Annotated in this window: 48 protein-coding genes (2 of these 48 running past the window's edge); 21 read left to right on the top strand and 27 right to left on the bottom strand. The window is 65.8% G+C overall.

Annotation, left to right across the window (positions count from 1 at the left end):
• The 8 genes from ACCQ10_RS06940 to pdeM form a co-directional block, all read left to right on the top strand.
• On the top strand, positions 1-732 hold the 3' end of the coding sequence (locus ACCQ10_RS06940; protein WP_184552341.1) for a diguanylate cyclase. Its footprint begins 978 nt before the window's first position; the window shows 732 of its 1,710 coding nt (coding positions 979-1,710); its start codon lies off the left edge, out of view; its stop codon occupies positions 730-732.
• 110 nt (positions 733-842) lie between these two features.
• Positions 843-1,409, top strand: a complete 567-nt coding sequence (locus ACCQ10_RS06935; protein WP_372362599.1) for a bactofilin family protein — start codon at positions 843-845, stop codon at positions 1,407-1,409.
• Positions 1,406-1,771, top strand: coding sequence for a hypothetical protein (locus ACCQ10_RS06930; RefSeq protein WP_104581054.1), 366 nt, complete (start codon positions 1,406-1,408; stop codon positions 1,769-1,771). Before ACCQ10_RS06935 ends, ACCQ10_RS06930 begins: the two co-directional genes overlap by 4 nt.
• Positions 1,772-1,967: 196 nt before the next feature.
• Positions 1,968-2,987, top strand: coding sequence for a ligase-associated DNA damage response exonuclease (locus tag ACCQ10_RS06925; protein WP_372362598.1), 1,020 nt, complete (start codon positions 1,968-1,970; stop codon positions 2,985-2,987).
• A complete protein-coding gene (locus tag ACCQ10_RS06920) occupies positions 2,984-3,217 on the top strand; it encodes a hypothetical protein (RefSeq protein WP_372362597.1) in 234 nt (77 codons plus the stop codon). The genes ACCQ10_RS06925 and ACCQ10_RS06920 overlap by 4 nt, the downstream gene beginning before the upstream one ends.
• Positions 3,214-4,818 carry an ATP-dependent DNA ligase gene (locus tag ACCQ10_RS06915; protein ID WP_372362596.1) on the top strand — a complete coding sequence of 535 codons (1,605 nt, stop codon included), beginning with the start codon at positions 3,214-3,216 and terminating at the stop codon, positions 4,816-4,818. Before ACCQ10_RS06920 ends, ACCQ10_RS06915 begins: the two co-directional genes overlap by 4 nt.
• Complete coding sequence (locus tag ACCQ10_RS06910) at positions 4,815-7,316, top strand: ligase-associated DNA damage response DEXH box helicase (protein WP_372362595.1); 2,502 nt, start codon at positions 4,815-4,817, stop codon at positions 7,314-7,316. Before ACCQ10_RS06915 ends, ACCQ10_RS06910 begins: the two co-directional genes overlap by 4 nt.
• Positions 7,306-7,950, top strand: a complete 645-nt coding sequence (pdeM, locus tag ACCQ10_RS06905; protein ID WP_047694337.1) for a ligase-associated DNA damage response endonuclease PdeM — start codon at positions 7,306-7,308, stop codon at positions 7,948-7,950. The genes ACCQ10_RS06910 and pdeM overlap by 11 nt, the downstream gene beginning before the upstream one ends.
• A gap of 27 nt (positions 7,951-7,977) precedes the next feature.
• Here the strand turns inward: pdeM and ACCQ10_RS06900 are convergent, their stop codons facing one another.
• The 10 genes from ACCQ10_RS06900 to rlmD form a co-directional block, all read right to left on the bottom strand.
• Positions 7,978-9,249, bottom strand: coding sequence for an FAD-dependent oxidoreductase (locus ACCQ10_RS06900; protein WP_372362594.1), 1,272 nt, complete (start codon positions 9,247-9,249; stop codon positions 7,978-7,980).
• Positions 9,250-9,343: 94 nt separating this feature from the next.
• A complete protein-coding gene (cspE, locus tag ACCQ10_RS06895) occupies positions 9,344-9,550 on the bottom strand; it encodes a transcription antiterminator/RNA stability regulator CspE (protein ID WP_003488188.1) in 207 nt (68 codons plus the stop codon).
• An 87-nt stretch (positions 9,551-9,637) separates the two neighbouring features.
• The gene (locus ACCQ10_RS06890) at positions 9,638-10,390 is read right to left on the bottom strand and encodes an S-methyl-5'-thioinosine phosphorylase (protein WP_184439947.1); all 753 of its coding nucleotides are present in this window, start codon (positions 10,388-10,390) and stop codon (positions 9,638-9,640) included.
• Between the two features lie 224 nt (positions 10,391-10,614).
• Positions 10,615-11,169, bottom strand: coding sequence for a hypoxanthine-guanine phosphoribosyltransferase (locus tag ACCQ10_RS06885; protein WP_039406636.1), 555 nt, complete (start codon positions 11,167-11,169; stop codon positions 10,615-10,617).
• Positions 11,169-12,170, bottom strand: a complete 1,002-nt coding sequence (gene nagZ / locus ACCQ10_RS06880; protein WP_372362593.1) for a beta-N-acetylhexosaminidase — start codon at positions 12,168-12,170, stop codon at positions 11,169-11,171. The genes ACCQ10_RS06885 and nagZ overlap by 1 nt, the downstream gene beginning before the upstream one ends.
• 179 nt (positions 12,171-12,349) lie before the next feature.
• The gene (locus tag ACCQ10_RS06875) at positions 12,350-13,969 is read right to left on the bottom strand and encodes a cryptochrome/photolyase family protein (RefSeq protein WP_372362592.1); all 1,620 of its coding nucleotides are present in this window, start codon (positions 13,967-13,969) and stop codon (positions 12,350-12,352) included.
• On the bottom strand, positions 13,944-14,978 hold the full coding sequence (locus tag ACCQ10_RS06870) for an NAD(P)/FAD-dependent oxidoreductase (RefSeq protein WP_372362591.1): 1,035 nt from the start codon (positions 14,976-14,978) through the stop codon (positions 13,944-13,946). The genes ACCQ10_RS06875 and ACCQ10_RS06870 overlap by 26 nt, the downstream gene beginning before the upstream one ends.
• Positions 14,979-14,993: 15 nt before the next feature.
• Positions 14,994-15,677: a DsbA family oxidoreductase gene (locus ACCQ10_RS06865; protein WP_123137393.1), complete on the bottom strand. Its 684-nt coding sequence runs from the start codon at positions 15,675-15,677 to the stop codon at positions 14,994-14,996.
• Between the two features lie 168 nt (positions 15,678-15,845).
• Positions 15,846-16,337: a CYTH domain-containing protein gene (locus tag ACCQ10_RS06860; RefSeq protein WP_372362590.1), complete on the bottom strand. Its 492-nt coding sequence runs from the start codon at positions 16,335-16,337 to the stop codon at positions 15,846-15,848.
• Between the two features lie 174 nt (positions 16,338-16,511).
• Positions 16,512-17,846 (bottom strand): 23S rRNA (uracil(1939)-C(5))-methyltransferase RlmD, encoded by a 1,335-nt coding sequence (rlmD, locus tag ACCQ10_RS06855; protein WP_372362589.1) that lies wholly within the window; start codon positions 17,844-17,846, stop codon positions 16,512-16,514.
• Positions 17,847-18,004: 158 nt separating this feature from the next.
• Here rlmD and ACCQ10_RS06850 point away from each other — a divergent pair, with 158 nt between their 5' ends.
• Positions 18,005-18,727: a response regulator gene (locus ACCQ10_RS06850; RefSeq protein ID WP_039406654.1), complete on the top strand. Its 723-nt coding sequence runs from the start codon at positions 18,005-18,007 to the stop codon at positions 18,725-18,727.
• A 137-nt stretch (positions 18,728-18,864) separates the two neighbouring features.
• On the opposite strand, the gene recO is transcribed toward ACCQ10_RS06850, so the two are convergent.
• The 9 genes from recO to rpoE all read right to left on the bottom strand — a co-directional run bounded on the left by recO (position 18,865) and on the right by rpoE (position 27,851).
• The gene (gene recO, locus ACCQ10_RS06845; RefSeq protein WP_372362588.1) at positions 18,865-19,587 is read right to left on the bottom strand and encodes a DNA repair protein RecO; all 723 of its coding nucleotides are present in this window, start codon (positions 19,585-19,587) and stop codon (positions 18,865-18,867) included.
• Positions 19,588-19,804: 217 nt separating this feature from the next.
• Positions 19,805-20,701: a GTPase Era gene (gene era, locus ACCQ10_RS06840; protein WP_372362587.1), complete on the bottom strand. Its 897-nt coding sequence runs from the start codon at positions 20,699-20,701 to the stop codon at positions 19,805-19,807.
• Positions 20,698-21,378, bottom strand: coding sequence for a ribonuclease III (gene rnc / locus ACCQ10_RS06835; RefSeq protein ID WP_039406713.1), 681 nt, complete (start codon positions 21,376-21,378; stop codon positions 20,698-20,700). The genes era and rnc overlap by 4 nt, the downstream gene beginning before the upstream one ends.
• Positions 21,368-21,775, bottom strand: coding sequence for a DUF4845 domain-containing protein (locus ACCQ10_RS06830; protein WP_081419377.1), 408 nt, complete (start codon positions 21,773-21,775; stop codon positions 21,368-21,370). The genes rnc and ACCQ10_RS06830 overlap by 11 nt, the downstream gene beginning before the upstream one ends.
• Positions 21,776-22,576: a signal peptidase I gene (lepB, locus tag ACCQ10_RS06825; protein ID WP_039406666.1), complete on the bottom strand. Its 801-nt coding sequence runs from the start codon at positions 22,574-22,576 to the stop codon at positions 21,776-21,778.
• Between the two features lie 104 nt (positions 22,577-22,680).
• On the bottom strand, positions 22,681-24,471 hold the full coding sequence (gene lepA / locus ACCQ10_RS06820) for a translation elongation factor 4 (protein ID WP_372363072.1): 1,791 nt from the start codon (positions 24,469-24,471) through the stop codon (positions 22,681-22,683).
• Between the two features lie 191 nt (positions 24,472-24,662).
• On the bottom strand, positions 24,663-26,249 hold the full coding sequence (locus tag ACCQ10_RS06815) for a DegQ family serine endoprotease (protein ID WP_104581041.1): 1,587 nt from the start codon (positions 26,247-26,249) through the stop codon (positions 24,663-24,665).
• A gap of 109 nt (positions 26,250-26,358) precedes the next feature.
• A complete protein-coding gene (locus tag ACCQ10_RS06810) occupies positions 26,359-27,234 on the bottom strand; it encodes a sigma-E factor negative regulatory protein (RefSeq protein WP_372362586.1) in 876 nt (291 codons plus the stop codon).
• Entirely contained in the window at positions 27,231-27,851 is a 621-nt protein-coding gene (gene rpoE / locus ACCQ10_RS06805; RefSeq protein ID WP_039406677.1) for an RNA polymerase sigma factor RpoE, read from the bottom strand. Before rpoE ends, ACCQ10_RS06810 begins: the two co-directional genes overlap by 4 nt.
• 235 nt (positions 27,852-28,086) lie before the next feature.
• On the opposite strand from rpoE, the gene ACCQ10_RS06800 reads away from it, so the two are divergent.
• Entirely contained in the window at positions 28,087-30,168 is a 2,082-nt protein-coding gene (locus tag ACCQ10_RS06800; RefSeq protein WP_372362585.1) for a 3-hydroxyacyl-CoA dehydrogenase NAD-binding domain-containing protein, read from the top strand.
• Between the two features lie 197 nt (positions 30,169-30,365).
• On the opposite strand, the gene ACCQ10_RS06795 is transcribed toward ACCQ10_RS06800, so the two are convergent.
• The 6 genes from ACCQ10_RS06795 to ACCQ10_RS06770 all read right to left on the bottom strand — a co-directional run bounded on the left by ACCQ10_RS06795 (position 30,366) and on the right by ACCQ10_RS06770 (position 37,185).
• On the bottom strand, positions 30,366-31,358 hold the full coding sequence (locus tag ACCQ10_RS06795) for a cation diffusion facilitator family transporter (protein WP_372362584.1): 993 nt from the start codon (positions 31,356-31,358) through the stop codon (positions 30,366-30,368).
• A gap of 136 nt (positions 31,359-31,494) precedes the next feature.
• On the bottom strand, positions 31,495-32,382 hold the full coding sequence (gene mmsB / locus ACCQ10_RS06790; protein WP_372362583.1) for a 3-hydroxyisobutyrate dehydrogenase: 888 nt from the start codon (positions 32,380-32,382) through the stop codon (positions 31,495-31,497).
• Positions 32,383-32,515: 133 nt separating this feature from the next.
• A complete protein-coding gene (locus tag ACCQ10_RS06785; RefSeq protein ID WP_372362582.1) occupies positions 32,516-33,694 on the bottom strand; it encodes an enoyl-CoA hydratase/isomerase family protein in 1,179 nt (392 codons plus the stop codon).
• Positions 33,694-34,491, bottom strand: coding sequence for an enoyl-CoA hydratase (locus ACCQ10_RS06780; RefSeq protein WP_372362581.1), 798 nt, complete (start codon positions 34,489-34,491; stop codon positions 33,694-33,696). Before ACCQ10_RS06780 ends, ACCQ10_RS06785 begins: the two co-directional genes overlap by 1 nt.
• On the bottom strand, positions 34,488-35,669 hold the full coding sequence (locus tag ACCQ10_RS06775; RefSeq protein WP_184374013.1) for an acyl-CoA dehydrogenase family protein: 1,182 nt from the start codon (positions 35,667-35,669) through the stop codon (positions 34,488-34,490). The genes ACCQ10_RS06780 and ACCQ10_RS06775 overlap by 4 nt, the downstream gene beginning before the upstream one ends.
• Before the next feature lie 10 nt (positions 35,670-35,679).
• Positions 35,680-37,185 carry a CoA-acylating methylmalonate-semialdehyde dehydrogenase gene (locus ACCQ10_RS06770; RefSeq protein WP_372362580.1) on the bottom strand — a complete coding sequence of 502 codons (1,506 nt, stop codon included), beginning with the start codon at positions 37,183-37,185 and terminating at the stop codon, positions 35,680-35,682.
• A 134-nt stretch (positions 37,186-37,319) separates the two neighbouring features.
• Here ACCQ10_RS06770 and ACCQ10_RS06765 point away from each other — a divergent pair, with 134 nt between their 5' ends.
• From ACCQ10_RS06765 to ACCQ10_RS06740, 6 genes are all read left to right on the top strand, one after another.
• On the top strand, positions 37,320-38,705 hold the full coding sequence (locus tag ACCQ10_RS06765) for a helix-turn-helix domain-containing protein (protein WP_372362579.1): 1,386 nt from the start codon (positions 37,320-37,322) through the stop codon (positions 38,703-38,705).
• Positions 38,706-39,071: 366 nt separating this feature from the next.
• Positions 39,072-41,762: a TonB-dependent receptor gene (locus ACCQ10_RS06760; RefSeq protein ID WP_355608081.1), complete on the top strand. Its 2,691-nt coding sequence runs from the start codon at positions 39,072-39,074 to the stop codon at positions 41,760-41,762.
• A 151-nt stretch (positions 41,763-41,913) separates the two neighbouring features.
• A complete protein-coding gene (locus ACCQ10_RS06755; RefSeq protein WP_372362578.1) occupies positions 41,914-43,125 on the top strand; it encodes a glycoside hydrolase family 53 protein in 1,212 nt (403 codons plus the stop codon).
• Complete coding sequence (galA, locus tag ACCQ10_RS06750) at positions 43,122-45,689, top strand: beta-galactosidase GalA (protein ID WP_372362577.1); 2,568 nt, start codon at positions 43,122-43,124, stop codon at positions 45,687-45,689. Before ACCQ10_RS06755 ends, galA begins: the two co-directional genes overlap by 4 nt.
• A 1,089-nt stretch (positions 45,690-46,778) precedes the next feature.
• A complete protein-coding gene (locus ACCQ10_RS06745; RefSeq protein ID WP_372362576.1) occupies positions 46,779-47,801 on the top strand; it encodes a hypothetical protein in 1,023 nt (340 codons plus the stop codon).
• Positions 47,802-48,113: 312 nt separating this feature from the next.
• The gene (locus ACCQ10_RS06740; RefSeq protein ID WP_228890678.1) at positions 48,114-48,710 is read left to right on the top strand and encodes a hypothetical protein; all 597 of its coding nucleotides are present in this window, start codon (positions 48,114-48,116) and stop codon (positions 48,708-48,710) included.
• Positions 48,711-48,925: 215 nt separating this feature from the next.
• Here the strand turns inward: ACCQ10_RS06740 and ACCQ10_RS06735 are convergent, their stop codons facing one another.
• Positions 48,926-50,854, bottom strand: a complete 1,929-nt coding sequence (locus ACCQ10_RS06735) for an alpha-L-fucosidase (RefSeq protein ID WP_372362575.1) — start codon at positions 50,852-50,854, stop codon at positions 48,926-48,928.
• A 796-nt stretch (positions 50,855-51,650) separates the two neighbouring features.
• On the opposite strand from ACCQ10_RS06735, the gene ACCQ10_RS06730 reads away from it, so the two are divergent.
• Both ACCQ10_RS06730 and ACCQ10_RS06725 read left to right on the top strand, forming a co-directional pair.
• Positions 51,651-51,965 (top strand): DUF1153 domain-containing protein, encoded by a 315-nt coding sequence (locus ACCQ10_RS06730; RefSeq protein ID WP_017163777.1) that lies wholly within the window; start codon positions 51,651-51,653, stop codon positions 51,963-51,965.
• Positions 51,966-52,012: 47 nt separating this feature from the next.
• Entirely contained in the window at positions 52,013-52,789 is a 777-nt protein-coding gene (locus ACCQ10_RS06725; protein WP_506191972.1) for an IS3 family transposase, read from the top strand.
• Between the two features lie 159 nt (positions 52,790-52,948).
• Here the strand turns inward: ACCQ10_RS06725 and ACCQ10_RS06720 are convergent, their stop codons facing one another.
• Complete coding sequence (locus tag ACCQ10_RS06720) at positions 52,949-53,242, bottom strand: hypothetical protein (protein ID WP_228333137.1); 294 nt, start codon at positions 53,240-53,242, stop codon at positions 52,949-52,951.
• 639 nt (positions 53,243-53,881) lie between these two features.
• Here ACCQ10_RS06720 and mutS point away from each other — a divergent pair.
• The 3 genes from mutS to katG form a co-directional block, all read left to right on the top strand.
• Positions 53,882-56,437: a DNA mismatch repair protein MutS gene (mutS, locus tag ACCQ10_RS06715; RefSeq protein WP_372363071.1), complete on the top strand. Its 2,556-nt coding sequence runs from the start codon at positions 53,882-53,884 to the stop codon at positions 56,435-56,437.
• 224 nt (positions 56,438-56,661) lie between these two features.
• Positions 56,662-57,276: a DUF937 domain-containing protein gene (locus tag ACCQ10_RS06710; RefSeq protein WP_372362574.1), complete on the top strand. Its 615-nt coding sequence runs from the start codon at positions 56,662-56,664 to the stop codon at positions 57,274-57,276.
• A gap of 364 nt (positions 57,277-57,640) precedes the next feature.
• Positions 57,641-57,671, top strand: partial view of a catalase/peroxidase HPI gene (gene katG, locus ACCQ10_RS06705; protein ID WP_372362573.1) — the start only. It continues 2,216 nt past the right edge of the window; only the first 31 of its 2,247 coding nucleotides appear in the window; it begins with the start codon at positions 57,641-57,643; its stop codon lies beyond the right edge, outside the window.

Below are 57,671 nucleotides of genomic sequence, written 5' to 3'. Positions count from 1 at the left end.
GATGCGTTGTGTGCGCACATCGAGGAGCCGGGTGGCCAGACGCCGATCACCACCGCGTGCCTGCCGATGTCGGCGCAGGGCACCCAGCTGGGCTTCCTGTTTCTGTCCTCGCCGGGCCCGGGCCCGATGCCGCGCCTGGAGATCGCCGAGGCTGCGGCCGAGCAGTTGTCGCTGGCGCTGAGCAACCTGCGCCTGCGCGAATCGCTGCGCCGGCAGTCGATCCGCGATGCGCTGACCGGGCTGTACAACCGCCGCTATCTGGAAGAATCGCTCAGTCATGAGTTGGCCCGCTGCGCGCGACGCGGGCTGCCGCTGTCGGTGCTGATGCTGGACGTGGACCACTTCAAGCAGTTCAACGACAGCCAGGGGCATGCCGGCGGCGACCTGCTGCTGGCTGCGGTGGGCGAGCTGCTGCTGACCCGTCTGCGCGCCGAAGACGTGGCCTGCCGCTACGGTGGCGAAGAATTCACCGTGATCCTGCCTGAGGCCGATGGCGAGGAAGCCATGCGCGTGGCCGAGCAGATCCGCGCGCAGATCGCGGCGTTGGCGGTCACCGATGGGCAACGCGCGTTGCCGCGCGTCACCGCGTCCATTGGTGTGGCCAGTTTCCCGGTCGACGGCGAACTGGGCGCCAGCCTGATCCAGAAGGCCGACGCGGCGCTGTATGCCGCCAAGCATCGCGGACGCAACCGGGTCGAGCGTCATGGCGCCGGAGCGAGCAGGCCGGATTGACCCACAGGACCAGGGCGGCGCGCTGTCGGTCTCGGATTGCGCGCTCTGTCACACAAAAGATCGATTGACGCAGCGATAGTCGGCCCAGACCCCCGAAGCGAGGCAGTCCGATGTCGATGTGGCGCGATCAAGGTCCCAACAAGAAAGACGGTGCTCCCGCAGCCCCGGAGGCGCCTGCCGCCGATGGCCGGCTGTTCAATGCCGACCCCGGCCCCACCCCGCCGGTGCCAGCCACCGCCGCCGCGCCCAGCGTCGTGCCGGCCGCTGCGCCATCGCAGCGTCAGGGCGAAGCGAAGGAATCGCTGATCGCCGCCGACATCAGCATCGAAGGCAAGATCGAGGGTGCCGGTCACGTACGTCTGGCCGGCCGCTTCAAGGGCGACGTCAACGTCAAGGGCGATCTCACCATCGAACGCGGCGCCAAGCTCACCGGAGGCGTGCGCGCCAACAAGGTCATCATCGCCGGCGAGCTGGAAGGCAATATCGAGTCCGCCTCGCAGGTGGAACTGCAGACGTCCGGCGTGCTGGTCGGCGACGTCAAGGCCGGCAACCTCACCGTCGCCTCGGGCGCACGCATGCGTGGCCAGGCCGACTTCGGCTGGGGCGAAGACGCTGGCAGCAAGCCGTCAGCCGCCGCCAAGGCCAGCGTGGGCGGCGACAGCACCGACGCCACATGAGTGCACCGCGCCCGGGCACGCCCGGCGCCACGCGCAGCTGTCCGCATTGCAAGGCCACGATCCTGGAAAGCGCGATCATCTGCCCTGCCTGCAAACACCACCTGCGCTTCGATTCGGCGGCTGCACAGCACGCGCAGCCGGCGCCGATCGTGCCGTTGAAGGTCGACGGCACCATCCGCCACCCCGCAGACGGCGATCCGTGGGAATACACCGTGGTCGTGGTGGTGCGTAACGGCAAGGGCGAGGAGATCCGCCGCCACGTGGTCGACGTGGGCGCAATGCAGGGCGGCGAGGAGCGTGGGTTCACGCTCGCCGTGGAGGCGATGGCAGTACGCGCACCCGGGCGGCGTACGCGGCATTGACGGGCTGCTTGCGGTAGCGCGTTGGCAATGCAGGCGCGGCATCGCGTCCGGTCCGCGCCCGCATCCACCCGCCATGTGCACCGACATCGCGCCACTGCTGGCCCTGCGATTGTCAGCGTGACCATGTCTTGTTGCCCAGCCGATGCAGCCATTCCCATTCTCAGGATCTGCACACCGGCTTGGCCAGAGTTGCCGCATGCGCAACGGCAACGACGACACGAACCCACGCGGCGATCTGGTGGTACTTGGCCCCGAGGGGCTGTATTGCCCGCAGGGCGACTTCCACATCGATCCCTGGCGCCCGGTGCCGCGTGCGGTGATCACCCATGGCCACGGCGATCACGCCCGTGGCGGCATGGGCGAATACCACTGCACCCGCGAAAGCCTGCCGATCCTGCAATGGCGGCTTGGCGAACAGGTCTATCACCCGCATGCCGATGGTGAGGCGTTTACGCTGGGGCGTGCGCGCGTGTCGCTGCATCCGGCCGGCCACGTGCTGGGGTCGGCGCAGGTGCGCATCGAAGTGGACGGTGAAGTCTGGGTGGCCTCCGGCGATTACAAGCGCCAGCACGATCCCACCTGCGCGCCGTTCGAAGTGGTGCCATGCGACACCTTCATCACCGAGGCAACGTTCGGCTTGCCGGTGTATCGCTGGCCCGACACCGCCGATGTGGCGGCCGATATCGTGGCCTGGCGACGCGAATGTGCCGAGCGCGGCGAGGCTGCCATCCTGTATTGCTACGCACTGGGCAAGGCGCAGCGCGTGCTGGCCGAGCTGCGCACCTGGGACACCCAGCCCGCACTGCTGCACGGCGCGATTGCGGCCGGCGTAGCGGTGTACCGCCAGGCCGGGATCGCGATGCTGGACACGCAGCCGGTCAGCGAACATGCGCGCGGCGCGGACTATGCCGGGCAGTTGGTGCTGGCACCGCCGTCGGCAGCCGGCAGCTCCTGGATCCGCCGCTTCCGCCACGCGCAACAAGGATTCGCATCGGGCTGGATGCGCATTCGCGGCAATCGCAGGCGACGCAACTACGATCGTGGCTTCGTGGTCTCCGATCATGCCGACTGGCCGGACCTGCTGCGGACCATCGAAGACACCGGCGCCCGCCGTGTGATCGCCACCCACGGCAACACCGATGCGCTGATCCAGCACCTGCGCGAGCGCGGCGTTGCGGCCGAAGCCTTCCGCACCGATTTTGGAGCCGAGGAATGAACCCCTTGCCCGCACGCCGGTACGCGCGCGCGCGTGTGCGCATTCGCCTTAGCGGCGCACTTGCGTTTGGCCGGCATGCACTGGCATTTCGTGTGTGCCGCAGCGTGCCGGCGGCGGTCGTGGGCCCGCCGCGTCTGCAACGTCGCCCACGCACGCTGGCCGCATTCACGCGCTGCGCGCTGGAACTGCGCGCGGCCAACAGACAGGCCACGGCAGAGGCAATGCCGTGAAGCGGTTTGCGGCGCTGTACCGCACCCTGGACCGCAGCACCGGCACGCTGGACAAGCGTGCGGCACTGGTCGCCTATTTCCGCGATGCCGCGCCGCTGGATGCGGCCTGGGCACTGTATCTGCTGGCCGGCGGCAAGGTGGCCAGCACGCGCATGCGCATTGCCAGCAGCGGCGAATTACGCGAATGGATCACCGACACCGCCGGCATCGCCGACTGGCTGGTGGCCGACAGCTACGACCATGTCGGCGACCTAGCTGAAACGCTGGCCCTGTTGCTGGATGACCCGGACACCGAAGCGGCCGACCTGCCGCTGGCGGAATGGATCGAACACCGGCTGTTGCCGATCGCCAATCAGGACGTCGCCGTGCGCAAGGCGTGCATCGTGCAGTCCTGGCGCAGCCTGGCCTTCGACGAGCGGCTGGTGTTCAACAAGCTGCTCACCGGCGCGTTGCGGGTCGGCGTGTCGCAGCGGCTCGTGCAGCAGGCGCTGTCCGAGCTGTCAGGCGTGGACATCGCGCGCATCGCACAGCGCATGCTCGGCAGTTGGCGCCCGCATCCGACCTATCTGGCCGATCTGCTGACCAGTGAAGAACTGCCCGGCGATCGTCAGCAGCCCTACCCGTTCTTTCTTGCGTCGCCGCTCGAAGCGGCCGTCGATACGCTGGGACCCATCCAAGACTGGCTGCTGGAATGGAAGTGGGACGGCATCCGGCTGCAACTGATCCGGCGCGCCGGCGAAGCAGCGCTGTGGTCGCGCGGCGAAGAGCGGCTGGACGGGCGCTTTCCGGAGATCGAACGCGCGGCAATGCGGTTGCCCGACGGCACCGTCATCGATGGTGAGTTATTGGCCTGGAAACCGGAGCAGCCCTTGCCGATGCCGTTCACTGCCTTGCAGACGCGCATCCAACGGCTCAAGCCCGGCCCCAAGACGCTGACCGACGCACCGGCGCGCGTGGTCGCCTACGACCTGCTCGAACTGGACGGCGAAGACCTGCGTGAGCGCCCGCTGCAGGAGCGACGCGCACTGCTGGACGGCGTGCTTGCCACACTCGCCGACCCGCGCATCGTTGCCTCGCCGCTGGTGCAGGTGAGCGATTGGCAGGCCGCCGCGCAGGTGCGCGTGGAAGCGCGCGAACGCGGCGTGGAAGGGCTGATGCTCAAGCGCGCCAACTCCGTCTATCAGGCCGGGCGCCGACGTGGCGACTGGTGGAAGTGGAAGATCGACCCGCTGACCATCGATGCGGTGTTGTTGTACGCGCAAGCCGGCCACGGCCGGCGCAGCACGCTGTATACCGACTACACCTTCGGGCTGTGGCATGAGGGACAACTGGTGCCCATCGCCAAAGCCTATTCGGGCCTGGACGACAAGGAAATCCTGCAGCTGGACCGCTGGATTCGTGCCAACACCACCGAACGGTTCGGCCCGGTGCGCGCGGTCACCGCGCATCATGTGTTCGAGCTGGGGTTTGAAGCGGTGAACCGCAGCGCACGGCACAAATCCGGTATCGCGGTGCGCTTCCCGCGCATCCTGCGCTGGCGGCAGGACAAGCCGATGTCCGAGGCCGACCACCTGAGCAGCCTGCAGGCCCTGGCGCGGTGACGGCGGCGCAGCAGACACGCGGCACGCCATTGCAGCAGTGGCGCGACTGGTTCGCGCAGCGCGGCTGGGCGCCGTTGCCGTTTCAACGCGATGTGTGGAAGCGCTATCTCGATGGCGAGTCCGGCTTGCTGCACACGCCCACCGGCAGCGGCAAGACGCTGGCGGCGTTTGGCGGGCCATTGCTGGACGCATTGGCTGCGCGCGGGCGCAAGTTACCGCTTAAACAATGCAAACCTGCTGCACCTGCGCGGCGCCAGCAGCAACGCAATCTGCAGGTGCTGTGGATCACGCCGTTGCGGGCATTGGCCGCCGACACCGCGCGCGCATTGCGCGAACCGGTGGAAGCGCTGGGGCTGGACTGGCAGGTGGGACTGCGCACCGGCGATGCCAGCGCGCGCGACAAGCGGCTGGCACGCAGCGGCAAGCTCGACGTGCTGGTCACCACGCCCGAATCGCTGGCCTTGCTGCTGTCGTATCCGGACACCGCGCCGCAGCTGTCGGCGCTGCGCTGCGTGATCGTCGACGAGTGGCACGAGCTGCTCGGCAACAAGCGCGGCGTGCTGCTGCAACTGTGTCTGGCGCGCTTGCGCGGATGGACGCCGCACCTGCGCATCTGGGGGCTGTCGGCAACGCTGGGCAATCTGCCGCAGGCGCGCGATGTGCTGCTGCCGCACCTGCCCGATGCAGCGCTGGTATCAGGCGTCAAACCGCGCACGATGACCTTGGAAACGCTGCTACCGGAAAGTGGCGAGCGGTTCCCATGGGCGGGCCATCTTGGTCTGGCACAACTGGCGCGCGTGCTGCAAAAGATCATGCATCAGCGCACCAGCCTGGTGTTTACCAACACGCGTGCGCAGGCCGAGTTATGGCATCAGGCCTTGAGCGCGGTGTGGCCCGAAGACCTGGCCACGCTCGCGCTGCATCACGGCTCGCTGGATCCATCGCTACGCGCGGCCGCCGAGCGCGGCCTGGCCGATGGCAGCCTGCGCTGCGTGGTGGCCACCTCCAGCCTGGATCTGGGCGTGGATTTTCCGGCGGTGGATCAGGTGTTGCAGGTCGGTAGCCCCAAAGGCATTGCACGGCTGCTGCAACGCGCCGGGCGCGCACGCCATCGTCCCGGCGAATCCGGGCACGTAGTGTGCGTGCCCTCGCATGCGCTGGAACTGGTGGAATACGCCGCAGCCCGACGCGCGCTCACCCACGGCCATATCGAAGCACGGCCGCCGCCGCGCCTGTCGCTGGATGTGCTGGCGCAACACTGCGTCACCCTCGCCCTGGGCGGCGGCTTCCAGGCCGATGCGTTATTCGAGGAAGTGCGCGGCACCGATGCATTCGCTGCGCTGGAGAAAACCACCTGGAACGCAGTGCTGGATTTCATCGTGCAAGGTGGCAGCGCCCTGGCGCACTACCCGGATTTCCACAGGGTGGTGCGCGACGACGACGGCGTGTACCGCGTCATCGATCGGCGTGTTGCGCTTCGGCACCGGTTGTCCATCGGCACCATCACCAGCGATGGCAGCGTGCGCGTGCAGTTCCTGCGCGGCGGGCGACTGGGCGCGGTGGAAGAACAATTCGTCGGCCGTCTGCGCCGCGGCGACCGCTTCCAGTTTGCCGGCCGCCTGCTGGAGCTGGTGCGGCTGGAAGACATGACCGCCTACGTGCGCGTGGCCAAGGGCGGCAGCGGCGTGGTGCCCAAATGGATGGGCGGACGCATGCCGCTGTCGTCGGCATTGGGGCGCGAAGTGGAAGCGGTATTCGCCGACCCCGGCGATGCGCCGGAGATGCAGGCCTTGGCGCCGTTACTGCAGCTGCAGGCCTCGCTCTCTTCGCTGCCGGGGCCGGACCATCTGCTGGTGGAAAGCATCAAGGCCCGCGATGGCCGGCATGTCTTCGTGTACCCATTCGCCGGCCGGCAGGTCAACGAAGGGCTGGCCGCGTTGCTGGCGGCGCGCTGGGGCCGGCGTCAGCGCAACACCTTCAGCTTCGCTGCCAACGACTATGGCTTTGTGCTGTCGCCGGCGCAGGACGTGGAGATCGATGCCGATGTGCTGCAGAGCTTGTTGTCGCCGGTAGCGCTGTTCGACGATCTGCGCGACAGCCTCAACCTGGGCGAGCTGGCACGCCGGCAGTTCCGCGAGATCGCGCGCGTGGCCGGCTTGCTGTCGCCCTCGTTGCCGGGGCGTGCGCCGCGCAGCCTGCGTCAGCTGCAGGCCTCCAGCGGGTTGCTGTACGACGTGCTGCAGCGCTTCGACCCGGATCACCTGTTGCTGGCACAGGCCGAGCGCGAAGTGTTCGAAGGCCAGCTGGAACTCGCCCGCCTGGCACATGCGCTGGAAGATTGCGCCCGCCGCGAATTGCGCCTGTGCAAGCCGCGCAGCCTCACCCCGTTGTCGTTTCCGCTGTGGGCCGAACGCGTGCGTGGGCAACTGAGTACCGAGGACTGGAAGGCGCGCGTGTTGCGCGCTGCCGAACAACTGGAGCGCAAGCATGGGCGATAGCGTGCAGCTGCAGCTGGCCGGCGAAACCGTGGAATTGCTCGGCGAACGTGCCTTGTACCGCCCGACACAGCGCGCGCTGTTGATCGCCGACCTGCACCTGGGCAAGGCCGATGTGTTCCGACGTGCCGGCATCGGCTTGCCGGCCGGCGGCACCGCGCACGATCTGGAGCGGCTGGATGGGTTGCTCGCCCAGCGCCAGGTCGACGCGCTGTGGATCCTGGGCGACCTGCTGCACGGGCCGGCACCGCGCGCCGCCTGGCATCGGCGCTGGAGCGCATGGCGCGAGCAACATTGCGCGTTGCGGGTGATCGCCATCCGCGGCAATCACGACCGCGCACTGGCCGGTGCCGGGTTGCAGATCGAAGCGGCCGGCGAGCAGGTTGAAGATGGCCCGTTCGTGCTGCGCCACGACCCAGTGCCGCACCCCACCGGCCATGTGCTGTGCGGGCATCTGCATCCACTGGCCAAGCTGCCGGGGCTGTCGCGACGTTGGCCCGCCTTCTGGTTGCGCGAGCGCGTGACCATCCTGCCGGCGTTCTCGCAGTTCACCGCAGGCATCGTGCCGACGCTCACGGAAGGCGAGCGCCTGGTCGCCTGTGTGGAAGGCGACGCGATGGCACTGCCGGTGCGTTAGCCAGCGCCGCGAATGCGCCGGCCGACGCTACGACGCTGCGGCCACTTCCGCCGTGTCGTCGGCCGCATGCGCCACTGGTTGCGATAAGGCCTCGACGAATTCCGGCGCCAACGCCAACTTGCCGAACCAGCCATGCTGGGTGCCGCTGAGCACGCGCAGCATGTGCCCGCGCCCGCCCGGCACACGTCCCATCGGGCGCAGCAGCAGATCGCGGCCCTGTGCCCAGAGGTCGCGTTCTGACTGGAACAACGGCGTCAGCCAGCGGCTCCAGCGGTGATAGATCGCCACATGCGCCTGGCGTTCGCGTTGATACCGCTGCAACGCCTCGTCCAGATCGCTGCCCGTACGCAATGCATCGCGCATGGCCAGCGCGTCGAGCAGGGCCATGTTCACGCCCTGCCCGAGCTGCGGGCTCATCGCATGCGCCGCATCGCCGGCAAGCACGAAGCGTCCGCGATGCCAGCGCGACACCACCGCGTCGCGATAGCTCGCCCGCGCCAGTGCGCCATGCACCTGCACCGTGGCAAGCCGCGCGTGCGCTTCCGGCCACATCTGCGCCACCTCATCGCGCCAGGCGGCAATGCCGCGTTGTTCCCAGGCAACGAAATCGCTGCACGGCAGGCTCCAGAAAAAACTCAGTCGCGGGGTGTCGTCGCCCGGACGCGTGCCCACCGGCAGCAGGCCGATCATCTTGCGCGCGCCGATATAGCGTTGGCGCAATTCGTCCACGAACGGCCAGTCCTCGCGCGGCAACAGACACCACAGCGCGCCCCATGGATACACCCGATCCAGCCGGGTTCCCTGCGCCTGCGCGCGCAAGGTGGAGGCCGAGCCATCGGCGGCGATGATCAGATCGAAAGGGCCGTGCCATTGCCCGCGTTGATCCTGCACGCGCACGCCGTCGTGGTCGATGGCGGTGATCTGCGTATCCACATGCAGTTGCGCGTGCTGCGGCCAGGCCTCGCGCAGCAGCGTAAACAAGGCGCCGCGCTGCATGCCCACACCCATCAGGCGCGCATCCAGATCACGGTACTGCATGTCCATCACTGCGCGTCCGCAGGGCGTGTCGCCGTACAAGCGGCGCACCGGTGCGCCATGCGCAAGCGCCTGCGGCAGCAAGCCCATGTTCCAGAGCACCTGCAGGCCACTGGGCTGCAGCAAGAAGCCTGCACCCACCGGCCCGGGCGCGGCGGCGCGCTCGAATACCTCCAGTTGATGCCCATCGGCCCCCAGCAACACTGCCAGCGCCTGCCCTGCCGTTCCGTAGCCAACCACCGCAATCCGTAATGTTCGTTGCATCGTCCCTGCTCTGTTTCGTTATTGCTGCCCACGCACAACGGCGCAAAAAAAACCCCGCCGTGGCGGGGTTCTTCAACCGCACAATCGAGTCAGATTACTCGACCGGCGTGATGTTCGAAGCCTGGGCACCCTTGGGGCCCTGGGTCACGTCATAACTGACGCGCTGGCCTTCCTGCAGGCTGCGGAAGCCCTTGGAATTGATCGCGGAGAAGTGCGCGAAGACATCGGCGCTGCCGTCCTCCGGTGAGATGAAGCCAAATCCCTTGGCGTCGTTGAACCACTTGACGGTACCGTTCGGCATGGTGATGCGAGACCTTTGCAATAATTAATGGGTGGTGTACGGCGGTGCGTACGCGCCGAGTATGCAAAGCTTATTCCCCAATGACAATCACCCGCGTGCAAGTTCGCCAATCAGCTCCGGCAGGCCGGACGAGGCGGCATCCACGTTGGCCAATACGTCGGCCATGGTGATCTCCTGCGCGTCGCCGCAGCCGGCCGCCCAGTTGGCCACGATCGCCAGACACGCATATTCCAGGCCTTTTTCGCGCGCCAACCCCGCTTCGGGCATGCCGGTCATGCCGACCAGATCGCAACCGTCGCGGCGCATGCGTGCGATCTCTGCAATCGTTTCCAGCCGTGGTCCTTGCGTCGCGCCATAGCACCCACCGGCCACCAGCGTGACGCCGGTCACCTTGGCGGCGGCAATCACCTTGCTGCGAAACATGGGCGAATACGGGTGGCCGAAATCCACATGCTGCACCTCGCTGCCGGGCTCTTCGCAGAAGGTGGAAATGCGGCCCCAGGTGTAGTCGATCAGTTGGTCGGGGCACGCCAGCACGCGCGGCCCGAACTGGTCAGTGATTCCGCCCACCGTGTTGAGCGCAAGCACGCGCGAGGCACCGATTTGCTGCAGCGCAGCGATGTTTGCGCGGTAGTTGACCTTGTGCGGCGGCAACGAATGCCCCTCGCCGTGCCGGGCCAGGAACGCCACGCGATGGCCGAGCAACATGCCGACACGGATCGGCCCGGACGGTACGCCATATGGGGTGTCGAGCTCATGCGTCTGCACGTCGTCGAGCTGCGCGAGCTTGTAGACACCGGTGCCGCCGATGACGGCCAGGGCGATGGAATTGGGGGACATGGGCGACCTCTGCTACGAACGGACGTGGATGCGCGCGGCGCGCGCCAGGTTGCCCGCGCAGTGGCGGGCCAATACGAACGACGCCGACAAGGCTGTCGGTGTCGATAGTGAACATGCAGGACTGCGATCTCCGCGTCCCCAGGCACGGCGCGCGGCGCTGCGCCGCGTCCGCGCGCTACTTCGAGCCCCGAGCGCAGCCGACACGCCCGGCCACGCCGCGTGGATTACTGCTTCATCGCGTAGATGGCAGGAATGCCACGCAGCTGCTCGTTGACGTCCATGCCGAAACCGAACACGTAGCGGTCTGCCACTTCCACTCCCACGTAGTCGGCGGTGACGCCGGGCACGCAGCGGTCGTGCCGCTTCACGGTCAGCACCGCCACGCGCACGTCGGTGGCGCCCTGCTCCAGGCACCACTGGCGCACGCCCTGCAGGGTGTAGCCCTCGTCGAGGATGTCGTCGACCAGGATCACCCGGCGGCCGAACAGTGCGGTGGCCGGACGATGCTTCCACACCAGCTCGCCGCCAACGGTTTCGCCGCGGTAGCGGGTGGCATGCAGGTAATCGAACTGCAGGTCCTGGCCACGTGCGCCGAGTTCCAGCGCCAGCTGGCCGGAGAACGGCAGCGCGCCGTGCATGATGGTGAGATACACCGGCACTTCACCGGCGTAGTCGCGCGCGATGGCGTCGGCAATGGTGGACACGGCGGCATCGATGGCCGGACGGTCGACCAGCAGATCGGCTTGGGCCAGGGCCTGGGAAATGGTGAGCGTGGACATCAGGCAATTGTTCCGAAAGAGGCAGAAGGAGTGTTGAAGGAAGCGTCGGTGCCGGCCAGCAGGCCATCCCAGCCAAGCGCGCCACGACCGATCAGCCCGATCAGGGCTGCAGTATTGAGGCTGCGGCCCTGCACGGCCTGCAGCGATTCGTCGACCAGCTCCGGGTGGCAGACCAGCACCACGTCGCAGCCGGCATCCAGATGCGCATGCACCCGGCCCGCCACGCCGCCGGCACTGAACGAGGCGGCCATGCCGATGTCGTCGGAAAAAACCACGCCGCGGAAGCCCATCTGCCCGCGCAAGATCTGTTCGATCCAGCGCTGCGAATAACCAGCTGGCTCCGGGGCGACCTGCGGGTAGACCACATGCGCCATCATCACCGCGTCGGCGCCCGCCTCGATCCCGGCCACGAACGGCACCAGGTCTTCCGCCTGCAGCACTTCGAGCGGTCGCGGGTCGCTGGCGTGGTCGACGTGGGTGTCTTCCAGCACCGTGCCGTGGCCGGGGAAATGCTTGAGCGTGGCGGCCATGCCGGCGCCGTGCAGCGCCTGCACATAGGCGCGCGTGAAGGCGGCCACGATCTGCGGGTCGTCGCTGAAGGCGCGATCGCCGATGGCGCGATTGCCGCGGCCCAGGTCCACCACGGGCGCGAAGCTCAGGTCAACGCCGCTGGCGCGGACCTCGCTGGCCATCAGCTGCGCGTGCGCGCGGGCGGCGGCCAGCGCAGCCTCGGGGTCCTGCGCGTACTGCGCACCGAAGCTTTGCAACGGCGCCAGCGCGCTGAAGCCTCCGCGAAACCGCTGCACGCGTCCGCCCTCCTGGTCCACGCAGATCAACACCGGACGCGGCGCGGCGGCGCGGATGGACGCCGACAACTCGGCCACCTGCGTGCGCGAGGCGAAGTTGCGCGTGAACAGCACCACGCCGGCAACCGCATCGTGCTGCAGCCAGTCGCGTTCCTGTGCGCTGAGTTCGGTACCGGCAACGCCGATCAGAAGCATGTTGGGGGACTCCCGGGCCAGGCGCCACGAGGGCGCAGCGCGGCATTGTCGCAGATGCGCGTTGCAGCGTCAGATCGCGCATTCAGGCGGGCGTTGGATCGGCAGGCTGGCCGGGACGCGCGTTGAGCGCAGGTGCAGAGCGCCCGGCGACCGCCCCCTGGCCCGCCCCCGCAACGGCTTCAGAGCACGTCCAGGTGTGCCCGCCAATGCGCGGCCTGGGCCTGGATGCCCTCCAGCACCTCGGGTGCCATGCCATCGAGCTGCCGGTACGGCATCGCCAGACGCTCGTTGCCGTCCAGCAGCGGGCGCTGCCGCGCAAGGAAATCCCAGTACAACGCGTTGTACGGGCAGGCCTTGGGGCCGGTACGTGCCTTGCGCTGATACCCGCACCCGGCGCAGTAATCGCTCATGCGGTCGATGTAGGCCGCGCCACTGATGTAGGGCTTGCTGCCGAGCAGGCCGCCATCGGCAAACTGGCTCATGCCCACCGTATTGGGCAGCTCCACCCATTCGAACGCATCGATATACACGCCCAGATACCAGCGATGCAGCGCTTGCGGGTCCAGCCCCGCCAGCAGCGCAAAATTGCCGATCACCATCAGCCGCTGGATGTGGTGCGCGTGCGCATTAGCCAGCGAGTTGCCGACCGCATCGGCCAGGCAGCGCATGCCGACCTGTCCATCCCAGAACCAGTGCGGCAGCGGCGCATGCTGATCCAGGCGATTGGTGTGGGCGTACTCGGGCATCTGCGACCAGTACACACCGCGCACGTATTCGCGCCAGCCCAGGATCTGGCGGATGAAGCCTTCCACCGATGCCAGGGGTGCCTGCCCGTGATGCCATGCCGCCTCGGCGCGCGCAATCACCTCGGCCGGGTGCAGCATCTTGACGTTGAGCGCGAACGACAGCAGCGAGTGGAACAGCCGCGGGCTGCGGGTACTCATCGCATCTTCGTAGCGGCCGAAGTCCGGTAACGCCTGCGCGATAAAGGCATCCAGCTGCTGCAGCGCTTCGTTGCGATCCAGTGGCCAGGGCAATGCCTCGGCGCTGGGCGCTCCGAAACTGCGCACACCGGCAGCTTCGATGCTGCGCCACAGCGCGCGGTGGTCGTGCGCTGTACGCCAGTCCTGCGGCGCGGGCGGATCGCCCGGCCACGGCGCGCGGTTGTCGTGATCGAAATTCCAGCGCCCGCCCTGCGGCTCTCCGGCCGCGTCGAGCAGGATGCGGTGGCGGCGGCGCATGTAGCGGTAAAACACTTCCATACGCCACTGGCTGCCCGCACCAAAGCATGCAGCGACCTCCTTGCGCGTGGTCAAGAAATGCTCGCTGTCGACCATGCGCGTGGCAAACGCACGGCCTGCACTCCATTGCCGCAGCGCTTGATCCAGCCGCCACTCGTCCGGCGCCTGGTAGTCCAGCTGGCGGGCGCGGTAGTGCGCCATCAGCGCATCGAGATTGGCAGGGATGGACTGCCGATTACTGGGGTTGTCGATCGCGACATGGCGCACCCGATGCCCGGCTTGCCGCAGCCCGGCGGCAAACGCGCGCATCGCTGCGAAGATCGCCAGGATCTTCTGCGCGTGATGCAGCACGTAGTCGGTTTCCTCGCGCACTTCCATCAGCACGTAGACCACACCGGGGTCGCGGGTCGCGAACCAGCTGTGCTGCGGGTTGAGCTGATCGCCCAGGATCAGCCGCAGCGTATGTGCGGGCGCCTGTGCGGTGCTGTCGGCAGAGGCCGGGGTCTCGTTGCTGCGCAGACGCAGCCCCGACTCACGCGTCGGCACGGTCGGCAGCATGACCCGCACAAACCTGCTGCGCCAGCGCAGTTCCGCTTTGCCAGGCGCCTTCGACCTTGCCGCCGGCCAACCAGTCACCGCAGATGCCGATGCCACCTTGTGCGTCCCACACGCAGCCAAGCTGCAGTGGCGGCTCGGTACTTGCGACCGTCCATCCAAACGCATCGCAGGCGTGCGGCAGCGGCAGGCCAAACGCCGCCAATTCCGGCAACAGGTGCGCGATGACCTCGGCAGGCGATGCATCGCGATGGGCCCGGCTCCACTCGGCAGTGGCGTGCAGCAGCCAGGTCTCCGGGCCGCCTCGCCCCGGTTTGCTGGAATCGCGCGCGGCCCAGCGCAATGGCCCGGTATTGACGAACAACGCGTCATAGCCCGGATCGATGCGTGCATCGAAGCGCAGCACCAGCGCCCACGCAGGCTGCATCCGCGCACTGCGGGCGATCTCGCACAGCGCGGGCGCAATCTCGGCCAGCCAGAGCGCCGCGCCGGGCGCCGGAAGCGCGAGCAGCAGCGTATCGACACCGTGCGGCGCAGCGCCGTCCTGCACATCCACCGCCCAGCCCTGCCCGCTGCGTTGCAGCGTGCGCAGCTTCGCGTGCATGCGCACATCCAGGCCCGCCGCAAGTGCGCGCGCCGGGGCGGCCATGTCCGGCACGCCGACAAAACGCGTCAGCGCGCTCTGCGACAGGCGCCGCTCTGCGCCATCCCAGCTTGCGATGCGCACCGGCCAGCGCGCGGCAACACCAGCGCCAATCCAGGCGTCGACCACCGCCGCAAACGCCGGATCGCGTGCGGTGAAATACTGTGCCCCGGTATCGCATTGCCAGCGGTTGCCGGCGTGGCCACGCATGCGCCCGCCGGGTGCGTCGCCCTGCTCGTACACCGTGACCGCATGGCCGGCAGCGTGCAGGGCGTCGGCGCAGGCAAGGCCGGCCAGGCCGGCGCCGATCACTGCAATCGTGAGCGGACGGTGCGGACCGGCTGTCTGGTCAGTGGCTGGCAGAGGCATCGCGCAATCGGTCGATCAGACCGGGCAGCCATCCGGCCCGCAGGCGTCGGGGCCGCCGACCGGCACCGACTCGGCGGCCAACTGCAACAAGGCCTGCGCAAAGCTCTCGGCTGGCTGCGCGCCCTGGATCAGGCTGCGCCCGTCGATCACGAAACTGGGCACCGCGCGAATGCCCAGCGCACGGGCCTGCGCTAGCTGCGCCTGGACCTCGACGGTGCCTTCGTCGGAGTCGAGCATCGCCTGCACGCGCGCGGCGGCAAGACCGCCGGCCTCACCGGCACGCAGCAAGGTCTCGGTCGCCGCCACGTTGCGGCCTTCGGCAAAGTGCGCATGAAACAGCGCTTCCATCACCGCACCGACATCGCCTTCGTGCGTGGCCAACCACAACAGCCGATGCGCACGCAGCGTACTCACCTGCACCTGGCCGCGCCCGAAGTCGAACGGCAGGCCCTCCGCACGCGCGGTCGCCTGGGTCTGCGCCAGCATCTGCTCGACGCGCTCGACCCCGCCGAACTTGCGCGCCAGCGCATCGCGCAACGGTACCGGCTCGGCGCCAGCGTCCGGATCCAACTCGAAGGCGTGGTAATGGATGTCCAGCACCGGCGCCCTTGCGCCCAGCGCTGCGACGGCCTGTTCAAACCGGCGCTTGCCGATCCAGCACCAGGGGCAGACCACGTCGGACCAGATATCGATGCGCATGAGCGGGGATTTGGGATTGGGCATTTGGGATTCGCAGAGCATAAGCCCAATCGCTGCGGCGGAAATTAGAAACGAGTGAGGGCAATGCCCGGAAAGCATCGATCAGCGCGGCGCCGCACTCTGCCCTTGCGAATCCCGACTCCCGACTCCCGAATCCCCGCTCCTGAATCACCCGGCCCAGCGCGAAAACGGATGCGATGCCAGCGCCAGATTGTAGTACCGCGTGTCGTCGGTCACTTCCGCACCGATCCACTCAGGCCTGGCAAAGGCTTCGTCGGCGCTGGCGAGCTCGATCTCGGCCACCACCAGCCCGGCGTTGTCGCCGAGAAATTCGTCCACTTCCCACACATGGCCCTGGTACTCGACCAGATGCCGGCGCTTGTCGATCAGCCCGCCCACGCACAGGTCCAGCAGCGCGCGCGCATCGGCGAGGGGAATCGGGTACTCGAACTCCTGGCGGGTATGCCCCACCTCACGCGACTTGAGATTCAAGAACGCGCCCTCGCCCTGCACACGCACACGCACCGACGCATTCTGCGCCCCGCTACGCAACGCCGCCTGGTCATTGACGTAGCCCTGCGCCATCGGGATCACCGCATGCGCGGCAGCACGCCACCCATCGCCGGAGACAAGAAACTTGCGTTCGATTTCTAGAGGCATGGGATTCGGGATTGGAATTGGGGATTGGTTAAAGCAACGCACTGCGTGCCTGTGGGGCTCTTGCCAAGACCCCGCAGTACCAGGGGCAATGCTTCGATCTGACGCTTGGGTAAGCGATTAGCGAAAGGACACATCACGACCCGCCGTTGCGAATCCCCAATGCCCAATCCCCAATCACCGCTTCTCGAACACCGCAATGCTCTCCACATGGGCGGTATGCGGGAACATGTCCATCGCACCGGCCGACACCAGCGTGAAGCCTTGCTCGTTGACCAGATAACCGGCGTCGCGCGCCAGCGAGCCCGGGTGGCAGCTGACATAGACGATGCGTTCGAACTTCTTCAGCGGCAATTGCTGCAGCACTTCCAGCGCACCGGAGCGCGGCGGGTCCAGCAGCAGCTTGTCGAAGCCCTGGCGCATCCAGGACGCACTGCGCTGGTCCTGGGTCAGGTCTGCCGCATGGAACTGCGCATTGTGCAAGCCGTTGCGCTGGGCATTGTCCTTGGCGCGCGCGACCAGCCCGGCATCGCCTTCCACCCCGACCACCTCGCGCACGGTGCGCGCCAGCGGCAGGGTGAAGTTGCCCAACCCACAAAACAGATCGAGCACACGGTCATCGGGCCTGGCATCGAGCAGTGCTAGCGCGTGCGCGATCATCTTCTGATTGAGCGAGGCGTTGACCTGGATGAAATCCAGCGGACGGAAGGCCAGTTCCACATCCCACTGCGGCAGGCGAAACGACAGCGGCACCTCTTGCGGCCACAGCGGATGCACACTGTCCACGCCGCCGGGCTGCAGGAAGATCGCAAAGCCATGCTCCTGCGCGAACGCCCCCCAGGCCTGTTGGTCGCGCTCGCTGAGCGGCTGCATGTGGCGAATGGTTAGGGCCACCGCATCGTCGCCGGCGATAAATTCGATCTGCGGAATATCGCGCTTGCCATCCATGCCCTCGACCAGCGCAGCCAGCAGCGGGATCTTGTCGCCGATCTGCGGGATCACCGTGTAGCAGACCGACAGGTCGGCCACGAAACGTGGGTCGAGCTCGCGGAAACCGACCAGGGTCTTGTCTTTCTTCTCCACCCGGCGCACTGAGAAACGGCCCTTGCGGCGATAGCCCCAGTTGTCGCCGGTGAGCGCAGGCAGCACGGTCTGCGGGCTGACGTGGCCGATGCGTTCAAGATTGTCCATCAGCACCCGCTGCTTGGCCACGATCTGCTGCGACTCCTCGAGATGCTGCAACACGCAGCCGGCACAGACACCGAAATGCGGGCAGCGCGGGGTCACGCGCTGCGGGGAGGCTTCCAGCACCTCCACTGTCCTGGCCTCGTCGAAATGGCGGCTACGCGCGGTGGGTTCGGCACGCACCAGCTCACCGGGCAGGGCGCCGCTGATGAAGGTGACCTTGCCGCCCTCGCCGTCACGACGCGCAACGCCGCGCCCGTCATGGCTCAGGTCGGTGATGGCAGTCTGGAAGGGAGTACGGTCGAAACGGTTTCGGGTTCTGGCCACGTGGCGACGAGCTGCGGGCAAAAAGGGTGCGTATTGTCGCAGATGCGATCGACGGAGGCCGCGCCGCCTGGCGCGGCAATTGTGGCGCCCCGCAAACACAGGCAAACTGCATGTGCGCGCGGCAGCACAGGACGCGGCATCGCTGACAAGGAGGCAGCATGAATATGGCGACACGTCAGGAACCCCATCCACGACTCTTGTTGGTGGAAGACGACCCGATCAGCCGTGGCTTCCTGCAGGCCGCGCTGGAGGGCCTTCCGGCCCAGGTGGATTGCGCCGATTCATTGTCCTCGGCGCTGGATCGCGCGCGCGGCCATCGCCACGACCTATGGCTGATCGACGTCAATCTTCCCGATGGCACCGGAAGCGGGCTGCTGCGGGCGCTGCGCCTGCTGCATCCGGACGTCCCCGCGCTGGCGCACACCGCCGACGGCAACATGGCGATGCAGCGCGGCCTGCAGTCCGATGGATTTCTGGAAATGCTGGTCAAGCCGTTGAGCACCGAACGCCTGTTGCAGGCGGTGCGCCGCGGCCTGGCGCGCGGCCGCTACAGCGTGGCGCCGGTCGGCGTGGTGGACATCGCGGCCAGCGACTGGGACGAGGCCGCGGCACTGAGCGCCCTCAACGGTCAGCAGCATCATCTCAACGCCTTGCGCGAATTGTTCCTGGCGGAGCTGCCGGGCACGCGGGATGCGGTGACCTCGGCGTTGAACGTCAGCGATGAGCAGGCGCTGCGCAATCACCTGCATCGGCTGCAGGCCAGTTGCGGCTTCGTCGGGGCCGCCCGGCTTGCCGGAGCGGTGCGGCTGCTGCGCGGCGACCCGCAATCGCGGGCCGCACAGACCCAGTTCCACGCGGCGGTGGCGGCGTTACTGCACTGAGCTGCGCCCTGCGTTTGTGGCGAGCACCCCAGGGCGCGGGCCTGGAGTGCGACGTTGGCCTGGTCGACATCGGAGACGCAACGCGATGGCAGAGGCTTGCCGGGCCAGATCGTGCATCGATGCCCACCCTGCCCCGATCAGCGGCGTCGCGCCAGATCCTCGAGCATTTCCCAGGATTTGAGCCCACGTCCGTTCAGATGATGCAGCAGCACGCTGCGCATGCTGCGCCGCAGTCCGGGCATATCCTCAGTCGCCGGCAACGTGTCTTGGCCCAGCGCCAGCAGGGCCGCACCGGTCACGGTCTCGCGCCGATCCTGTGCCAGGCGCTCGCTCAGCACCCGCATGGCGCCTTCCTGGGGATCGAGTCGATAGCGCGCTGCCGGGTCGATCGGTTGCCCCTCGCTGTCGTGCTGCAGATCGAAGCCGAACCCCAGCCCGTCCAGCACATCACGCTCGAACCGGCGCAGTCCCCAGGCCAGCGGCAGCCCGGCCGCCAGATGCGCGCGTGCCTGCGCATAGCACGCGTAGAGCTCGGGGACCGCATCGTTGCGCGGCGCAAGCCGCAGCAGCAGCTCGCTGATATAGAAGCCGGCCAACATGGCCTCGCCGACCAAACGGGGCGCGGTGTCCAGCGCCTCGGCCTGGCGCAGCTGCGCAAGTTCGCCGCGCTGCACGGCGGTGAACTGGATCAGTTGCAGCGGCTGCAGCGCCGCGCGCAGCGCCTGCTTGCGCGGCCCCTGCACGCCCCGCGCCAGCAATCCAACCCGCCCGTGCTGCTCGGTCAGCACTTCCACCAGCAGGCTGGTCTCGCGCCAGGCACGCACATGCAGCACGAAGCCGTGCTCGTGCTCGATCAGCATGGGGGGGAGGGTCGGGACTGGGGACCCGGGACCGGGGACCCGGGAAAAGCCAGCACAAGCAATCGCTTGCAACGCCGCTGAAAATGCACGCCGCCGCCAGATCCGCGCGCCAGGCTGGCAGGACCGGAGACGCCCCATATCGCGGTTTTCCACCTACCCCGGATGACCGGTCCGGCGCTCTTCCCGGGTCCCGGGTCCCGGGTCCCCGGTCCCGGCTTCATTCGTAGCCGAACGCCTTCAGCGCCGCCTCGTCATCCGACCAGCCTTCGCGCACGCGCACCCAGGTTTCCAGGAACACCTTGGCACCGAACAGGCGCTCCATCTGCAAACGCGCCTTGCCGCCGATCTCCTTCAGGCGGGTACCGCCCTTGCCGATCACGATCGCCTTCTGGCCTTCGCGCTCGACCCAGATCACCGCACCGATGCGCAGCAGAGCACCGTCTTCGGCAAAGCGCTCGATTTCCACGGTGGTGGCGTACGGCAATTCTTCGCCGAGCTGGCGCATCAGCTGCTCGCGCACCAGTTCGCCGGCCAGAAAGCGCTGGCTGCGGTCGGTGATTTCGTCTTCGCCGAACATCGCCCCGGCTTCGGGCACCAGCTTGAGCAGGTCGCTCACCAGCGCGTCCAGGCCCTTGCGCTTGAGCGCCGAGACCGGGTGCACGGCGGCAAACGTGCGGCCCTCGCTGACCTGCGCCAGGAACGGGAACAGCGCGGTCTTGTCCTTGAGCCGGTCGACCTTGTTGACCACCAGCACCACCGGCACGCCGGCGTCGCTGAGCACGCGGAACGCCAGGGTGTCTTCCTCGTCCCACCGCCCGGCCTCGATCACCAGCACCGCGGCATCCACACCTTCGAGCGAGCCGCGTGCGGCACGGTTCATCACCCGGTTCATCGCGCGCTTCTGCTCGCGGTGCAATCCGGGCGTGTCGACCAGCACCAGTTGCCCCTCCGGGAAGGTGGCAATCCCGAGCAGGCGGTGCCGCGTGGTCTGCGGGCGGTTGGAGACGATGCTGACCTTGGCGCCCACCAGGGCATTGGTCAGGGTGGATTTGCCGACATTGGGCCGGCCGATCACGGCAACGCTGCCGCTACGGTGGGAAGAGGGTTCGCTCACGTGTTTGAATCCAGTTGTGCGATGACGGTAGCCGCCGCCTGTTGTTCGGCAAGACGGCGCGACGTGCCCTGGCCTTCGGCACGGGCAATCGGCTGCTCCAGGATGCAGGCGACATGGAACTGCTTGGCGTGCTCGTCGCCGGTTTCGCTGATCAGCGCGTAATTGGGCAGCGGCAGCTGGCGCGCCTGCAGCCATTCCTGCAACCGGGTCTTGGGGTCTTTTTCTGCCTTGCCCACCGGCAATGCCGCCAGCGACGCTTCGAACCACGGCAGCACCACCGCGCGGCAACGCTCGAACCCACAGTCCAGATAGATTGCCGCCACGACCGCTTCGACCGCGTCGGCCAGGATCGAATCGCGGCGATGGCCGCCGGACTTCAATTCGCCTGGTCCAAGCGTCAGCCGCTCGCCCAGATTCAGGGTGCGCCCGATCACGGCCAGGGCGCCTTCGCGCACCAGTTCGGCGCGCGCGCGCGTCAATGCGCCTTCGTCGGCCTTGGGCCAGCGCTGATACAGCGCCTCGGCGATCAGCAGGTTGACGATGCCGTCGCCAAGAAATTCCAGGCGCTCGTTATGCGGCGTCCCGGCACTGCGATGGCGCAGCGCCTGGGTGAGCAGACCCGGATCGGCGAAGGTGTGCCCGATCGGATCGCCGCGCTGGAAGGTTCTATTCGCCACCACGTCCGGTCATGTCCTGCGAGGTATCGAACTTGCCGACAATGTCCAAATTGCCGATCAGCTCGCGACGCACTTCGTAATTGACCTTCATGCGCCAGCCGCCATCCACACGCTCGAACTTGACGTCTTCCTTTTTGACGTTCTCCGAGTAGTTGATGTACAGGCGACGAAAGAACAGATCCTGCAGCTTGGACGGGTCCATGTTGGCACTGCCCGGCTCCTTGGCCAGACCCTTCATCGCCGTGCGTACCGAGTAATACTCCTGGTACATCGGAAACAGCTTCATCCCGATGTACAGGCCGAACCCGACCACCGCCAGCACCACCACGAACGACGTCAACGTCATACCGCTTTGCTTGCGCTTCATTGTGCTTCCCCCGGCACGCCGTGCGTGCATTTACTGGATTCCAGTCCCGATCCGCGATGGATCGAAACTCCCCTTGCAGAACCATCCTTCGCAATTGAGCCAGATCAAAAACGCCTTGCCGCGCAGATTGGCTTCCGGCAGGAAATGCGTCTGGGTCCAGAACCGGCTGTCTTCGCTGTTGTCGCGATTGTCCCCCATCACGAAATAGCTGTCTGCCGGCACCGTCCAGTCGCCCTGGCCGGCCGGCATGTTGCGGTCCACCCACTCCAGCACGGTATGCGTGCGGCCCGGCAGGTCCTCCACCAGCAGCGTGGTGCCGGTCATCTCGGCGCCCTTGCCCTTGCCGATGTACTCGCCCTTGACCGTATAGCGCATCGGCTTGTCGTTGATGTACAGCGTATCGCCGTGGAAGCCGATCTTGTCGCCCGGCAGGCCGACCACGCGCTTGATCCAGTTCTGGTCCGGCGCATGCGGCGGCTTGAACACCACCACGTCGCCACGCTTGGGCTCGCCGGTCGGGATGAACTTGGTATTGGTGATCGGCAGACGGAAGCCGTAGGCAAACTTGTTGACCAGGATGAAATCGCCGATCAGCAGGTTGGGCATCATCGAGCTGGACGGAATCTTGTACGGCTCGGCCACGAAGCTGCGCAGGATCAACACCACCGCCAGCACCGGGAAGAAGGCGCGCGAGTAATCGATGATCGCCGGCTCGCTGTCCAGCAACCCGGCGCGTGCCGCGCGGCGCTTGGCCAGGAACAGCTTGTCCAGCAGCCAGATGAAGCCGGAGCCCAGCGTCAGCACAACCAGGATGATTTCAAACCATTTCATTGGTGTTCCTTTCGGAAAGGGAATCGAGAATCGAGAATGGGGAATCGGAACAGCAGGAGCACTCGCGCTCTTACGATTCCCGACTCCCGATTCACCATTCCCAGCTACTTATCCATCTGCAAGACAGCCAGGAAGGCCTCCTGCGGAATCTCCACGCGGCCGACCTGCTTCATGCGCTTCTTGCCTTCTTTCTGCTTTTCCAGCAGCTTTTTCTTGCGCGAAACGTCGCCACCATAGCACTTGGCCAACACGTTCTTGCGCATCGCCTTGACGGTGGAGCGCGAGATGATCTGCGAGCCGACGGCGGCCTGGATCGCCACGTCGAACATCTGCCGCGGAATCAGATCCTTCATCTTTTCGCACAGCTCGCGGCCGCGCCGGTCGGCATGGCTGCGGTGCACGATCAGTGACAACGCATCGACCTTGTCGCCGTTGATCAGCACGTCCACGCGCACGAAGGGGCCGGCATCAAAACGCACGAAGTGGTAATCCAGCGACGCGTAGCCACGGCTGACCGACTTGAGCTTGTCGAAGAAATCCAGCACCACCTCGGCCATCGGCAGCTCGTAGCTGATCTGCACCTGGCTGCCCAGGTAATTGATGCCGATCTGGGTGCCGCGTTTTTCTTCGCACAGCTTGATGATGTTGCCGATGTACTCCTCGGGAGTGAGCACGTTGGCGCGGATGATCGGCTCGCGGATTTCCTCCACCAGGTTCAACTGCGGCAGCTTGGCCGGGTTGTCCATGTTGATGACCGAGCCATCGGTCTTGAGCACTTCATACACCACGGTTGGCGCGGTGCTGATCAGGTCCAGGTTGTACTCGCGCTCCAGGCGTTCCTGCACGATTTCCATGTGCAGCATGCCCAGGAAGCCGCAGCGGAAGCCGAAGCCCATCGCCTCGGAGCTTTCCGGCTCGAAGCGCAGCGCCGCATCGTTCAGGCGCAGCTTGTCCAGCGCTTCGCGTAGGTCCGGGTAATCCTCGGCGTCGACCGGAAACAGGCCGGCGAACACGCGCGGCTGCATTTCCTGGAAACCGGGCAGCGCATGCGGCGCCGGGTCGGCCGCCAGGGTCAGGGTGTCGCCAACCGGCGCGCCGTGCACGTCCTTGATCGAGGCATTGATCCAGCCCACTTCACCGGCGCCCAGTGCGACCAGTTCCTTGCGCTTGGGCGTGAACACGCCGACCTTGTCGACCAGATGGGTGCGGCCGGTGGACATCACCAGAATCTTGCTGCCCGGCTTGATCTCGCCCTGCATCACGCGCACCAGCGAGACCACGCCCAGGTAGTTGTCGAACCAGGAATCGATGATCAGCGCCTGCAGCTTGTCGGTATCGCGCGGCTTGGGCGGCGGGATGCGATGCACGATCGCTTCCAGCACCAGATCGATGTTCAGGCCGGTCTTGGCGCTGACCGCCACGGCGTCTTCGGCGTCGATGCCGATCACCGCTTCGATCTCGGCCTTGGCGCGGTCGACATCGGCGGTGGGCAGGTCGATCTTGTTGAGCACCGGCACCACCTCCAGCCCCTGCTCCACCGCGGTATAGCAGTTGGCCACCGACTGCGCTTCCACGCCCTGCGCGGCATCCACCACCAGCAGCGCGCCTTCGCACGCGGCCAGCGAGCGGCTGACTTCATAGGAGAAGTCCACATGCCCGGGGGTGTCGATGAAGTTCAGGTGGTAGGTCTGCCCGTCCTTTGCCGTGTACGGCAAGGACACCGACTGCGCCTTGATGGTGATGCCGCGTTCGCGCTCGATCGGGTTGGAGTCGAGCACCTGGGCCTCCATCTCGCGCGCCTGCAGGCCGCCGCACAGCTGGATGATCCGGTCGGCCAGGGTGGATTTACCATGGTCGACGTGGGCAATGATGGAGAAGTTGCGGATATTCCGCATTGAATCAGAGGACATTGAGGTGGGCGCCGGCGCAGCCGTCGTCAGGGTAACGCAGCATTATCGCATGCTCGGCCCCTTTGGGGCCGGGGATTGGGGAATCGGGATTCGGGAATCGCAAAAGCAGGGCGGGCCGCGTAGTGCGGACCCGCTGCTGCCAATCCCGAATCCCACATCACCAATCCCGGCCTCCCTCAGCCGCCGGCCTTCAAGGCCACATAGCTCGTCGCCTTGCCGTCGGTGACCAGCAGCATGACCACGTCGCCCTTCTTGTAGCTGGACAGCGCGCGATTGAGCTCGGCGACGCTGCCGACCTTGGTGCGCCCGACGCGCGCAATGACCAGGCCCGGCGACAGTGGCGGCTGGGTGCTGCGCGCTGCGGCACCTGTGACTGCGGCAATCCGCACGCCCTCGCCGGCGTCCAGGCCCAGGCGGCTGCGTTCGGCGGCGGTGAGATCGGCCACCTGCAGGCCCAGCAAGGCCACGCTGGCCGGGGCCTCCGGCTTGGCGTCCTCGGCGGCGGAGCGCGGTGCGGCGCTGTCGCTGCCATCCTGCAACGGGGCCAGGGTGACAGTGACCTGGCGCGGCTTGCCGTCACGCAGCACATCGAGCGCCACCTTGGTACCCGGCGCCATCAGGCCGATCATTGGCGGCAGATCGCTGGCGACCTCGATCGGCTTGCCATTGACCGAGCGGATCACATCGCCCACCTCGATCCCGGCCTTCGCGGCCGGACTCCCTGCCGGAATGTCGTTGACCAGCGCGCCGCGCGTATCCGGCAACCCAAGGCCCTGCGCCTTGAGCGAATCGATCGGGCCGACCGCCACGCCCAGCATGCCGCGGCTCACGCGGCCAGTGGCCTTGATCTGCTCGGCGGCGCTGAAGGCCAGGTCGATCGGGATCGCAAAGCTAATGCCCATGTAGCCGCCAGAGGCGGAGAAGATCTGCGAGTTGATGCCGACCACCTCGCCGCGGGTGTTGAGCAACGGGCCGCCGGAGTTGCCCTGGTTGATCGCCACGTCGGTCTGGATGAAGGGCACATAGCGCTGATCGGCGTAGGGGTTGCTGCGCCCGGTGGCGCTGACGATGCCGGCGGTGACCGAGTGGTCCAGGCCGAATGGCGAGCCGATCGCCACCACCCACTGGCCCGGCTTGAGCGTGTTGGAATCGCCCAGGCGCACCGTCGGCAGGCCCTTGGCCTCGATCTTGAGCAGCGCCACGTCGAACTGCTCGTCGCTGCCGACCACCTTGGCCTTGAACTCGCGGCGGTCGGTCAGCTTGACGGTGACCTCGCTGGCGCCATCGACCACGTGGTGATTGGTCAGCACATAGCCGTCGGCAGAAATGATGAAGCCCGAGCCCATCGACTTGCCGGCGATACCGCCATCGTCATCGCCACCACCCTGCCCCGGCCCCTGGCGCGGGCCACCGGGCATCTGGAAATCCGGGCCGAAGAACCGCTTGAAGAACTCCGGCATCTCATCGTCGGGCATCGCGCCGCCGCCGCGACCGCCCGGGCCGCTGCGCTGCTGCCGTGCCATCGCGTCCTTGCGGGTGATGGTGGTTTCGATATTGACCACGCCCGGGCCGACCTGTTCGACCAAGTTGGTGAAATCCGGCAGGCCGGCGACCAGTTGCGGCGCCGGCGTGGTGCTGCGGTTGGCGGCGATCGGCGCACTGGCCTTGGCGGCCGGCGCAGGCGCCGTCTGCTGGGCACAGGCGGCCAGCGGCAAGGTCATGGCGATCAGGCCGAACATCTGGGTGCGGATGCGGTGGTTCATCGAGTTGCCTCCGATGGCAGGGCGACAGGGGCCGGAACCCGCGCGATGACGCGGGCCCGGCAAGATAACGGAAGGACGCGAGCCGACAGGATGAAGAGCGGCTGCCGGATCAGTCTTGCGGGAGCGGTGCCGGCAGGGGCCGGTCCGGCGCCGGGTGACCCGTCGCCTGCGGCGCAGGTTCGAACGGGTAGAACGCCGGGCCCTGGCGGCTCTGGCTGAAACTGGCGTTGAGGGGGCTGTCGCCGGCGCCGGACAGCGCCGCGCGCGGCCACGGACGGGCCTGCAGCGTGGTGTCCGGATGCGTAAACGGATTGGATGACGCCGCCGGGGCCGCGACTGCCGGCACCGCCGGGGCCGCTGCCACCATGCGGGTCGGCGCCTGCTGCTGACGCGCAGCCGCACTACGGGCGACCTGCTGATTGCGGGTGGCAGCGCCGCGCCGGGTCGACGCCAACGCCGCCGCCGGCACCGCCGCAACCAGCGCGCCGCCGTCGCCCGGGCCCGCCGGGTCCGGGGTTGCCGGCGCCTTTGGCAAGGCGGGCGGCGTGGCGGCGGCGGGCAGCTGCGCGGTGGTGGCGTACACCGGCACACGGGATGCCGGCGGCGCCGTCTCCGGCAGGCGCTCGCGCGCCATGAACAGGGCGATGGCCGCAACCGATGCCGCAATCGCCGCACCACCACCCCAGCGCCAGCGCGCCGCCGGGCGGGCAGCCGGCTGCGGCCGGGGAACGGGTTCTTCGGCAATGGCTGTGCGCACACGCGCCGCAAAATCCAGCGGTGCCGGCGCACTGGCCGCACCGCGCAGCACGTCGCCGCACAGCTGCCAGCGCTCGTGGCAGCCGGCCAGCTCTTCGTCGTGGGCCAGACGGCGCAACAGAAAGCGCGACTCGTCTGCGCTCAATTCTCCGTCGACCAGCGCAGACAGCTGCTGGCGATAGTGAAGTTCGAACTTGTCGGTGGTGGACATGGCGGGGTTATGGCTCATACACGGTGTCGCTCACGGGTAGCGCTTTCGGTCTCCAGCAGAGGCCGCAGCTCGATGTCGATGGCCTCGCGCGCCCGGAAGATGCGCGAGCGCACCGTTCCGATCGGGCAATCCATCTTTCGCGCGATTTCCTCGTAACTCAGCCCTTCCACCTCGCGCAGGGTGATGGCCGACCGCAGTTCTTCCGGTAACGCTTGGACCGCACGCATCACCGTTTGTTCCAGCTCCTGTCGCATCAATTCGCGCTCCGGGGTGTCGGTGTCGCGCAACCGGGTCGCCCCGTCGAACTGCTCGGCATCGCTGATCTCGATGTCGTCGGTAGGCGGCCGGCGGTTGTGCGCCACCAGATGGTTCTTGGCAGTGTTCACGGCAATGCGGTGCAGCCACGTATAGAACTGGGAGTCGCCGCGGAAACTGTTGATCGCGCGGTACGCGCGCACAAAGGTGTCCTGGGCCACGTCCTGGCATTCGCTCCAGTCGGCGATGTAGCGCCCGATCAACGCGACGATCCGATGCTGGTATTTGCGCACCAGCACATCGAACGCCGCGCTTTCGCCGCGCTGCACACGCCGGACCAGTTCCAGGTCCAGCTCCTGAGGTGTATCGACTTCGGCCATGTCGGGCCGCACTCCTGTCAGCCCACCGAAGTCGGGCAATGAGACCGCCATTGAAAGGAAAAGTTCATACCGCTCCGTACGACCTTCACGCATCAGGGTAGCGGCACCGATGCGCTGCTGGCGATGCCCGGAACCAGGCGCATGCCGTCCGGTCGACAGGGATGGGTATTTGACGTGAAGGAAACAACCTCTGGATGATAACGGCCTTTCCTTCTATTGCCGGACGGCCAGACGCATGCTTCCAGGTTTCGACGGGCTCCGATTCAGCCATTGGCAGGCCGACCTGCGCGAGGACGGCGTGGTCGTGCTCAGCCTTGATCGCCAGGGCGCACCGGTCAACGCATTTTCGCAGGAGGTGCTGCTCGAACTGGGCGCACTGGTCGAGCGGCTGGCGCTGGAGCCGCCCAAGGGCGTGGTGTTGCGCTCGGGCAAGGCCAATGGATTCATCGCCGGCGCCGACCTGAAGGAATTCCAGGAATTCGATCGCAAGGGCACGGTCAACGATGCGATCCATCGCGGCCAGCAGGTCTTCCAGAAACTGGCCGAGCTGCCCTGCCCCACGGTGGCGGCGATCCATGGCTTCTGCATGGGCGGCGGTACCGAGATCGCGTTGGCCTGTCGCTACCGCGTGGCCTCCGATGACGCCAGCACGCGCATCGGCCTGCCGGAAACCAAGCTCGGCATCTTTCCCGGCTGGGGCGGCAGCGCCCGCTTGCCACGCCTGATCGGCGCACCGGCAGCGATGGACCTGATGCTGACCGGGCGCACCGTCTCGGCCAAGGCCGCGCGTGCGATGGGCCTGGTGGACAAGGTCGCGGCGCCTGCCGTGCTGGTCGATGTGGCCGCTGCACTGGCACTCGCCGGCACCACGCGGCCACTCAAACAGCGCGCCACCGCGTGGGCCACCAATACCTTGCTCGCCCGCAAGCTGCTGGCGCCGCAGATGCGCAAGCAGGTCGCACGCAAGGCGCGCAAGGAGCATTACCCGGCGCCCTATGCCTTGATCAATGTCTGGGAACGTGCCGGTGGCAGCGGTATCCAGGCGCGCCTTGCGGCCGAACGCAAGGCAGTGGTCAAGCTCGCCAGCACCCCGGCCGCGCGCAACCTGATCCGCATCTTCTTCCTCACCGAACGCCTGAAGGCACTCGGTGGCAAGGAGACAGGCGCCGCCGCGCTGCCGCCGATTCGCCATGTGCATGTGATCGGCGCCGGCGTGATGGGCGGCGATATCGCCGCGTGGGCGGCCTACAAGGGCTTCGAGGTCACGCTGCAGGACCGCGAGCAGCGCTTCATCGATACGGCCCTGGGCCGTGGCGGCGAACTGTTCGCCAAGCGCGTCAAGGACGAAAGCAAGCGGCCGGCGGTGGCGGCGCGCCTGCGCGGCGACCTGTCCGGCACAGGCGTGGCGCAAGCCGATCTGGTGATCGAGGCGATCATCGAGAACCCGCAGGCCAAGCGCGAGCTGTATCAGTCGATCGAGCCACAGCTCAAGCCCGATGCATTGCTGACGACCAATACCTCTTCGATTCCGCTCACCGAGTTGCGTGGTCATATCCAGCGCCCGGCGCAGTTCGCCGGCCTGCACTACTTCAATCCGGTGGCCATGATGCCGTTGGTGGAAATCGTGCAGCACGACGGTCTGGACCCGGCCAACGTGGCGCGCTTGGCGGCGTTCTGCAAGGCGCTGGACAAGTTTCCGGTACCGGTGGCCGGCACGCCGGGGTTCCTGGTCAACCGGGTGCTGTTCCCCTACCTGCTCGAAGCGGCCACCGCCTATGCCGAAGGCATTCCCGGCACGGTGCTGGACAAGACCGCGGTCAAGTTCGGCATGCCGATGGGGCCGATAGAACTGATCGACACCGTGGGTCTGGATGTGGCCGCCGGCGTCGGCGCGGAGCTGGCGCCGTTCCTGCACCTGCCGATCCCGGCCGCACTGGCGACCGTAGAGCCAGGCAAGCGCGGCAAGAAGGACGGTCAGGGCCTGTACAAGTGGGAAAACGGGCGCGCGGTCAAACCCGAGGTGGCCAGCGGCTATGCGGTGCCGGCCGACCTGGAAGACCGGCTGATCCTGCCGCTGCTCAACGAAGCGGTGGCGTGCCTGCACGACGGCGTGGTGGCCGACGCGGACCTGCTCGATGCCGGCGTCATCTTCGGCACCGGCTTCGCCCCCTTCCGTGGCGGCCCGATCCAGCACATCCGCAGTGTCGGCGCCGACGCCCTGCTGGAACGCCTGCAGGCGCTGCATGCACGCTACGGCGAACGCTTCGCACCGCGCCCGGGCTGGGACTCGCCGGTGTTGCGGGAGGCGGTGGTGTGAGGCGGGGCTGATCTGATCGACAGGGTCTGATACACAAAAAAGCCGCCCATGGCGGCTTTTTTGTGTTTGCGCTCCTCATCGGCAGAGACGCCGCTGCGACACCTGCATACAGCAATGCGAGTTCGATACAGATGTCCGGAAACGCTTCAAGCGTTACGGAAGGGCCCACGCACCGCCCCTTCGAGTATTGCAATGCCTCAGTGGTGGTGATGACCAGCATGCCCATGCGAGTGCCCATGCTGGTGTCCGACGTCATGCCCTGCATGCGCAGCATGCCCGTGCTGCGGGGCGCTGGCCGGGGAGCCGCAGGGGTCGGTGCCGCAGTCGCCGCTTTCCACCTGCAAGGTGACGTGGGCGATGTCGAAGCGGTCGTGCAGCAGCGTGCCGAGTGCGTCGCGCAGGCGGTCGCGGTCGGTCGATTCGCCCACCACCACGTGCGCGGTGAGTGCCGGGGTGCTGGAGGCCAGCGCCCAGACGTGCAGGTCGTGCACGTCGTCGACGCCGGGGTAGCTGGTCAGGGCATCGCGGACCTGGGCCAGGTCGATGCCCTTGGGCACGCCTTCGAGCAGGACGTTGATCGCTTCGCGCAGCAGCACCCAGGTGCGTGGCAGCACCCACAGGCCGATCAGTACGGCCAGCACCGGGTCGATCCAGTGCCAGCCGGTCCAGCGGATGAGCAGCGCGCCGATGATCACCGCCACCGAGCCGAGCATGTCGCTCCAGACTTCCAGATAGGCGCCCTTGACGTTGAGGCTTTCGCCGCTGCCGGCGTGCAGCAACTTCATCGCGATGAGATTGATCACCAGGCCCAGCCCGGCGATCAGCAGCATGCCGTTGGAGGAAATGTCCTGGGGCGCGCGGAAGCGTTGCGCGGCCTCCCACAGGATGTAGCCGCCCACGCCAAACAGCAGCGCGCCGTTGACCAGGGCACCCAGGGCCTCGAGTCGCACATAGCCGTAGGTGCGGCGCGCATCCGCCGGGCGGCGGCTCAGGCGCACCGCCAGCAACGCGATCATCAAACCGAGCGTGTCGGTAGCCATGTGCGCGGCATCCGACAGCAAGGCCAGGCTGTTGGACACGAACGCGCCAATGACTTCGGCCACCAGGAACGTGGCTGTCAGGCCGAGCGCCCACCACAACGGTGCTTCGTGACGAATCTCGGTGGGGGCGTGGTTGTGGTCGTGTCCCATGGGTGCGCTAGCCGTATGCAATGCGCGCACCTTAGGCGCGCGCGCTGGCGGAGACTATTACACCCGCAGGTGATGCGATGACATCACCTGCCGATATGCAGCCGCCACGCATCACGCGTTGCGAGGTTGCACCGGTCTACACCTTGGCCACCAGTTTGACCACGCTGGAGAAATCCAGCGCGCCGTTGCCGGCCTGGCTGTTCATGGCATACAGGTTGCGCGCCAGCTCACCCAGCGGAATCGACACGCCGGCCTGCACTGCAGACTCGGCCACCAGGCCCAGGTCCTTGAGCATGAGGTCGTTGCCGAAGCCGCCGCTATAGCCGCGCGAGGCCGGTGCGTTGGGCAGCACGCCTGGCCACGGATTGCAGACTTCGGTGGCCCAGCTGCGGCCGGTACTGACCGCCATCAGCTGCGACAGCACTGCCGGGTCCAGACCCTGTGCGACGCCGAGCGCCAGCGCCTCGCCGGTCGCCGCCATGATCACGCCCAAGGCCATGTTGTTGCAGAGCTTGGCCACCTGGCCGGCGCCGTTGTCGCCCACGTGGAAGATGTTCTTGCCCATGGCCTGCAACACCGGACGCGCGCGTTCCAGGACGTCGGCATCGCCACCAACGATGAAGGTCAGCGTTCCGGCGCTGGCGCCGGCGGTGCCACCGGAGACCGGCGCATCCAGCATCGCCAGCCCGCGCACGCGCGCAGCGTCGGCCAGTTTGCGTGCGGACACCGGTGCGATGGTGCTGCAGTCGATGACCAGCGCTCCGGCCGGAATCTGCGCCAGGATGCCGCCCTCGCCCAGATACAGCCCTTCGACATGCCGGCTGGCGGGCAGCATGGAGATGACGATCTCGGCCTCTGCCAGGGTGTCGAGCGCCGAGGCGGCGACATGGGCGCCGGCGGCGGATGCGGCGTCCAGTGCGCCTTGCACCAGATCGAATACCCGCAACTGGTGCCCGGCCTTGATCAGGTTGGCGGCCATCGGGCCGCCCATATTGCCCAGGCCGATAAAGGCGATCTTGCTCATTGTGCGATCTCCAGGAGGGAGCAACTATCAAACGGGGTGGTTGCGCGCAGGCAGGGCGATGGCGCGCGGCGCTGGAGCAACGCAGGCGATGACTGCGGCAGGCGCGGTGGCAGGCCTGCAGCACACGCGGTGGCTAAGCCTGGCGTGCACGCAGATCTGCCAGCGGATGCTGCGCCGCCGACCAGGGTGCGGTGAAAAAACCGGCAGCCCACTGCGCGTCTGCCTCGCCCAAGGTGGCCGGCTGCCAGTGCGGCTGGCGGTCCTTGTCGATCAGCAGCGCGCGGATGCCTTCGGCAAAATCGCCGTGCGCGGCGGCATGCAGCGCGACCACGTACTCGATGCGAAACGTGTCGGCCAGTGCCGCGGTGTCGGGATGACGATGCAGTTCCCACGCCAGCCGCGCCGAACCTGGCGCACCTGCCACCAGGGTGCTGCGCGCGGCCTGCAACCAGGCATCTTCGCTTTGCAGGGCCACGATGGCAGCAACGACCTGCTCCAGCGATTCGCCAGCCATCAGATCTGCAATCAGCTGCGCATGAAGCTGCAGCGGACCGGGCTCCATCGGTTGGGCGATGCCGTGCAGAAACGCACTGAGTTGATGGCGATCGTCGTCGGCATGGCCTGTCCATGCATGTGCGCTCAAGGCATCCAGCACCGCCGCATACTGCGCGTGCTCCAGGCGTACATCGGCCAGCCCGGCGTAGATGGCGTCGCTCGCGTCGAGCGGCGCGCCGGTGAGCGCCAGAAACAGCCCGGCGCCCTGCGGCACGCGGCGCAGCAGCCAGCTGCCGCCGACATCGGGAAATAGACCCACACTGATCTCGGGCATGGCCAAGCGCGAACGCTCGGTGACCACGCGATGGCTGGCGCCGGACATCAGGCCGATGCCGCCGCCCATCACGATGCCATGGCCCCAGCACAGCAACGGCTTGGGATAGGTGTGGATGCGATAGTCCAGCCGATATTCTTCTTCGAAGAATGCCGCGGCATGCGCATTGTCCTGCGGCCTTGCCTGTCGCAGCACAGCGTCGGGTACCGCGTCGCGATGCGCGCGCATGCTCTGGTACAAGCCATGCAGATCGCCGCCGGCGCACAGCGCCTTCTCGCCCGCGCCGCGCAACACGACGCAGGCAATCCGGGCGTCATCGGCCCACGCACGCAATTGGGTGTCGAGCAAACGCACCATCTGCAACGACAGGCCATTGAGCGTCCTGGGTGCGTTCAAGGTCACAATGCCGACGCGATGCCCATCGGTGCACTCGCGTTGCTCGAACAGTACCGGTGCCTGGTCAGCCGTGCTGGTCTCCACCATCACCGCGCGCTCCATTGCGGTGCGCGTTTTTCCAGGAATGCTGCAACACCCTCGGCCTGATCGGCATGCTCGAACAGGTCGACGAAGGCTTCGCGCTCTGCAATCAGTGCGGCAGCATGCGTACCGTGGCGGGTGGCCTGCACCAGCCGCTTGCAGGCCGCCACACTGGCCGGGCTTTGCTTGCCGGCGCGCTGCGCCCAGGCGAGGGCCAGCGCGCGCGATTCGCCCTTGCCCACCACTTCCTCCACCAATCCAATCCGGTGCGCGGTGGTGGCATCGATGCGTTCGCCGAGCAGGATCATGCGCTTGGCCCAGCCCTCGCCCACCAGACGCGGCAGGTTCTGGGTGCCGCCTGCGCATGGCAGCAGGCCGACGCTGGCTTCGGGCAAGGCGAGCTGTGCATGCTGTTCGGCGATGCGCAGATCGCAGGCCAGCGCGCATTCCAGTCCGCCGCCCATCGCATAGCCGTTGATGGCGGCGATCGAGACGCCACCAAACGCGCTCAAGGCTTCGAAGGCTTCGCCGAAGCGGCGCGCAGCTTCACGCGCATTGGCCTTGTCGCCATCGGCAAATTGCTTGAGGTCGGCACCGGCGCTGAAGAACTTGTCGCCTTCGCCGGTGATGACCAGCGCATACACGCTGCGGTCGGCATCCAGTGCGCGTACCAGGTCGCGCAAGGCCGCCAGGCTGTGCACGGTCCAGGTATTGGCCGGTGGATTGCTGAGCGTGACGATGACCACATGGCCGTCGCGCTGCACCTGCAAGCCGGTATGGGCGTGTACTTCCCAGTCGCTCATCGCAGTTCCTCCTCGCCGTTGAGCAGATGGCGCGCCACGATCATGCGCATCACCTCGTTGGTGCCTTCCAGGATGCGATGCACGCGGCTGTCGCGCAGCAGGCGCTCGATCGGATACTCGCGGATATAGCCGTAGCCACCATGGATCTGCAGGGCCTCGTCGCAGATGGCAAAGCCGGCATCGGTGGCGAAGCGCTTGGCCATCGCGCACCACACCGTGGCGTCGTGGCTGCCGGCATCGAGCTTGCGTGCGGCGGTGTGCACCATCTGCCGCGCGGCCACCAGTTGCGTGGCCATATCGGCCAGCTTGAACTGCAGCGCCTGGAAATCGGCCAGTTTCTTGCCGAACTGGCGGCGCTCGCCCATGTAGCGACGCGCGGCGTCCAATGCGCCCTGCGCGGCCCCCAGCGAGCAGGCGGCGATATTGATGCGGCCACCGTCCAAGGCCTTCATCGCCATCTTGAAGCCCTCGCCTTCCTTGCCCAGCAGATGGCTGGCGGGGACGCGCACGTCGGTGAAGGTGATGCCGCGCGTGGGCTGGCTGTTCCAGCCCATCTTCTCTTCCTTGCGGCCGTAGCTGATGCCGGGCGCATCGGCCGGCACCACGAAGGCGCTGATGCCACGTGCACCGTCGTCGCCGGTGCGCGCCATCACCACCAGGACATCGGTGGCGCCCGCGCCGGAAATGAAGGCCTTGCTGCCGTTGAGCACGTAGCTGTCGCCGTCGCGCTGCGCACGCGTCTTGAGCGACGCTGCATCCGAACCGCTGCCCGGTTCGGTCAGGCAGTACGAGCCCAGCCTGGCGCCGCTGGTCATCGCCTCGCCCCACTGCGCACGCACCGCGTCGGTGCCGTAGCTGGCAATCAGCCAGGTGGCCATGTTGTGGATGCTGATGAAGGCCGACGTGGACGGATCGACCGTGGCCAGTTCCTCGAACACCACTGCCGCATCGAGCCGGCGCATGCCCAGGCCGCCCACGCCTTCGTCGGTATAGAGGCCGCAAAAGCCGAGTTCGGCGGCCTTGGCGATCGCCTCGCGCGGGAAGTGGCCCTCCGCATCCCACTGCGCGGCATGCGGGGCGAGTTCCTTGTCGGCGAAGTCGCGCGCGGCGGCGCGGAAGGCCTCCTGCTCGTCGTTCAGATCGGCCGCGTTGGGGTGTAGCTGGATGGCTGCATTCATGGCGATCGGGTCACTTGAGAGAGATGGTGGTGTTGACGCCGTGGCCCAGCGTTTCGTCGTCGAACCAGCGCGCGGTCACAGTCTTGGTCTGGGTGTAGAACATCACCACCTGTTTGCCATACGGGCCCAGGTCGCCGAGCTTGGAAGCGCGCGAACCGGTGAACGAAAACAGCGGCACCGGCACCGGAATCGGCACGTTGATGCCCACCTGGCCTACGTCGATGTCTTCCTGGAAACGCCGCGCGGCCGCACCGGATTGGGTGAACAACGCCGTGCCGTTGCCGTTGGGATTGGCGTTGACCAAGGCGATGGCTTCGTCCAGCGTGGCGGCTTCCAGAATCACCAGCACCGGCCCGAAGATTTCTTCGTCGTAGATGCGCATGCCGGGTTTGACTCCGGAGAAGATGGTCGGGCCGACAAAGTTGCCCTGCTCGAACCCCGGCACGCTCGGGGCGCGACCATCCAGTTCCAGCGTGGCGCCCTGCTCCACGCCGGAGGCGATCAAGCCTTCCACCCGCTCGCGCGCGGCGCAGGAAATCAGCGGTCCGACCTCGGTGCCCGGGGCGTTGCCGGCGCCGATCTTCAAGCCCTTGGCCTTGGCCACCAGCTGCGGGATCCACGCGCGCGCCTCACCCACCAGCACCAGCGTGGACGCCGCCATGCAGCGCTGGCCGGCAGCACCGAAGGCGGCACCGACCATCGCATTGAGGGTCTGCTCCTGGTTGGCGTCCGGCAGCACCACGGCGTGGTTCTTGGCGCCCATCATGCATTGCACGCGCTTGCCGGCCAGCGAGGCGCGACGATAGACGTGCGTGCCCACCTTGGTGGAGCCGACGAACGACAGCGCCTTGATGTCGGGGTGATCGCACAGCGCGTTGACCACCTCCTCGCCGCCATGCACGACGTTGAGCACGCCCTTGGGAATGCCGGCTTCCAGCGCAAGTTCCACCAGCCGCATGGTCACCATCGGGTCCTGCTCGGAGGGCTTGAGCACGAAGGTGTTGCCGGTCGCGATGGCCATCGGGAACATCCACAGCGGAATCATCGCCGGGAAGTTGAACGGGGTGATGCCCGCGCACACGCCCAACGGCTGCAGCAAGCTGTAGGTATCCACGCCATTGGCCACGTTGTTGGCCAGTTCGCCCAGCTGCAGGTTGCCGATCGCCGCGGCGTGCTCCACCACTTCCAGCCCGCGGAATACATCGCCTTCGGCATCGGCCAGGGTCTTGCCCTGCTCGGCGCTCAGCAGCGCGGCCAGCTCGGGCATGTGCTCGCGGATCAGCTGCTGGTACTTCAGAAAGATGCGCGCGCGCGTGCCGATCGGCGTCTTGCGCCAGCTGACGAAGGCACGGCTGGCCGCGGCCACTGCCGCGTCCACTTCGGCGGCGGTGGCGAACGGCACCTGCGCCAGCACCGACTGGTCGGCCGGATTGACCACGTCCTGCCAACGGTCGCTGGCAGAGACCACCAACTCGCCGTCGATCAACAGGGACACGCGGGGGACGGATTCGCTCATTGCAGGGCTCACTCGCAGAAGACATCGGGCCGGACGGCCCAGTGCTTCGCATTGTTCGCAGCGCGCACTCGCATTCCCAGCCAGCATCTGCTTAATCGCGCTAAGCTGGCGGCACAATTTTGCGAATCTTGCGAATGCCCCAGACGCAGTCTCCGTTCCGTCACCAGCTCGGCCTGCGCCTGCAGCGGCTGCGGCAGCGCCACGGCCTGACCCAGGCCGAGCTGGCGCGCCGGCTTGGGCTGTCGCCGAGCTATCTCAACCAGATCGAGCGCAACCAGCGCCCGCTCACCCTGGCGATCCAGCAGCGGCTCAAGGCCACGCTGGGCGATCTGGACGGCCTGCTGGACCTGGACGACCCGGCCGCGCTGGTCGAACCGCTGGACGAATCGCTGCGCAGCCTGGGCCATACGTTGTCGCCGGCCGAGCTGCGTGCGCTTACCGGCAACCTGCCGCAGGTGGCGAAGGCGCTACTGGACCTGCATCGCGCCCATCAGCAGCTGCTCGAGCGCAATGCTGCGCTGGACGTGCAGATCGGGGTGGAGCACGCCGCCCTGCCCTCGCTGTCGCCCGGCGAACAGGTGCGCGATTACTTCAACCGCGCGCACAACTACCTGCCCGAGTTGGATGAACATGCCGAGGCGCTGTATGCCGAACTGGGGCTGACGCCGGAAAACCTGCCGCTGCGGCTGCGCCAACGTCTGGCCGACCGCCACGGCCTGCTCGTGCAGGAGGCCACCGACCTGCAGAGCGACAAGCGCGCCGTGGATGCGCAGGCGCGCGTGCTGTGGCTGCCGGCGCATCTGCGCCCCGGCCAGCAGGCTTTCCAGATGGCCGCGCAGCTGGCATTGCTGGAATGCGCACCGTTGCTGGACGCGCGCATTGCCGATGCCGGCTTCGCCGATACCGAGCGCATCGCGCTCTCGCGCATCGGGTTGTCCAATTATTTCGCCGGCGCGCTGGTGATGCCGTACAGCCAGTTCCTGCACAGCGCACAGCGCTCGCGCTACGACATCGAATGGCTGGCGGACCGCTTCGGAGTCGGCTTCGAGGCGGTGTGCCATCGGCTCAGCACCCTGCAGCGACGGGGCGCGGCCGGGCTGCCGATCTTCTTCATGCGGGTGGATCGGGCCGGCAACGTCTCCAAGCGCCACTCGGCCACCGACTTTCATTTCTCGCACGTTGGCGGCGCGTGCCCGCTATGGATCGTGTACGAGGCATTCAACCAGCCCGACCGCATCCTGACCCAGATTGCGCGCATGCCCGATGGACGCCGCTATTTCTGGCTGGCGCGGCAGGTCAGCAGCGGCGCGCCGGGCTACGGCCGCCCGCGCAAGACCTTCGCGCTGGCGATGGGCTGCGACCTGCGCCATGCCGACCAGTTGGTGTATGCGCGCGGCTGGGATCTGGGCGCGGTGGACGATGCGGTGCCGATCGGCCCGGGCTGCCTGACCTGCGAGCGCAGCGATTGCGTGCAGCGCGCCTTCCCAGCACTGCCCCGGCTCGCCGCCAGCACACGGTAGCGGCGAGACCACGGTGCCAGGCGGCACCCTGGGCAACTTCGGCTGGCCAAACCGACACCCACCGCGGAAGTGTGACCAAGCAGGCGCTAGCGCTGCAGTGCAGCATTCCAAGCTGAGATAGCTGCCGCAAAATGCTTCATTGGAATGGAATGACTCGCGCTTCTACCCTGAAGCGGACACATGCAGGACAAGGGGACGCCAGCGCGACATCGTTCGCCGCAGCGCCACAGCAACCAACGCGCCAGTAACACCGCACCGCACCACTCCGCCATGCCCGCTCGACTGCGCCAGACCCATGTCGGCGCCGGTGGGCCACGGCAGCCACCACCACTCATTCGGTCACTTTGTCCTGGGAGGGATCAACCGATGCCTGTTCACCACACCGGCCATTCGGCCAGCCGGCGCCTGCGCCGCACGCCGGTCCGCGACGTCCTCTGCACCACCATCGCCCTGGTTCTGGCCACCGCCTTCAGTGCGCAGGCCCAGGACACCGCGCCTGCCGCGCCGCCAGCCACCGGCAGCAGCAGCGCCGCCAGCGGCCAGGCGCCGGTAACCCTGGACAACATCACCGTGATCGGCCAGCGCGCCAGCCTCAACCAAGCCGTGCAGACCAAGCAGATGTCCGATCACGTCATGGAAGTGATCTCGGCCGACAACATGGGACAGATGCCCAATGTCACCGTGGCCGAAGCGCTGGTGCGCCTGCCCGGCGTCAACGGCACCCGCGACCGCGGCAACGAAAGCCTGGCCACCGTGCGCGGCCTGGGCCCGCGCATGACCATGGGCACCGTCAACGGCCGCGAGATCGCCTCCTCCGAACCCAATCGCGCGGTGCGCTGGGAAGTGTTTCCCACCGAGATCGTCTCCACCGTCAAGGTCTACAAGACCCAGTCGGCGGATCTGGTCGCCGGCGGCCTGGCCGCCACAGTGGACATCTCCACCATCAGTCCGCTCGACTACACCGGCCCCGGCTTCGTCGGCACTGCCGGCCCGGTGTTCTACGACCACGCCAAGGATGTGGACGGCTACAACCCGTGGGGCAGCCGCCTCGGCGCCAGCTGGGTGCACAAGATCAACGACAACCTGGCGGTGGCGCTGGGCGCCACGTATCAGAAGCAGAAAAACGCCAACTCCTCGATCGGCAGCTGGGGCTATACCGATGCCGCCACCTCGCGTGATGTGGATGGCGACGGCACCGTGGACCCCACCCCCTTCGGCGCAGCCGACCAGCTCAAGCTGACCGAGCAGACCCGCACCGGTGCGATGGGCACCGTGCAGTGGCGCTCGGGCAACTTCGAACTCAAGTTCGACGGCCTGTATTCGCGCATCGAGATCGACGAAGACCAGTTGCAGAACTGGTTCAACGGCCTGGCCTTCAGCACCTTCTCGACCGGCGCCAATCCGTACACCACGCCGGGCTCCTCCTACACCATCGTCGATGGCGACGTGGTGGCCGGCACCCTGGCCAATTCCAACCTGCAGGTCGACCATGTGGTCAGCCACTACAACGAGGTCAAGACGCTGACCGCCGGCGGTTTGAACGCCAAGTGGAGCGGCGATGTGTGGACGCTGGGCAGCGACCTGTCGTTCTCGCAGGCCAAGCGCGACAACACCTGGCAGGCCGTGCGCTTCGGCAGCAACCCGGACACCGTTTCATTCGATTTCCGCCGCAGCGTCACTCCCACCATCAGCACCAGCTCGGACACGCCCGAGTGGGGCATCAACGGCCAGACCGAGCCGCAGGCGCTGCGCGACAAGATCGCCGCGCTGGCGCTCAACGCCAGCCGCGCGGTGGACGCAGGTCCGTTCAATTCGCTGGAGTTCGGTGCGCGCGCGGCACGACGCGAAAAACAGAACCGCCGCTTCATCGGCAACCAGTCCGGATTCGATCAACCGATCGCGGCATACCAGGACCTGATCTATCCGGTCACCATGCCCGACTTGAACGTGCCCACGCTGACCGGCGGCAACATGGCCGAGATCGCGCGGGTGGGCTTTGGCGGTTTCGATCCGGGCACGCTCGACGAACAACTGCTCGACCATTGGAACGTCAAGGAAGATGTGCGCGAAGCCTTCGCTAAGGCGGTCTTCAGCTCGCAACTGTTCGGCACCGATGTCACCGGCAATGTCGGCGTGCGCCTGGTCAACACCAAGACCACCAGCGACGGGTTCGATTCGGTGGGCAGCACCATCCAGCCCAGCACCGACAGCAAGGAATACACCGACGTCCTGCCCAGCGCCACGCTCAACTTCCTGATCGACGACCAGCGCATCCTGCGCTTTGCGGTGGCCAAGGTCATCGCGCGTCCGCCGCTGGACGAGCTGCGCACCGGCCGTCGCCTGGACGACCCCAGCGTCACCGTCGGCCAGCTCACCGGCAGCGGCGGCAACCCGCAGCTGGACCCGTTCAAGGCCACCCAGGTCGACGTGTCCTACGAGTGGTACTTCCATAAGGAAGCCTTGGCGGCGTTGGCGGTGTACCGCAAGGAAGTGGATTCCAGCATCGGCTACCGCACCGACCGTGAAATCATCAACGGCCTGGATTACTTGGTCAGCGCGCCCTTCAATGGCGGCGGCGGCCATATCAACGGTGTCGAACTCACCTTCCAGACGCCGTTCTATTTCATCCCGCACATGGAAAATTTCGGCGTCTACTCCAACTTCTCGCTGGTGGATTCCAACCTCAAGGAATTCTCGCCCGAAGACAACCCGCTGCCGCTCAGCGGCCTGGCACGCAAGACCGGCACCTTCGACCTGTGGTACAGCAACGGCACCTTCGAAGCGCGTGTGGGTTACAAGTACCACAGCCCCTACACCGTGGTGTACGGCTGGAATGCCGCGCGCTTGGCACGCCTGCAGAGCGAAGGCACGGTGGATCTGAGCCTGAACTGGCAGTACAGCAAGCAGCTGGGCTTCCGCTTCCAGGCCGGCAATCTCACCAACGAGCCGCTGCGCGCCTACACCGACAACAAGCCCAACCGTCTGGCCAACCAGGACGATGGCGGCTACCAGGTGTTCGGCCGCCGTTACCAGCTGGAAGCGACCTACCGGTTCTAAGCGCAGCCGCCAAAAAAACTGCACAAAACCGCGGCCGCCGTATGGAATCCAATCTGCAACCCATGCTTGGATTCTGCCCAGCGGCCGCGTAGCAGCGCGGTTGCCTGCGGCAGGCTGTCACCTGCTCCACGCTTATCAGTCGAGGAATTGCATGCGCTCACCACGCCGTCTCTGGACGCCCGCGCTACTGGCGCTGGCCATCTCCACCTCCGCACACGCCGGCCCGGCGCCGGCCACGCTGTATCTCGGCGCGGACCTGTCCTACGTCAACGAGATGGAGGAATGCGGCGTGCAATATCGCGAGAACGGCGTGGTCACCGATCCGTTCGAACTTTTCCACGCACATGGCGCCAACCTGGTGCGGGTGCGCCTGTGGAACGATGCGCGCTGGACCAAATACAGCGACCTGTCCGACGTCAAGAAAACCATTGCGCGTGCACGTGCGCAGGGCATGCAGGTGTTGCTGGACCTGCACTATTCCGACGATTGGGCCGATGGCGAGAAGCAGCTGATTCCCAAGGCCTGGGCCAGCATCACCGACACCGACGAGCTGGCGCGCACGCTCTACGGCTTCACCTACGACACGCTCAGCGCACTCGACCGCGCCGGCCTGATGCCAGAGCTGGTGCAGGTGGGCAACGAAAGCAATTCCGACCTGATGGACAGCACGCCGTGGGACAAGAAGCGCCCGATCAACTGGCAGCGCAACGCCAAGCTGTTCAATGCCGGCATCAAGGCAGTGCGCGACATGAGCGCGCGCTCCGCCATCAAGCCGCGGGTGATGCTGCATATCGCCCAGCCGGAAAATGTGGAGCCGTGGTTTGCCGCGGCCTCCAAGGCCGGGGTCACCGATTTCGATCTGATCGGAATCAGCTACTACCGCAAGTGGTCCACCCAATCGATGGCGCAGCTGGGCAAGACCATCAAGCGCCTGCGCGGCCGTTATGACGCCGATGTGGTGGTCGTGGAAACCGCATACCCGTGGACGCTGGACGCCGGCGACACCTCGCATAACCTGCTCGGCGAAGACTCGCTGATTGCCGGCTACCCGGCCACACCGCAGGGCCAGGCGAAGTACATGATCGATCTCACCCAACTGGTCATCGATACCGGTGGCGCCGGCGTGGTGTATTGGGAACCGGCATGGACCAGCAGCAGTTGCAAGACGCGCTGGGGCACCGGCTCGTCATGGGAAAACGCCAGCTTCTTCGATTTCAAGCATGGCAACGAGGTGCTACCGGCAATCGACTTCATGCGCCACCCGTACACCGGTGTGCCTGCATCGCGTAAGCCCAGCGCAAGCGAACATGCTGCGAGTACGCCAGACGGTTCCGCAGAAGCGGGCAAAAGGACGCAACCATGAGCGGCATCAATCGGCGTGAGTTGCTGCGCGGCATGCTGGCCAGTGGCGTGAGCGCCGCGTTGCCGGTGGGCGCAGCCGGTGCACTGGTGTCTGCCGGCGCTGCGGCTGCCCCGGCCGCTGCAAAAGGCTCCGCAACGCCTGTGCCGTTGGGCGATGCAGCGCTGGCACCGCGTGAGCGACTGCTGTTCGACTTCGGTTGGCGCTTCCACCTGGGCCACGCCAGTGATGCATCGCGCGATTTCCAGTTCGGCACCTTCCAACGCACCTTCGCCAAGGCCGGCAAGGACACCGCCACCGCCGCGCAGCTGGCGTTCGATGACAGTGCCTGGCAGCAGGTGGACCTGCCACACGACTGGGCCGTCACCCTGCCCTTCCGTCCTGAGCCGATCTCGGCCTCGATGACCGAAGAAGACCCGGCCGCCGCGCATGGCTACAAGGCGCTGGGCACCAGCTTCCCGCAAAACAGCGTGGGCTGGTACCGGCGCACGTTGCAGATTCCGGCAAGCGACCTGGGCAAGCGTATCTGCCTGGTGTTCGACGGTGTGTTCCGCGACTGCATCGCGTTCTGCAACGGCCATATCGTCGGCCGCAATGCCAGCGGCTACTCTGGCTTCGAAGTCGACCTCAGCGAGGTGCTCGACTATGGCAAGCCCAACATCATCGCCATTCGCGTGGATGCCACGCTGGGCGAAGGCTGGTTTTACGAAGGCGCCGGCATCTACCGGCACCTGTGGCTGCAGAAGACCGACCCGCTGCATCTCCCGCAGGATGGCGTGTTCGTGCGCAGCACCGTGCAGGACGGCAACGCCACTGCGCAGCTCTCCACCGAGGTGCACAACGACGGCACAGCGCCACGCCAATGCGTGGTGCAGGCGCGCATCACCGCACCGGATGGACGCACCGTTGCCCAGGCAGCCAGCGCAACCATCACGGTTGCGCCGGGCCAGGTGCAGGTCGTCGAACAGACCCTGCCGCTCGGCCAGGCCGCGCTGTGGTCGATCAACACCCCGCAGCTCTACAGTTTGACTACGAGCGTGCACAGTGACGGCAAGGCAACCGATGCGCAGGTCACGCCGTTTGGCGTGCGCAGCATCGCCTTCGATGCGCAGCGCGGCTTTTTATTGAATGGCACACCGCTCAAGCTGCACGGCACCAACAATCACCAGGATCATGCCGGCGTCGGCACGGCCATCCCGGACGCCTTGCACGAATGGCGCCTGCGCCAGCTCAAATCGATGGGCTGCAACGCCTACCGCAGCTCGCACAATCCGGCCACACCGGAATTGCTCGCGCTGTGCGACCGGCTGGGCATGTTCGTGATCGAAGAAACCCGCCGCATGTCCACCGACCCCGAAGCCATGGGCGAACTGGAAACGATGGTGCGGCGAGGGCGCAACCATCCCAGCGTCATCCTGTGGTCGCTGGGCAACGAAGAACCGCAGCAGGTCACCGAGCGCGGCGCACGTATCGTCGCCCGCATGCAACAGCGCGTGCGCCAGCTCGACCCCACACGCCCCACCACCTTTGCCATGGATAAAGGCTTCGGCGATGGCGTCGGTCAAGTGGTCGATGTGGTCGGCTTCAATTACCGCACCAGCCAGATGGACGGCTTCCACGCCCAATACCCGCACATTCCGATCTACGGCAGCGAAACCGGCAGCACCGTGTCGGTGCGCGGCAACTACCAGCGCGACGACAAACGCGGCTACACCCGCGCCTACGACCTCGACCACCCCTGGTGGGCCAGTACCGCCGAAGCGTGGTGGAGCTATGTCGCGCAGCGCCCGTACATCGCCGGCGGCTTTATCTGGACCGGCTTCGACTACCGCGGCGAACCCACGCCCTACAACCGCTGGCCGAATGTCGCCTCGCAATTCGGCGTCCTCGACAGCTGCGGCTTTCCCAAGGACAACTACTGGTACTACCGCGCGCAATGGACCAGCGAACCGGTGCTGCACCTGTTCCCGCACTGGAACTGGGACGGCCTGCTGCAAGCCGACGACAACGGCCACGTACAGGTCTGGTGCCACAGCAATCTCGAAGCGGTCGAACTGCTGGTCAACGGCGTCAGCCAGGGCCTGCAGCAGGTGCCCGCTTACGGCCACGTTGAATGGCGCGTGGCGTATGCGCCGGGCGCGATCGAAGCGCGCGGCTATCGCGGCGGCAAGTTGGTACTCACCGAACGCCGCGAAACCGCGGGCAAGCCGGCCGCGATCCGCCTGAGTTGCGATCGCAACGCACTGCGCGCCGACGCCGAAGATGTGGCGGTGGTGAAGGTAGAGATTGTCGATGCACAAGGCCGTCTCGTTCCCACTGCCGACACGCAAGTGCACTTCGCCGTGCACGGCGCAGGCAAGCTGATCGGCGTCGGCAACGGCGACCCCAGCAGCCACGAGGACGACAAGGCGCCGCAACGCAAGGCGTTCAATGGGCTGTGTGCGGCGCTGTTGCAGACCACGCGCACGGCTGGTGAGATCGTGTTGCAGGCCAGTGCGGTTGGCTTGACGTCTCAACCACTCCACTTGAGTGCCAAAGCAGCTAAGCCTCGCGCCTTTGTTCCCTGAGTCGCCCGCGGTGCCTCGCGGGCGCTTCATCTGATGGGGCCCGGCATCTGACGGTGCCCGGCATTGAACGGGCTCATCTCCGGCCACCCCGATACGATGGTCGGCTAACGAGTGGACAGTAAGGTGAGCCCGCCTTTGTTTCCGTCGAAATGGCGGGCGCTCCTAAGGCCGACGATCCACGAGACACAGTGGACGCAATGTCCGTTGCTCGCAGTTTCGCTGGGCGCCTCCCAGGTCACGTGACTTTCCCGCATCGCGGGCTAGGTGCCACCCAGCATCGTATCCTCGAAGCACTGCGTGGCAAAGGCGTCCCATCAAGCCCTTGCTCAATGCAATTTCTGGCCCAGCGCGATGTGACCTTCATTGTTTTTGCACTTCGGCACGGACTCGCCGCCGAAACGGCTTGGCGCAAATTCAGCGCACCGGGGACCCTAGACAGCCCCATACATGCCGTTTGAGTGCCCGCGCAGAAATTTTTTTTGGACTGACGGCAGCCAGCTGTGATCACAGTACACCGGCGCCACACGATGCATCCACGTCCTACCCTAAATGCTAGACCACGTATCCAATCTAAATTTTTACAGCGAATTCGCGCCGAGAAGTGGGATATTCGTCGTTAAATTCCGCGCCACTTCGCAATGACCCGCTCTCCCTGAAGCAGGACGACAAAGTTATTTCTTGAGAGTAACGACCAAAAAATACCGCGCACGTAGAAAAACAAAAGTTTTTGAGATAGTTCAAAAAGGTGGTAACCGACTTTATTCCAGGAAGTCGCGATATGTGTCACGCACCGACATCAGCAAGCTTATCTGAACAGATACGTTTACCCGACGTTTTAAACCAGCCGTCGCCTGCGGCAAAAATCAGTCTAACCTACCAAGTGCTGCACCTTAACTCGATATCTACATTTCCAAATTATCGATTAGAAATATAAAGAAAAAAGCTCCTTTAATCGGGCAGCATGCTCCAGGCGTGCGCTCCGCGATCAAGCGTAACCATTAGCCGCCCGCCCTGCATCGCATTGGAGTGGTTGAATCTCATCGCGTCGCATTCAGTCCACAAAAGCACCTACCACAGCAAGGAAAAGAGATGACTGAATTTATCAACACAAAGGCCACGAATAAAAATACTTCATTACTTATATTGGCAGGAGCCCTCGCAACTGTCGGAATCTGCTCATTCGTATATCTCGCTGCACAAACCCCTATTGCCCGGCCGGGCAGCTCAGCAAGCCCGGCTCCCCAGCTGCCTCAGAGCGTTAATGCCCACCATGCACCCAGCCCTGAGCGGGTGAATAATGGGCTTGAATTGAATGAATTTTCGACGTCCGAAAGCGATAAGCCGTTCGCAAAGGGCGAGGTCCAACAACGTTTGCAGGAGTTTTATGATAGCTGGGACTCGGGTCATCCGATGACCCGACAGCAGAGAGACATATTCATGTCCCGCTTACTGAGCACTATTGATTCCAACCCGGAAGCACGAAAAGCGGTGGCCGACTACTATGCCAAGATCCCTGCACAAGACGCCGCCAACCGCGAAATTCTCCAGAACATGATTGTTCGCAGCTCGACCGGCAGACAAATGATGGTAGACGAGGCGAACCGCATCTGGGCCAGTAAAGACACAAGCCTTTACGCGCAGATGTACAAAACGTACTCCAACTTTCCTGGAACAGCATCTAAAGAAACATTATCGCAAGCGATGTCCTCTCTTAATAACCACTCAAACGACGTCCCCACGTCGGTGGCGGCATTAAACTTTATCGGCACGATCGAGGAGGATACATCTGCAGACGCAAGAGGCCTGCGAAGCAATGCAATTGCCCAAATGAATTCGCTTGTGTCCGGAGATGGCGACGAACGGGTGAGGGCACTGGCTGCACAGAAGGTTTACCGACTCTCGTCCCCCGACGCCGCAGCAGATGCAGCGGTGAACTACCTGAGGAGCGGCGCGACCGAGCCCTTGGTGAGGCAGACCCTCAACTCCATCGCAAGTGGCGATGTGGAACTGACGCCGCCCCTCAGGTCGACGCTCACGACGGCTGTGTCGCGACCCTCTGCATCGCTTGAAGAACGGGAGATTTTACAATCTTTGGTACAGGGGCACAGCTAGCCACGCACCAGCTCTAAATTGCCGAGGCGCACACCACATCACTTCATTTGCCACGCCCTAGAACATATTTCAAATGCAAGCGGGCACTACCGCTCAACTGACGAATCTGTAGAAATCACCCACAGCTCGCGACTACAACATTTTCCGGGCACGCTGAGAAGCGAGCGCCTTGCACCCCAAAAACAGTAAAAAAATAGTAACTCCTAACTGGACAACTGCAAACCTAGAGCCTTTGCGGTATTTGGACCTCGCGTGATTGAGGTTATGCCGAAAACTGTATTTTGAAAATTCAACTACCCGATGGAGACCGAAATGAAAATTAAACCTAGCAAATACCTTTACGCGATTTTTCTCGCGCTGATCATTGTGGGAACTGCGCAGGCTGGTGCGCAGAACCCTCACTTGCACACCACCTTCGGCGGATGGCAGCAAAAAAAAGATCAGAAATCTTTCTTTGAAGACGAGGGCACCCAAGCGGTGTGTTACGGAGATGCGGCACACTGCCCAACGTCCACCCGCTCCACTGCTCGCGGAACCTGCCGAGGCCAGGACTTCAACGTTGGCCTAAGCGCAGACTGGGATTTGCCCTTCAAACTTTCAGGCCTTTCCCTTTCCGGCAGTTACAACAGAAGTTGGCAAGAGTGCAACGAACGCGCCGAGGAGAACTCTTGCCCACCGAAAGCGCACTCCAGGTACGCCCCTGCTGTTCTCATCGGCGAACGCATGGGAACCACCCATGTTTCCGGCAGCAATTCGGGGTGGTTTCAAAATGGCAGCTGCCAGCAGGGCTGGACCAAAACCTGGCAGGGCGGACCTAACTGGAGGTGTGACTACTACGGCGGCAATTACGACAAAACGGGGTATCTGCCCGAATTTCGATACGTGGCTTGTGAGTACGACCCTGTCTAACAGGCCAGTTTTTTTCAAGAATTTTTCTTGAACTAGACCATGATCGTGGAGTGCCTACTTGACTGAGTGGGCACTCCTTAAGACGTTCCGAGGCGTCCGCAGCGCTAAATGCGCGAGAGCCATATAGTCGGTATTTACGCTTTGCTATTTTCGAGGCTCGTACCGTGCTCATGCAAAGTCTCCCACGCGGCACCTGCCGCGCGGGAATGCATATTTCATCGCAACCGCGAAAACGCACCGATCCCCGCAATCGCCAGCCGCTCGGCAGGCACCGCGGTTTCCGCGAACGACAGCCGCAGGTAGCGGATCTGGCGGACCTCGGGGAAGTTCAACCGCTGAGTCGAGAGCGCATAGGCGATATTGGACAGCTCGCCGGCACCGGCCGGCTGCCACTGCTGGCCATCTTCGCTGGTTTCGGCGCGATAGCCCTTCGGCGGCGCCGCACCGGTCATCACCGTGCGCGAGGGTGTGAGGCTGAAACCGGCAGCCTGACGCAGCGCACCCAAGTCGATGGTCACCTGCACGGGGTGACCCTGGGTGGGAGCGGGCGTGATCCAGATCGTGCTGGCATCGTCGTCCAACAACCTGTCTGCCCCTGGCGCGCTCGCCTCGACAATGCGCCAGCCGGCGCTGGACAGCACGTCCGGCGCGTTCGCCGTCGGCCGCGCGACCGGCACCGGTGCGACAGCGCGGAACAGCGCGAATTCGCTGATCGCCGGGCAAACCGGCGCCTCAAGCACCACCAGGCGCACCCGACGCGCGGTGATCGGGCGATCCAGTCGCACGATCCGCTGTGCACCGATGCACTGCGCTTCAGCCAGCTGCCGCCATTGACCATCGGCCTCGGCTTCGACCGCGAAGCGGGTGACGCGCACGCCCAGCGGCAGGTATTCGCGCAGCCGAATCAGATCGAAGGTTTGCACCGCCGACAATTCCAGCGTCAAGGTCGGCGCGGTGACATCGTCCGGCGTGGACCAGTAGCTATCCGGCTGACGGTCGAGCACGCGCGCCGGCTCGAACCCGGCGCCGCGCGACGCGCTGGCGCTGGCCTTTGCGCCCTTGGCCAGATCGATGGCGAAGCTGGCGCGGATCGCATCACCAAAACTTTGCAGCACCGCCACGTCGTGGTCGGGAATGCGGCCGCGTCGGTCGGGCGGAAGATTGAGGTTCATGTTGGTGCCGCGCGCGACGGAGGTGTCGAAATAGCGCACCAGATTCTCCGGGCTACGCACCTTGCCGTCTTCGTCGGCATGGTAGAACCAGCCCGGGCGAATCGAAGTATTGGTTTCGGCCGGCCACCACAGCGCTGCGCCGCGCACGCCGGAATTGCCGTTTTCCTGGGTGTAGGGGGCATTGGGCATGGTCGGCCAGCTCGGATCGCCGGCGATGCCATCCTCATTGCCACCCCAACGGATATCGGCGCCGAGCGGGTCGAAGGTGCAGGCCATTGGTTGGTGCTGGTGCACCAGCTCGATCATCCGTGGCCAGTTGTAGTACGCCGGCGCGTCGATCTTGCGCGATTCGCGTGCGCCACCGTAATAGCCGTCACCGCCATTGGCACCGTCGAACCAGAACTCGAACAGGTCGCCATAGCCCGTGCAGAGTTCGACGATCTGTTTGCGGAAATAGTCGATATAGCCGGGGCGCCCATACTCGGCGTGGTTGCGATCCCAGGGCGAGAGATAGAGCCCGAATGCCAGGCCGGCGCGTCGACATGCCGCTGCCATCTCTCCGACGATGTCACCCTTGCCGTTCTTGTAAGGCGAGTTGCGAATGCAATGCTCGGTCAGGCGCGTCGGCCACAGGCAGAACCCATCATGGTGCTTGGCAGTGAAAATCAGTCCTTTCAGATTGCCGGCCTTGGCCGCAGCGACGATTTGATCGGCTGAAAAATCGCTGGGATCGAATTTACGCGGATCCTCGTCGCCATACCCCCATTCCTTGTCGGTGAAGGTGTTCATCGCAAAATGCACGAAGGCATATTGCTCCCATCGATGCCACAGCAGCTGGCGTGCGCTGGGCACTGCGCCCCACGGCGCCGGCCCGTTGGCGCGCGGCGTCTGGGCGATCCGGGCCGCTGATGCACTGAAGCTGGCGGCCGCGGCCGCCACACCCGTGGCAAGAAAGGTACGACGATCGATCATTGGCGCCTCCGACATTGCACAAGCTTCGATCTTAGCTTTTCCAAAGACGAAAGAGGTCCAGCCCTGAAGCGACAGGCGTGTGTGCAAGGCACGGCACATATACACGCAGGCCCTGCACAGATTGCGTTGACGCGCGTGCCAGCAACTGCGCGCATTCGTGGCTTGGCGGCCGATGACCTCGGCCTGCGCCGTATCGTTGGTGCTCGCATGTCCATGCTGTTTCCGCATGCCAAGCGAGCTCCGCGAACAGGACAAGCAATGGCTGTCCAAAGACAATCAGCATCGTCCGCACGACAGCTGGGGCGGACTGACATGTGCCAAGTATTGGCTTCAATAGTGACCGTAAGCTGCTTATTTTGGCCGACACTGACTTGCCGGGAGCCCACAGGTCGGCGCGTTTCAGCAACTGCGTTGGCTGATCGGGCCACCCTCTCCGGCAGCGGAATAGCCTGGCCAGTCACCGCACGCAGCAGCGGCGATGTTGCGGTCATCTTCTGCCGCAGAAGCAGGCTTAAGCGATCCGGCAATGGTAAAGCACTCGACGAGATCCGTGTCTTGCAGCGCTCTGCCAAGCGCAAGGCAACTACAGCGTGACCCCCGCCGGAGATGCGACACGCCAGTGCATGGCGCACCGCAACCGCGGTCCCTTCTCCCGCCTGCGGGGGAAGGTGCCCGAAGGGCGGATGGGGGGCGTCTGACCTTCAGCCCGATGCCTCTGGCCAGCTTGGTGGGCCGGAGATGTGTAATGACCCACTGATTTCCTGCTCAGGTGTTACTTTCCCCGAAGGAGACACCGATGAGCGAAGTGATGGAAGAGGAGATCAAGCGCTGGACCGCCCGGCGCAAGTCAGCGCTGGTGCTTGAGATCATCCAGGGCAAGACGACGGTAGCAGCGGCCAGCCGGCAGTTCGACCTGACCCCGGCCGAGATCGAGAACTGGGTTGAGGAGGGCAAGCGAGGCATGGAGAACGCCCTGCGGGCGAAGCCCGAGGACGTGCGCGAGCAGTACGAGCGGCAGCTGAAGGACTTGCAGGAGGCCTACGGCGAGGCGATGTTGGAGATACGCGCTCGAAAAAAGCTGGCCTCCCTGCTGGGAAAGGACGAGAGCTGATGCTCTCGGTCCAGCAGGGCTTGAAGGACGAAGGTGTTTAGGTTCCGATGACCAAGTTGTGCCAATGGTTCGGTGTGGCACGTCGCACGACGTACTACAAGCCGACCAGATCGCCCGCCAAAGTGAAGCCGGAGCTGGCCGAACCGATCAAGAAGATGATCGAGACGGAGCCGAGTTTTGGCTATCGCACGGTCGCTGCGCTGCTTGGCATGAACAAGAACACGGTGCAGCGGATCTTCCAGCTGAAGGGCTGGCAGGTGCGCAAGCGTGCCCTTGGCCAGCGCCCGCGCATTGAAGCTAAGGTCTCCCGCGCCGAGAAGCCGGATCAACGCTGGGCCACTGATCTGTGTCGCGTTTGGGGCGGCAAGGACGGCTGGCTGAGTCTGGCGCTGGTGATCGACTGCAGCACGCGGCAACTGCTCGGCTGGCACCTGTCACGGACCGGTAAAGCCAGCACGGCATCTGCCGCACTGGAGCAGGCGCTCATCACGCGCTACGGCACGCTGGGCCGGGTGCAAGAGCCATTTCTGCTCCGCTCGGACAATGGTCTGGTGTTCACCAGCCGCGACTACACCCGACTAGTTCGCAGCTATGGGCTGACGCAGGAGTTCATCACCCCGCATTGCCCACAGCAGAACGGGATGGTGGAGCGTGTGATCCGGACCCTGAAGGAACAGTGCGTGCACCGACATCGCTTTGAGAGCCACACCCACGCGCTGCGAGTGATTGCTGACTGGATCGCCTTCTACAACCAACAGCGCCCTCACCAGGCGCTGAAGATGATGACCCCGGACGCGGCCTATGCCGCTACATTAACCCCATGACCTGAGCAGAAACCGGTGGGTCATTACAGATGCGCCAACGGACTTCAGGAATATTGCCGCTTGTGCAGCGCTCTCATCATCGAAGCACGCACGCCTTGAAAGCGCGCACCGCACATCGACTCTTTGGCTGCCGGCAAGAACGCGCGGTCGCGCCTCCGTCTATTCCAGATCCACATCGCGCGGAAAATAGCGGCGAAACTTTTCTTCCCAGGCCTGGAATTGCTCCAGCGTGTAGCCATCCATCGGCCGCTCCACCGCAGCGGCGGCCTTGTTCTGTGCAACGACGGCAATCCGCTGAGACGACAGCTCGTCCCATGCGTTTCTCAAGGCGACCGGATCCGGATGCGAGACCAGCATGGCCTCCAGCAGCGTGGCCTGCGCAACGCGCGCGGCCAGCAGGTCGCTGAGCGCGTCGGTGACGGCCTGCATCCATTCCTGATGTCGGTTATCCATGCGGCGTGTCGTACGTGATGAGTGGCTGGGCACTCTATCCCCGCCGCCGCCACGGCGATGTGGAGTGGCTCGGCCCTGGATCCTGAGCGGCACGTGCCGAGACAGGCCGAAGGCCCTCAGGAAGATAACGGCACGGCTGATCGGCCCGTTGGACGCCATCTCGACAGGGGCATGTCTTCCAGCCACCACGCAGCCTGAATCGGAGGCCCGATGCAGCGTGTCGCAAGAGCGCCAACCAACCGCCGTTTCGGCTGGTACCTCTGTCATCAGCGGCGATCGGCTTGCTTCCAGCGTCACCGCCGGCCGCGCCCATGCCTGCGATGAAGCACATCGCTCGGCATCGCCACCGCTGCGCCGGGTTGGGCAGAAGCGCGTCGCCCCCGCAACAACTGCGCCGCCGGCGCATGGGCAAGTGCCCGGATCGCGATCCCGGGCGGCTCGGCTTAAACTTGCACGCCGCCGTTGACCCAGCCAGCTCAGCCGCCGCGCGGAGCGCCCGGCCACACGCCTGCCACCGGCACCGCGGGTCACCACCTGCCCGCCCCTCACCGCGCCAGATTCCGGAAGACGTAATTGCAAACCACCGACACCAAAGACAAAGCCAAGCAGGGCACGGGAACCCCCGAGCACACGCCGCTGATGAAACAGTTCTTCGCCGCCAAGTCGGACTACCCCGACCTGCTGCTGTTCTTTCGCATGGGCGATTTCTACGAGTTGTTCTACGACGACGCGCGCAAGGCGGCGCGCCTGCTGGATATCACCCTGACCCAGCGCGGCAGCTCCGGCGGTGCGCCGATTCCGATGGCGGGTGTGCCGGTGCATGCGTATGAAGGCTACCTGGCGCGGCTGGTCGCGTTGGGCGAGTCGGTGGCGATCTGCGAGCAGATCGGCGACCCGGCGCTGGCCAAGGGGCTGGTCGAGCGCAAGGTGGTGCGCATCGTCACGCCCGGCACGGTCACCGACGAGGCGCTGCTGGACGAGCGTCGCGACACCTTGTTGATGGCGATTTCGCGCAGCAAGCAGGGCTACGGCCTGGCCTGGGCCGATCTGGCCGGCGGGCGCTTCCTGGTCAACGAAGTGGACAGCGTGGACGCGCTGGAAGCGGAGATCGCGCGCCTGGAGCCGGCCGAGCTGCTGGTGCCCGATGAAGACAACTGGCCGGAGTTCCTGCGCGGACGTATCGGCGTGCGGCGGCGGCCACCGTGGCTGTTCGATGCCGACAGTGGCCGGCGCCAGTTGCTGGCCTTCTTCAAGTTGCACGATCTGTCCGGCTTCGGCATCGACGACAAGCCTTGCGCCACCGCTGCGGCCGGCGCCTTGCTGGGGTATGTCGAAGAGACCCAGAAACAACGGCTGCCGCACCTGACCTCCATTGCGATGGAAGTGGCCAGCGAAGCAATTTCGATGAACGCGGCCACGCGCCGGCATCTGGAGCTGGATACGCGCGTCGATGGCGACACGCGCAATACCTTGCTCGGCGTCCTGGACAGCACGGTCACGCCGATGGGCGGGCGCCTGCTGCGGCGTTGGCTACACCGTCCGCTGCGCCTGCGCGAAGTGCTGGTGCAGCGCCACCACGCGGTCGGCACCTTGATCGACGCGGGCGCCGATGTCGACGTGCGCGAGGCCTTTCGCGCGCTAGGCGATCTGGAACGCATCCTCACCCGCGTGGCGTTGCGTTCGGCGCGCCCGCGCGACTTTTCCACCCTGCGCGATGGCCTGGCACTATTGCCGAAGGTGCGCGCCATGCTGGCACCGCTGGATTCGCCGCGCTTGCAGACGCTGCATGCCGAACTCGGCGAACACGATGCCACCGCGCATCTGTTGATCAGCGCCGTGGCCGAGCATCCCCCGCTCAAGCTCAGCGACGGCGGCGTCATCGCCACCGGTTACGACGCCGATCTGGATGAGTTGCGCCGCCTGTCCACCAATGCCGACCAGTTCCTGATCGATCTGGAACAACGCGAGCGCGCCAGCAGCGGCATCGCCACCCTCAAGGTCGGCTACAACCGCGTGCATGGCTACTACATCGAGATCAGCAAGGGCCAGGCGGAAAAGGCGCCGTTGCACTACAGCCGCCGGCAAACGCTGACCAACGCCGAGCGCTACATCACCGAAGAACTCAAGAGTTTCGAAGACAAGGTGCTGTCCGCGCGCGAGCGTTCGCTATCGCGCGAAAAACTGTTGTACGAAGGCCTACTGGATGCGCTGGGCACCGAGCTGGAAGGCCTCAAGCGCTGCGCCGGTGCGTTGAGCGAACTGGATGTGCTGGCCGCGTTCGCCGAACGCGCGCAGGCACTGGACTGGTCGCAGCCGGAGCTCGATAGCGCACCCTGCCTGCGTATCGAGCGCGGCCGTCACCCGGTGGTGGAAGCGGTACGCGACCAACCGTTCGAGCCCAACGATCTGGAGCTGCACGCCGACCGCCGCATGCTGGTGATCACCGGCCCGAACATGGGCGGTAAGTCGACCTACATGCGCCAGAACGCCTTGATCGTGCTGTTGGCGCATATCGGCAGTTACGTGCCTGCCAGCCGCGCGGTGATCGGGCCGATCGACCGCATCCTCACCCGCATTGGTGCCGGCGACGATCTGGCGCGTGGGCAATCCACCTTCATGGTGGAAATGGCCGAAACCAGCTATATCCTGCATCACGCCACCCCGCACTCGCTGGTGCTGATGGACGAGATCGGCCGCGGCACCTCCACTTACGATGGCCTGGCACTGGCCGATGCGGTGGCGCGCCATCTGGCGCACACCAATCGCTGCTACACGCTGTTTGCCACGCATTATTTCGAGCTCACCGCGCTGGCGGACGAATCGCATGCCGGTGGCGCCAGCGGTATTGCGAATGTGCATCTGGATGCGGTCGAACACGGCGAGCGCCTGGTGTTCATGCATGCGGTCAAGGATGGGCCGGCCAATCGCAGCTTTGGCTTGCAGGTGGCCGCGTTGGCCGGACTGCCGAAGGCGGCAGTGACCCAGGCGCGACGTCGCCTGGCGGAGCTGGAACAACGCGGCGGCGAAAGCCATAGCGCGCAGATGGCGCCGGCCGCGCTGGATGCCCCGCAACAGTTCGGGCTGTTCACCGCGCCCTCTTCCGCCGCACAGGAAGCGCTGCAGGCCCTGGATCCGGACGACCTCACGCCCAAGCAGGCGCTGGAGGCCTTGTATCGGTTGAAGGCGTTGCTTTGAGGTGCCGGGATTGGGGAGTCGTGATTTGGGATTCGTAAGAGCGGAGCTGCATGGCTGGTGCTTGCTGCGCTTGCGGATGCATTGCGTTGCAGGAATCGGTGGCCGCAGAAGTGCAGTGCGTAACGGCTGACCTGCCGCGATGCCGCATGGATTGCTCTGTCATTGCTCTGTCGGCGCGACGGGCGCACCCTGCGGCAACGCTTCGTCCAACAGGAAACCTTCCGATGACCACGTCCGCCTCATTGACCGATCAGCTCGCCGCGCAGTTGCAGGGCCCGCAACTGCAGCAACTCGCCGGCCGCCTGGGCATTGCGCCCGAGCAGGCGCAATCGGCCGTGCAGACCGCGCTGCCGCTGTTGATGGGCGCGTTGGGCCGCAACAGCCAGCAAGCCGGTGGCACCGATGCCTTGCTGGGCGCCCTGCAACGCGACCACGCCGCCAGCCCGGACATCGGTAGCCTGCTGGGTTCGCTGCTGGGCGGTTCGGCCAGCGGCGCGTCGGCCAATGGCGCCGGCATCGTCGGCCATCTGTTCGGCGACAAGGCGCCACAGGCCGCTGCAGGGCTGGGCCAGGCCACCGGGCTGGAAACCAGCAAGGCCAGCCAGCTGCTGCAGCTGCTCGCTCCCATCGTGATGGCATATCTGGCCAAGCGCTTTCTGGGCGGCGATACCGCGGCCGCCAGCCAGCTCGGCCCCGCGCTGGCCCAGGAACATCAGCAAGTGCGCACGAACTCCGGCGCCGGCGGCCTGTTGACCAGCGTGCTGGATCAGGACGGCGATGGCCAGCTCGGCCTGGGCGATGTCATGAAGCTGGGCGGCAGCCTGTTCGGCAAGCGCTGAGCGACCCGTAGCCGCTGGGCACGCCGGACGAGCACCGGCGTGCTATCCATAGCAATACGCTATCGATATGTTCGAATAATTCGAATTCACCAAATGATCGATGCGCTTTATCGTGTGCGAACGTCGCCATGATGAGTCCGCCTGATGCGCCTGCCCGCCCATTGCCTTTCCCGTCGGCCAGGCGGTTTCGACTGCCACAAGCAGGCGCTAGCATCGGCAGGTCCGCCAGCGGCCGGGCGACTGTTTCCCTGTCGTGATCATCGATGACCACGACAAGGGCGCTGCCGTCCACGTCGATTCCACCAGCACGTGCCGGCATACCGGCACGCCGCTCCCCAAGTGCTTACGCACACAGGTAAATCCCATGACCACCGAAGCAAAGTGCCCGTTCAACC

Source organism: Xanthomonas sp. NCPPB 1325 (assembly GCF_041477645.2).
GTDB lineage: Bacteria > Pseudomonadota > Gammaproteobacteria > Xanthomonadales > Xanthomonadaceae > Xanthomonas > Xanthomonas cannabis.
This window is presented reverse-complemented; position numbering and strand designations above follow the sequence as displayed.

What these genes read in the sequence shown, in the direction of transcription:
- ACCQ10_RS06890 (WP_184439947.1), bottom strand. Translation starts at nt 10,390, where the DNA reads ATGTCCCCCAATTCCATCGCCCTGGCCGTCATCGGCGGCACCGGTGTC.
- ACCQ10_RS06795 (WP_372362584.1), bottom strand. Translation starts at nt 31,358, where the DNA reads ATGGGACACGACCACAACCACGCCCCCACCGAGATTCGTCACGAAGCA.
- ACCQ10_RS06815 (WP_104581041.1), bottom strand. Translation starts at nt 26,249, where the DNA reads ATGAACCACCGCATCCGCACCCAGATGTTCGGCCTGATCGCCATGACC.
- ACCQ10_RS06875 (WP_372362592.1), bottom strand. Translation starts at nt 13,969, where the DNA reads ATGCTGCCGACCGTGCCGACGCGTGAGTCGGGGCTGCGTCTGCGCAGC.
- nagZ (WP_372362593.1), bottom strand. Translation starts at nt 12,170, where the DNA reads ATGCTTCTGATCGGCGTTGCCGGTACCGAACTCAGCGCACAGGAACGC.
- ACCQ10_RS06780 (WP_372362581.1), bottom strand. Translation starts at nt 34,491, where the DNA reads ATGAGCGACTGGGAAGTACACGCCCATACCGGCTTGCAGGTGCAGCGC.
- ACCQ10_RS06920 (WP_372362597.1), top strand. Translation starts at nt 2,984, where the DNA reads ATGAACCCCTTGCCCGCACGCCGGTACGCGCGCGCGCGTGTGCGCATT.
- ACCQ10_RS06725 (WP_506191972.1), top strand. Translation starts at nt 52,013, where the DNA reads ATGACCAAGTTGTGCCAATGGTTCGGTGTGGCACGTCGCACGACGTAC.
- ACCQ10_RS06850 (WP_039406654.1), top strand. Translation starts at nt 18,005, where the DNA reads ATGAATATGGCGACACGTCAGGAACCCCATCCACGACTCTTGTTGGTG.
- lepB (WP_039406666.1), bottom strand. Translation starts at nt 22,576, where the DNA reads ATGAAATGGTTTGAAATCATCCTGGTTGTGCTGACGCTGGGCTCCGGC.
- mutS (WP_372363071.1), top strand. Translation starts at nt 53,882, where the DNA reads ATGAAACAGTTCTTCGCCGCCAAGTCGGACTACCCCGACCTGCTGCTG.
- ACCQ10_RS06735 (WP_372362575.1), bottom strand. Translation starts at nt 50,854, where the DNA reads ATGATCGATCGTCGTACCTTTCTTGCCACGGGTGTGGCGGCCGCGGCC.
- ACCQ10_RS06770 (WP_372362580.1), bottom strand. Translation starts at nt 37,185, where the DNA reads ATGAGCGAATCCGTCCCCCGCGTGTCCCTGTTGATCGACGGCGAGTTG.
- ACCQ10_RS06810 (WP_372362586.1), bottom strand. Translation starts at nt 27,234, where the DNA reads ATGAGCCATAACCCCGCCATGTCCACCACCGACAAGTTCGAACTTCAC.
- ACCQ10_RS06860 (WP_372362590.1), bottom strand. Translation starts at nt 16,337, where the DNA reads ATGCCTCTAGAAATCGAACGCAAGTTTCTTGTCTCCGGCGATGGGTGG.
- ACCQ10_RS06745 (WP_372362576.1), top strand. Translation starts at nt 46,779, where the DNA reads ATGACTGAATTTATCAACACAAAGGCCACGAATAAAAATACTTCATTA.
- ACCQ10_RS06935 (WP_372362599.1), top strand. Translation starts at nt 843, where the DNA reads ATGTCGATGTGGCGCGATCAAGGTCCCAACAAGAAAGACGGTGCTCCC.
- ACCQ10_RS06830 (WP_081419377.1), bottom strand. Translation starts at nt 21,775, where the DNA reads ATGCACGCACGGCGTGCCGGGGGAAGCACAATGAAGCGCAAGCAAAGC.
- ACCQ10_RS06765 (WP_372362579.1), top strand. Translation starts at nt 37,320, where the DNA reads ATGCCCCAGACGCAGTCTCCGTTCCGTCACCAGCTCGGCCTGCGCCTG.
- ACCQ10_RS06930 (WP_104581054.1), top strand. Translation starts at nt 1,406, where the DNA reads ATGAGTGCACCGCGCCCGGGCACGCCCGGCGCCACGCGCAGCTGTCCG.
- recO (WP_372362588.1), bottom strand. Translation starts at nt 19,587, where the DNA reads ATGCTGATCGAGCACGAGCACGGCTTCGTGCTGCATGTGCGTGCCTGG.
- ACCQ10_RS06885 (WP_039406636.1), bottom strand. Translation starts at nt 11,169, where the DNA reads ATGTCCACGCTCACCATTTCCCAGGCCCTGGCCCAAGCCGATCTGCTG.
- ACCQ10_RS06925 (WP_372362598.1), top strand. Translation starts at nt 1,968, where the DNA reads ATGCGCAACGGCAACGACGACACGAACCCACGCGGCGATCTGGTGGTA.
- pdeM (WP_047694337.1), top strand. Translation starts at nt 7,306, where the DNA reads ATGGGCGATAGCGTGCAGCTGCAGCTGGCCGGCGAAACCGTGGAATTG.
- ACCQ10_RS06710 (WP_372362574.1), top strand. Translation starts at nt 56,662, where the DNA reads ATGACCACGTCCGCCTCATTGACCGATCAGCTCGCCGCGCAGTTGCAG.
- mmsB (WP_372362583.1), bottom strand. Translation starts at nt 32,382, where the DNA reads ATGAGCAAGATCGCCTTTATCGGCCTGGGCAATATGGGCGGCCCGATG.
- ACCQ10_RS06785 (WP_372362582.1), bottom strand. Translation starts at nt 33,694, where the DNA reads ATGGTGGAGACCAGCACGGCTGACCAGGCACCGGTACTGTTCGAGCAA.
- ACCQ10_RS06755 (WP_372362578.1), top strand. Translation starts at nt 41,914, where the DNA reads ATGCGCTCACCACGCCGTCTCTGGACGCCCGCGCTACTGGCGCTGGCC.
- ACCQ10_RS06865 (WP_123137393.1), bottom strand. Translation starts at nt 15,677, where the DNA reads ATGCGCATCGATATCTGGTCCGACGTGGTCTGCCCCTGGTGCTGGATC.
- ACCQ10_RS06900 (WP_372362594.1), bottom strand. Translation starts at nt 9,249, where the DNA reads ATGCAACGAACATTACGGATTGCGGTGGTTGGCTACGGAACGGCAGGG.
- ACCQ10_RS06730 (WP_017163777.1), top strand. Translation starts at nt 51,651, where the DNA reads ATGAGCGAAGTGATGGAAGAGGAGATCAAGCGCTGGACCGCCCGGCGC.
- ACCQ10_RS06760 (WP_355608081.1), top strand. Translation starts at nt 39,072, where the DNA reads ATGCCTGTTCACCACACCGGCCATTCGGCCAGCCGGCGCCTGCGCCGC.
- galA (WP_372362577.1), top strand. Translation starts at nt 43,122, where the DNA reads ATGAGCGGCATCAATCGGCGTGAGTTGCTGCGCGGCATGCTGGCCAGT.
- ACCQ10_RS06775 (WP_184374013.1), bottom strand. Translation starts at nt 35,669, where the DNA reads ATGAATGCAGCCATCCAGCTACACCCCAACGCGGCCGATCTGAACGAC.
- cspE (WP_003488188.1), bottom strand. Translation starts at nt 9,550, where the DNA reads ATGCCGAACGGTACCGTCAAGTGGTTCAACGACGCCAAGGGATTTGGC.
- rpoE (WP_039406677.1), bottom strand. Translation starts at nt 27,851, where the DNA reads ATGGCCGAAGTCGATACACCTCAGGAGCTGGACCTGGAACTGGTCCGG.
- ACCQ10_RS06800 (WP_372362585.1), top strand. Translation starts at nt 28,087, where the DNA reads ATGCTTCCAGGTTTCGACGGGCTCCGATTCAGCCATTGGCAGGCCGAC.
- lepA (WP_372363072.1), bottom strand. Translation starts at nt 24,471, where the DNA reads ATGCGGAATATCCGCAACTTCTCCATCATTGCCCACGTCGACCATGGT.
- ACCQ10_RS06870 (WP_372362591.1), bottom strand. Translation starts at nt 14,978, where the DNA reads ATGCCTCTGCCAGCCACTGACCAGACAGCCGGTCCGCACCGTCCGCTC.
- ACCQ10_RS06740 (WP_228890678.1), top strand. Translation starts at nt 48,114, where the DNA reads ATGAAAATTAAACCTAGCAAATACCTTTACGCGATTTTTCTCGCGCTG.
- ACCQ10_RS06720 (WP_228333137.1), bottom strand. Translation starts at nt 53,242, where the DNA reads ATGGATAACCGACATCAGGAATGGATGCAGGCCGTCACCGACGCGCTC.